Annotated in this window: 42 protein-coding genes and 1 pseudogene; 15 read left to right on the top strand and 28 right to left on the bottom strand. The window is 43.8% G+C overall.

Annotated elements, in window-relative coordinates; genetic code table 11:
- The coding region (locus tag Q0C11_RS04840) for a transposase (protein WP_293006241.1) at window positions 1-225 on the top strand (225 nt) is incomplete at its 5' end.
- Between the two features lie 427 nt (window positions 226-652).
- Here the strand turns inward: Q0C11_RS04840 and ggt are convergent.
- The 4 genes from ggt to Q0C11_RS04860 form a co-directional block, all read right to left on the bottom strand.
- Complete coding sequence (gene ggt / locus Q0C11_RS04845) at window positions 653-2401, bottom strand: gamma-glutamyltransferase (protein WP_293006243.1); 1749 nt, start codon at window positions 2399-2401, stop codon at window positions 653-655.
- A gap of 214 nt (window positions 2402-2615) precedes the next feature.
- The gene (locus Q0C11_RS04850; protein WP_293006245.1) at window positions 2616-4106 is read right to left on the bottom strand and encodes a tyrosinase family protein; all 1491 of its coding nucleotides are present in this window, start codon (window positions 4104-4106) and stop codon (window positions 2616-2618) included.
- A gap of 32 nt (window positions 4107-4138) precedes the next feature.
- Window positions 4139-4354: a hypothetical protein gene (locus Q0C11_RS04855; protein ID WP_293006246.1), complete on the bottom strand. Its 216-nt coding sequence runs from the start codon at window positions 4352-4354 to the stop codon at window positions 4139-4141.
- A gap of 121 nt (window positions 4355-4475) precedes the next feature.
- Window positions 4476-4952, bottom strand: a complete 477-nt coding sequence (locus Q0C11_RS04860; protein ID WP_293006247.1) for a hypothetical protein — start codon at window positions 4950-4952, stop codon at window positions 4476-4478.
- A gap of 286 nt (window positions 4953-5238) precedes the next feature.
- Between Q0C11_RS04860 and Q0C11_RS04865 the strand changes: the two genes are divergently transcribed.
- Window positions 5239-5712, top strand: a complete 474-nt coding sequence (locus Q0C11_RS04865; RefSeq protein ID WP_293006249.1) for a BON domain-containing protein — start codon at window positions 5239-5241, stop codon at window positions 5710-5712.
- Between the two features lie 10 nt (window positions 5713-5722).
- Window positions 5723-6865 carry a DUF1207 domain-containing protein gene (locus tag Q0C11_RS04870; RefSeq protein ID WP_293006250.1) on the top strand — a complete coding sequence of 381 codons (1143 nt, stop codon included), beginning with the start codon at window positions 5723-5725 and terminating at the stop codon, window positions 6863-6865.
- A 189-nt stretch (window positions 6866-7054) separates the two neighbouring features.
- On the opposite strand, the gene Q0C11_RS04875 is transcribed toward Q0C11_RS04870, so the two are convergent.
- Window positions 7055-8020 (bottom strand): methyltransferase domain-containing protein, encoded by a 966-nt coding sequence (locus tag Q0C11_RS04875; protein WP_293006252.1) that lies wholly within the window; start codon window positions 8018-8020, stop codon window positions 7055-7057.
- A gap of 550 nt (window positions 8021-8570) precedes the next feature.
- Here Q0C11_RS04875 and Q0C11_RS04880 point away from each other — a divergent pair.
- A complete protein-coding gene (locus tag Q0C11_RS04880) occupies window positions 8571-9815 on the top strand; it encodes a D-alanyl-D-alanine carboxypeptidase (RefSeq protein ID WP_293006254.1) in 1245 nt (414 codons plus the stop codon).
- A gap of 43 nt (window positions 9816-9858) precedes the next feature.
- Here Q0C11_RS04880 and Q0C11_RS04885 read toward each other — a convergent pair whose 3' ends face one another.
- The 6 genes from Q0C11_RS04885 to thiS form a co-directional block, all read right to left on the bottom strand.
- The gene (locus tag Q0C11_RS04885; RefSeq protein ID WP_293006256.1) at window positions 9859-10530 is read right to left on the bottom strand and encodes an ATP-binding cassette domain-containing protein; all 672 of its coding nucleotides are present in this window, start codon (window positions 10528-10530) and stop codon (window positions 9859-9861) included.
- Window positions 10530-11699 (bottom strand): ABC transporter permease DevC, encoded by a 1170-nt coding sequence (gene devC / locus Q0C11_RS04890; RefSeq protein WP_293006258.1) that lies wholly within the window; start codon window positions 11697-11699, stop codon window positions 10530-10532. Before devC ends, Q0C11_RS04885 begins: the two co-directional genes overlap by 1 nt.
- Window positions 11696-12562, bottom strand: coding sequence for an efflux RND transporter periplasmic adaptor subunit (locus Q0C11_RS04895; protein WP_293006260.1), 867 nt, complete (start codon window positions 12560-12562; stop codon window positions 11696-11698). Before Q0C11_RS04895 ends, devC begins: the two co-directional genes overlap by 4 nt.
- 298 nt (window positions 12563-12860) lie before the next feature.
- A complete protein-coding gene (gene trmB / locus Q0C11_RS04900; protein ID WP_293006262.1) occupies window positions 12861-13526 on the bottom strand; it encodes a tRNA (guanosine(46)-N7)-methyltransferase TrmB in 666 nt (221 codons plus the stop codon).
- A 34-nt stretch (window positions 13527-13560) separates the two neighbouring features.
- Window positions 13561-14385, bottom strand: coding sequence for a thiazole synthase (locus Q0C11_RS04905; protein WP_293006264.1), 825 nt, complete (start codon window positions 14383-14385; stop codon window positions 13561-13563).
- Window positions 14386-14428: 43 nt separating this feature from the next.
- Window positions 14429-14632 carry a sulfur carrier protein ThiS gene (thiS, locus tag Q0C11_RS04910; protein ID WP_293006265.1) on the bottom strand — a complete coding sequence of 68 codons (204 nt, stop codon included), beginning with the start codon at window positions 14630-14632 and terminating at the stop codon, window positions 14429-14431.
- A gap of 353 nt (window positions 14633-14985) precedes the next feature.
- On the opposite strand from thiS, the gene Q0C11_RS04915 reads away from it, so the two are divergent.
- Both Q0C11_RS04915 and Q0C11_RS04920 read left to right on the top strand, forming a co-directional pair.
- Entirely contained in the window at window positions 14986-15381 is a 396-nt protein-coding gene (locus Q0C11_RS04915) for a Rap1a/Tai family immunity protein (RefSeq protein WP_293006267.1), read from the top strand.
- 302 nt (window positions 15382-15683) lie between these two features.
- Window positions 15684-16070, top strand: a pseudogene (locus tag Q0C11_RS04920) (hypothetical protein); the annotation flags it as partial.
- A gap of 108 nt (window positions 16071-16178) precedes the next feature.
- On the opposite strand, the gene Q0C11_RS04925 reads toward Q0C11_RS04920, so the two are convergent.
- Complete coding sequence (locus tag Q0C11_RS04925; protein ID WP_293006270.1) at window positions 16179-17108, bottom strand: LysR family transcriptional regulator; 930 nt, start codon at window positions 17106-17108, stop codon at window positions 16179-16181.
- A 126-nt stretch (window positions 17109-17234) separates the two neighbouring features.
- Between Q0C11_RS04925 and Q0C11_RS04930 the strand changes: the two genes are divergently transcribed.
- Window positions 17235-18101 (top strand): pirin family protein, encoded by an 867-nt coding sequence (locus Q0C11_RS04930; protein WP_293006271.1) that lies wholly within the window; start codon window positions 17235-17237, stop codon window positions 18099-18101.
- A gap of 29 nt (window positions 18102-18130) precedes the next feature.
- Window positions 18131-18508: a DoxX family protein gene (locus Q0C11_RS04935; protein ID WP_293006273.1), complete on the top strand. Its 378-nt coding sequence runs from the start codon at window positions 18131-18133 to the stop codon at window positions 18506-18508.
- 165 nt (window positions 18509-18673) lie between these two features.
- Here Q0C11_RS04935 and Q0C11_RS04940 read toward each other — a convergent pair whose 3' ends face one another.
- A complete protein-coding gene (locus tag Q0C11_RS04940; protein WP_293006275.1) occupies window positions 18674-18985 on the bottom strand; it encodes a BON domain-containing protein in 312 nt (103 codons plus the stop codon).
- Window positions 18986-19303: 318 nt separating this feature from the next.
- Here Q0C11_RS04940 and Q0C11_RS04945 point away from each other — a divergent pair, with 318 nt between their 5' ends.
- The gene (locus Q0C11_RS04945) at window positions 19304-19645 is read left to right on the top strand and encodes a hypothetical protein (protein ID WP_293006277.1); all 342 of its coding nucleotides are present in this window, start codon (window positions 19304-19306) and stop codon (window positions 19643-19645) included.
- A 182-nt stretch (window positions 19646-19827) separates the two neighbouring features.
- Here Q0C11_RS04945 and egtB read toward each other — a convergent pair whose 3' ends face one another.
- The 4 genes from egtB to Q0C11_RS04965 all read right to left on the bottom strand — a co-directional run bounded on the left by egtB (window position 19828) and on the right by Q0C11_RS04965 (window position 25113).
- Entirely contained in the window at window positions 19828-21120 is a 1293-nt protein-coding gene (gene egtB / locus Q0C11_RS04950; protein WP_293006278.1) for an ergothioneine biosynthesis protein EgtB, read from the bottom strand.
- 108 nt (window positions 21121-21228) lie between these two features.
- Window positions 21229-21543: a BON domain-containing protein gene (locus tag Q0C11_RS04955; protein WP_293006279.1), complete on the bottom strand. Its 315-nt coding sequence runs from the start codon at window positions 21541-21543 to the stop codon at window positions 21229-21231.
- A gap of 37 nt (window positions 21544-21580) precedes the next feature.
- Complete coding sequence (locus tag Q0C11_RS04960; protein WP_293006281.1) at window positions 21581-23533, bottom strand: AsmA family protein; 1953 nt, start codon at window positions 23531-23533, stop codon at window positions 21581-21583.
- 53 nt (window positions 23534-23586) lie between these two features.
- A complete protein-coding gene (locus tag Q0C11_RS04965) occupies window positions 23587-25113 on the bottom strand; it encodes a cytochrome B6 (RefSeq protein WP_293006282.1) in 1527 nt (508 codons plus the stop codon).
- Between the two features lie 697 nt (window positions 25114-25810).
- Here Q0C11_RS04965 and Q0C11_RS04970 point away from each other — a divergent pair.
- A complete protein-coding gene (locus Q0C11_RS04970; protein WP_293006283.1) occupies window positions 25811-26662 on the top strand; it encodes a carotenoid biosynthesis protein in 852 nt (283 codons plus the stop codon).
- Between the two features lie 59 nt (window positions 26663-26721).
- Here the strand turns inward: Q0C11_RS04970 and Q0C11_RS04975 are convergent, their stop codons facing one another.
- From Q0C11_RS04975 to Q0C11_RS04995, 5 genes are all read right to left on the bottom strand, one after another.
- The gene (locus Q0C11_RS04975; RefSeq protein WP_293006285.1) at window positions 26722-27159 is read right to left on the bottom strand and encodes a hydrogenase maturation protease; all 438 of its coding nucleotides are present in this window, start codon (window positions 27157-27159) and stop codon (window positions 26722-26724) included.
- A complete protein-coding gene (locus tag Q0C11_RS04980) occupies window positions 27159-27659 on the bottom strand; it encodes a TPM domain-containing protein (protein WP_293006287.1) in 501 nt (166 codons plus the stop codon). The genes Q0C11_RS04975 and Q0C11_RS04980 overlap by 1 nt, the downstream gene beginning before the upstream one ends.
- The gene (locus Q0C11_RS04985) at window positions 27660-28568 is read right to left on the bottom strand and encodes a YgcG family protein (RefSeq protein WP_293006289.1); all 909 of its coding nucleotides are present in this window, start codon (window positions 28566-28568) and stop codon (window positions 27660-27662) included.
- An 18-nt stretch (window positions 28569-28586) separates the two neighbouring features.
- Window positions 28587-29195 (bottom strand): LemA family protein, encoded by a 609-nt coding sequence (locus Q0C11_RS04990; RefSeq protein WP_293006291.1) that lies wholly within the window; start codon window positions 29193-29195, stop codon window positions 28587-28589.
- A 249-nt stretch (window positions 29196-29444) separates the two neighbouring features.
- Entirely contained in the window at window positions 29445-31586 is a 2142-nt protein-coding gene (locus Q0C11_RS04995; RefSeq protein ID WP_293006293.1) for a hypothetical protein, read from the bottom strand.
- 969 nt (window positions 31587-32555) lie between these two features.
- Between Q0C11_RS04995 and Q0C11_RS05000 the strand changes: the two genes are divergently transcribed.
- Complete coding sequence (locus tag Q0C11_RS05000; protein ID WP_293006295.1) at window positions 32556-33137, top strand: class I SAM-dependent methyltransferase; 582 nt, start codon at window positions 32556-32558, stop codon at window positions 33135-33137.
- Window positions 33138-33148: 11 nt separating this feature from the next.
- Here Q0C11_RS05000 and Q0C11_RS05005 read toward each other — a convergent pair whose 3' ends face one another.
- Both Q0C11_RS05005 and Q0C11_RS05010 read right to left on the bottom strand, forming a co-directional pair.
- Window positions 33149-34372: an NAD(P)/FAD-dependent oxidoreductase gene (locus Q0C11_RS05005; protein ID WP_293006297.1), complete on the bottom strand. Its 1224-nt coding sequence runs from the start codon at window positions 34370-34372 to the stop codon at window positions 33149-33151.
- A gap of 34 nt (window positions 34373-34406) precedes the next feature.
- Window positions 34407-34595 (bottom strand): twin transmembrane helix small protein, encoded by a 189-nt coding sequence (locus Q0C11_RS05010; protein WP_292919075.1) that lies wholly within the window; start codon window positions 34593-34595, stop codon window positions 34407-34409.
- Window positions 34596-34758: 163 nt separating this feature from the next.
- Here Q0C11_RS05010 and miaA point away from each other — a divergent pair, with 163 nt between their 5' ends.
- Both miaA and Q0C11_RS05020 read left to right on the top strand, forming a co-directional pair.
- Window positions 34759-35727: a tRNA (adenosine(37)-N6)-dimethylallyltransferase MiaA gene (miaA, locus tag Q0C11_RS05015; RefSeq protein ID WP_293006299.1), complete on the top strand. Its 969-nt coding sequence runs from the start codon at window positions 34759-34761 to the stop codon at window positions 35725-35727.
- A 165-nt stretch (window positions 35728-35892) separates the two neighbouring features.
- Window positions 35893-36231, top strand: a complete 339-nt coding sequence (locus Q0C11_RS05020; RefSeq protein ID WP_293006301.1) for a BON domain-containing protein — start codon at window positions 35893-35895, stop codon at window positions 36229-36231.
- A 56-nt stretch (window positions 36232-36287) separates the two neighbouring features.
- On the opposite strand, the gene dapD is transcribed toward Q0C11_RS05020, so the two are convergent.
- From dapD to Q0C11_RS05040, 4 genes are all read right to left on the bottom strand, one after another.
- Entirely contained in the window at window positions 36288-37109 is an 822-nt protein-coding gene (gene dapD, locus Q0C11_RS05025) for a 2,3,4,5-tetrahydropyridine-2,6-dicarboxylate N-succinyltransferase (RefSeq protein WP_292919078.1), read from the bottom strand.
- 32 nt (window positions 37110-37141) lie between these two features.
- Window positions 37142-38338 (bottom strand): succinyldiaminopimelate transaminase, encoded by a 1197-nt coding sequence (gene dapC, locus Q0C11_RS05030; protein WP_293006303.1) that lies wholly within the window; start codon window positions 38336-38338, stop codon window positions 37142-37144.
- A gap of 120 nt (window positions 38339-38458) precedes the next feature.
- Window positions 38459-41371: a S8 family serine peptidase gene (locus Q0C11_RS05035; protein ID WP_293006305.1), complete on the bottom strand. Its 2913-nt coding sequence runs from the start codon at window positions 41369-41371 to the stop codon at window positions 38459-38461.
- A 456-nt stretch (window positions 41372-41827) separates the two neighbouring features.
- Window positions 41828-42715 (bottom strand): DUF6279 family lipoprotein, encoded by an 888-nt coding sequence (locus tag Q0C11_RS05040; RefSeq protein WP_293006307.1) that lies wholly within the window; start codon window positions 42713-42715, stop codon window positions 41828-41830.
- Between the two features lie 305 nt (window positions 42716-43020).
- Here Q0C11_RS05040 and sdhC point away from each other — a divergent pair, with 305 nt between their 5' ends.
- Entirely contained in the window at window positions 43021-43410 is a 390-nt protein-coding gene (gene sdhC, locus Q0C11_RS05045) for a succinate dehydrogenase, cytochrome b556 subunit (protein WP_293006309.1), read from the top strand.
- Window positions 43404-43747 (top strand): succinate dehydrogenase, hydrophobic membrane anchor protein (gene sdhD, locus Q0C11_RS05050; protein WP_293006311.1); only part of this gene is annotated, 344 nt, incomplete at its 3' end. The genes sdhC and sdhD, both read left to right, overlap by 7 nt.

Below are 43747 nucleotides of genomic sequence, written 5' to 3' on the forward strand. Positions count from 1 at the left end.
AGGCCGCTGACACAGCGGCAATTGCAACGCAATAGCTTAATTTCTAAAGCTCGGTATGTTGTGGAGCGAACCTTTGGTAGCCAAGCACGCTGGTTTGGAGCCAAGGTGCTGCGTTACCGTGGCAAAGCCAAAGCACATGCCTGGCATATTTTACAAGCCATGGCATACAACCTGAAAAGGTTACCCAGATTGTATGTTAATAGGCAGATACCATTACAATCATAGGAGAAATGCGTATTCTGAGCCGATAATGATCAATGAAAGTGATTGTTCGCGTGATTTCAGCAAAGAAATTACTAAAAAATACCCTGATATTCACATAACAATCAGAAATTGTAACGAATTTTATAATTCGTTGGATTTTGCAAAGGTCTCATCAAGTTTAGCGCAGCATCTGGATTGGGGAAGCTATTGTCATGTTGCGTGGTTTTTCGCACTTCCTTCCTTGTTAAGGTGCTCAATCCAGTTGGCGGTATAGAACATACGACGCAGTTGTACAGGATCGACTAATTACGTGATTTCTTGTTAAAATAAGATCTTACATGTCTACTCCAGACGCAATTAAATTTACATTATCTTATTTTCTGCAATAGAGCCTTTCCTCTTGGGTTAAGGCTTGTTCTTGCGATGATTCTTTGTAGTCAGCAGTAAATTAAAATCCATTAATTTCACCTTCGCGGCGAGGGTCTGCGCCACCTTCGAGTCCAGTTTTTGCGTCGATACGAATCGCGTGCAGGCCGCTGGTTTGATCTTTGAGCGTAATGCGGTGGCCCCGTTTGCGCAGTCGCGACAGTGTTGATTCATCAGCGTGACCACTTTCCATTTCTACGCCATATCCCATAGCAACAATATGCCCATTGGCAATCGCTTCGGCTACGGGTAATTTCTCGGCCAAAATGTGATAAAGGCTGCTGGCAACGTAATTGATAATCCTTGTGCCGCCGGGACTGCCGATCGCCAATAGCGCTTTGTCATCTTTGAAAACGATGGTTGGCGCCATTGATGAGCGCGGGCGCTTACCAGGCTGAACGCGATTAGTGACCAGTGCACCATCAATATCTTTTGGCGTAAAGGAAAAATCAGTAAGCTGATTGTTCAATAAAAAGCCGCCGACCATGATTCGCGAACCAAAGGCGGTTTCAATACTGCTTGTCATACTTACCACATTACCAGCGACATCGACAATGCTCAGATGCGTGGTGGAAGGAAGTTCTGGTGAATCGCTGCTAAGGCGAGGCTCAGCGCCTGGCGGTAAGCCGGCATTCGCCGTGCCAAGCACTGTGTTGTTACTGATCAACTTAGCGCGTTGCTGAAGATAATCGCGATTGATCATGCCTTGCGTGGGTACACTGACAAAAGCAGGATCTCCCACATAGGCGTTACGGTCAGCAAATGCCAGCTTGGAGGCTTCAATAAAACCGTGCTGCCAGTCGGCACGCTCGCCATAGTGGATTTCGTAAGCTTCCAGCAGACCAAGAATCGCCAGTATCGTGATGCCACCTGAAGATGGCGGTGGGGCGCCGCAAATACGATAAATCTGGAACTGTCCACAAACGGCTTTGCGCTTTTCAGGTTGATACGCGGCCATATCTGAGAAACTGAGGTGACCGGCTCGATTGGGATCATGCTTCACCGCCTGGACGATCTGTTTAGCCAGTCTGCCCCGATAAAAATCGGCGGCGCCCAGGATAGCAAGCCGTCGTAGCGTTTGTGCGTAGGCTGGATTTTTCAGCAAACTCCCTTCGGACTTGGGTTGCCACCCTGTTTCAGTCTGGCTGTAAAAATAATTACGGATTTGCGGATTCACCGCCACTTTAGGCATGCGGCTGAGCAAAATATGTAACCGTTCAGAAATGGCAAAACCTTGCTCGGCTAGAATAATAGCGGGTTGGAATAAATTTTCCCATGGCAGCTTGCCATGTTCCTTGTGGCTGGCCTCCAGCATTGCCACAACTCCAGGCACACCTACCGAATGACCACCAATAACAGCACTAAAAAAATCCATTGGCTCGCCATCGGCATTCAAGTAATGAGTCTCTGACACTGATGCAGGCGCGGTCTCCCGGCCATCCCAGGCGACCAGTTCGCCGCTCTTTGCGTGCCAATGCAGCATAAATGCGCCACCACCAATTCCCGATGACTGTGGCTCGACAAGACCCAGTACCAATTGCGCGGCAATAGCGGCGTCAACTGCAGAGCCGCCTTGGCGTAGAATCTTAGCAGCAGCGCGGCTGGCGTGTGGATTGGCAGTGACAGCCATCGCTTTACTAAAGTTGCCTGACTTGATTGCACCAAAGCCACTGGCAGCCTCGGGTGCTATGATGGGATCGCTGGCATAAGCTAATACGCCGTAAAGACACAGAACAGAAAAATACAGCGGTTTTATATCCAACCAGCGCATTCCATTCCTCCGATGATTGATAATTAAAGTTTACTCAAAACTAATGAGTACATTGATGCCTGTTGGTGTCATTTTTTGAATGAAAAGCTGCAAACTAATCTGCGATATAGAATTGCTTCTGTAATATGCTTCAATACAAGCAGATTAAAACTGCTTGTATTGAATTGTGATTTTACTGCAATCCAGATTCCAAATATTCTTGTCTATTTGAGTATCAACCTCGAGTTACGCGGATGGTATAGGATCCTGTCCCAATAGGCGAGTAGTGTCTTACACGCACGAAATACTCTCCAGGTAGGAGTTGCCGACGGATCAGGGCATTGAAGGAAACCCCTTCATCGTCATTGCTGGCAATTTCCGGTACCTGGCTATTCGGCCCGTGCAAACTCATGAAGGTATCCGTCGTTCCACTTGTTTGGATGGTGTAGATGGCATCAGTGGTTATAGTAAATCGGTACACATCACTTTCGTTTGCTGCGGAAATAGTCGCACTGATACTTGCGCCATCCACAACGAGCTCGGGGATAGGGATTGGAGTGGGACTGGGGCTAGTATCAGCGGATCGAACGGCAACTGCATAATTTCCTGTTGTGCTCGAACTATAAAGCCGAATACGCAGATAATAAGTGCCCGCCGAAAGATTTCGTGTGATTTGTGAATTAAAATTTTCACCCGCATCATCGTCTGAAGCCACTTCGATGTTCGGATCATTAGGACCAAACAGCGTCATGAAGGTATCGGACGATCCGTTGGTGTACATAGTGTAAGGGCCGAAGGATGGGATTTCGAACCGGAAAACATCAGTTTCTCCTGCAGTTCCAATATCAGCCTGGGCTGGACCGGCTCCAACAACAATGAGCGGTATGGATGGTTGAGGCTGAAGGACAGAATCATCGTATTCAATACCCAAAGCGATACTGTCTAGCACATCAATAGGACGTGAGCCGATTGGTCCTAAAGGCGTATTATTCATTGGATCGGTCAAATTCTGTCCAAAAGGACCACCGTTTGCTGGCAAATAGCCTTGATTCGGGAAGCGTATTTGCCATTCATGCCAGATCTTATCCACCATGCAATGATGCATAAAGAACACCGGATCATTTGGAGAGGTCATCGGCAGCATTGAGCCACCGACCCAGACATGTCCTCGATTGTGAAGATTTGGGCCGATCCAGCCTTCCACTTGATTACGGAAGCTTGGATTGCTGTTTATGTTCCAGGAGGGCATGTCATAAGGCGTGACAGCCATGACTTGATCAATTTCAGTTTGAGTGGGTAAAGTTGGCAGTCCGTTTTGACCAAAAGCGCGCATGAGTGGGCCAGCCGGCAATCCGCTGGAATTGATGACAGTCCATTGGCCAGTGCGGAATGGCCCGGTCTGAACGACCCCGCCAGCATCTCCATTTCCCCCCAGCAGATTGTCATCCCACATGGAGGCATTAGCTCCTCCCGAAGGCCAGTTCCAGTAGGGTATCCCGAGATTTGAATTGCCTGAGACGCGCTGAAGTTCCCGTTCGAGATCAAAAATAAAACGGCGGTGCCAGGGCAGGAAGGCAGGACATCGGTGAATAGCGCTCATAATTGCATTTGCATGCCTGAGAACAAATTGATCATAGATGCCTTCTGCTTTCAAAGCTTGAATGGCGGTAACGAATTCTGTTCGTTCGGCAATAGTCAGGGTATTTGCATCTTTTCTGATAGCCATGAGAATTTCCTCCTTCTCTCAGTCTGTTTAATCTACTCTTTTACATGGGAAAATTCGACAGTATGTTGGATGATTGCCCGAGCCAGTTCCAATAACGAATCATATTGGGTATAGGGCAGATATTTCGAAGAAAACTTATTTTTTGCCCTATCATGTTGGTAATCAATTAATTTTCCATTGATGAACAGGTGGATATCATCCTTTATCTCAATTTCGCAATCTTCAAAGGTTTCTTTATAATTTGCCATGTTGTGAACTCCTTATTTTGATAATGAAACTTGTCTGTCTTTTGTATAGAAAAGAATTTTTACTGTGTTAACCTCTACAACTTTTGAACAATTCGTTAATAAATAACATTGTCTTCATTCGTTATTCAGTCACCTCGCATTGTAATTTCGAAGTTGTTATATTTTCAATATGGCGCCCACGTCCATGAATCGCAGCGGATAGATCAACAAAGTATCCATCCAGCTTATCGTAATTTAAATTTGCAAACCCCAGCGTCCTCGGAAAATCTGATATTGCACCTTTCGATTCTTTTGTCGTTGTAGCCAAGAGTTCTAAGCTTATAGTTCCTTTAGAATAGGAGGACTCATATTTTCCTGATTTTGTTATATTCTCAACCATAAAGCATCCCTCATAACGAGCCTTCAGGTTAAAAGTGCCTGCTTTCGTAATGACCAACATTCCAGAACGAAGAGTCGGTACCCCTGTGCAATTATTTGTGTTTGCTGAGCTTATGTTACAAGTCATGTTTTTTAAATTGAAAGGCTCCTGTGACATTGCCGCAGGATTTTCCTGAATGAATATCGCGATACCCATGAGAATCATAGCAAATGGTTTCATGGCACCTTATCCTTGATAGGCCAGTAAAATCCGAACACTTGATTACCGATCCTGAAACTCATTTTCCTCTTTGCTTTTAGATTTGGCAACACTAGGCTTACAAGTGCCGTACAAATTAAAAAATCGTCGACTGATCATTATTGCTGATGCTTATGTGCGGTAGCGGACAGATCATTTTTAATTCACTCGTAAGGATTCAAATAAATATGTGCTTGATAAACTATCCATGACTTCAATAGAATATAAATACAGCTTATAGGCTGGAATAGAAAATTAAGGAGAACTTATGATAATTGCAGATAAAAGCAAACAAAACATTTTAATTAAGGGAATCATTATGACCGCTGGTTTGGTCGTTCTTTATGGTTTGGCAGGTTGCCAGCAAGAGGGACCAGCGGAGAAAATGGGAGAAAATATTGATCGCTCAATTGAAAATGCCGAACAAAAAATGGAACAAATTACAGAACAAGTCGGTAAAGAAGTTAGCGAAGCACGTAATTCGATAGCGGATCAGGTCGAAGAAAGTATTCAGTACCTTGATGACTCAGTTGTAACTTCAAATGTGCAGGCGGCAATTGTGAATGATCCATTGCTTGAGCTATCCGACATTATAGTAACCACAGTAAATGGCACGGTGCAACTGAGTGGCATGGTTGATACCCAGGAGCTCATTGATAGAGCAGAAGAAGTGGCTTATTCCCAGAAAGATGTTAAGTCTGTAGAAAACAATCTGATTGTCAAAGTTGCTTTGCCTGAATAAAGCAACGCTAATGATTTATTTGCGATTCATCGCCGTGGTTGGGATTCTGCTGTCTACTGCAGCTGTTGCTCAGACAACACCTCCGAATGACGCGTATATTGCTGGTTACGCAACCGGTATGTTACGGTATAGATTGAATTTGGACATTCCATCTCTCATTGTGCAAAATGGAGTCATCATTTTGCCGGAAGATAGTTTAAATATTTCTGATCAATCACGCGTGGTGCAGATGCTATCGGAAATTCCCGGAGTTAATCAGGTTAAATTAGCGCAAGTTACAACCGAACTACCAATTGCTACGGCTCCTTCACAGCCCATCCAGCAATCAGCTGATCAAACGGTAGCGATAATGAATATTGCCCCCACATTGTTGCCAACAGGTTTGTTGCCGAGTGGTCATTTATTTAAACCATTATTGGCGGATCCTCGCTGGGCTCATTTTTCGGCTTCCTACCGTCATTTCGTAAATGATAACTTTGAGGGTAGAGACATCGGTGCAGTTAGCTTTGGTGAAACGATACCATTTTACCGTGGGAATTTTGGACGTTCACTGGTTCAGTGGGAATCCGGGCTTCAGGCCGGAGTTTTTAGTGATTTTAATTTAGGCGCTCCATCTGCAGATCTCATCAATACAGACTTTATTGCCTCGGCATATTCCAGCATACGTGCAAAGCAATTTTCAGCGTTTGGTCGGATTTATCATCAAAGCTCACATCTGGGTGACGAATTCTTGCTGCGTCGAGTAAATTCTACATTTGAACGCATTAATTTAAGTTATGAGGGCGCTGATCTCAGGTTATCTTATGAATTTCCTTATGGAATACGTTTATATGGTGGAGGCGGTGGCTTATTTCATAAAGAGCCATCCTCACTCAAAGTATGGATGACACAATATGGCATTGAGTTTCGCAGCCCTTGGCGACTGGATTTTGCACCTGTCCGCCCTATCATTGCAGCTGACTTCAAGAATTTTCAGGAAAATAACTGGAACACTGATGTTTCAGCCAGGGTGGGCGTTGAATTCGATAATTTACAAGTGCTCGGTCGAAAGCTACAGATACTCCTGGAATACTTTAACGGGAATTCCCCAAGTGGGCAGTTTCTAAGAAATAATGTGGAATATTTTGGGGTAGGGGCACATTATCATTTCTGACTTGTATCGAGGTGTTAATAAAGCCCTATCAAAATGCCATAACTACTTGAATAGCAATTGTGGTTACCTTGGAAAGTCGTAATTGTTGTCAATCTGTATCTAATCCTCAAGCCTGTTCTAATACACTACGAATAATCCATGAGCCGCATTTGCGGCTCATGGATTATTCGCGCGCGATGTGCCCATTGATTATAAACCACCGGATTGGCCGGAAGTAGTTGACTGAAAATCTGAGGGATAATTTAAAGTTTCGAATGCTAATTGTGAAATTGGGGTCTGCTTACTTACCAAACTAATTTCCAGTGAATCCGACAACGCATTCAGGGGAGCCCCGCCTTGATAACTGAAATGAATAGAAATCTGGTCACCAGCGGATACCAAAAATGGTTTGGGTAATGGAAGAATGATGTATTGGGTATGCCAATCAATGGTGCTGCCCGTAAGCATATTAATGGCCAGTATATTTTTAGTAATGAGTCGTAATGCATTGAACTGACCATTCTCAGCAAGGGTGATCTCTCCATCCCAATGACAAGTTTGATCAAACGGTTCAGCATAAGCCAGTAATTGAAATACTTCAGAGTCTGCGAGGCTTTTGCTTCTTTCCTGTATTGCACAGGGATCTTGGAATAAAATCGTGGGTGCGTTGAAACCTTCAAAATGGAAGTTTTGTTCTATCGGTTGAATAGCCTGAATACTGGCTTCTGGTACGAAGATAGGCAATGGGCCGCCAAATTTTTCTAAGTAACGCTTTTTAAATGAGTCAATCACAGGCATCTGTTTTTCGCGTAATAAGCCCGTGTGCAGCATTTCGCAGATAACGACATCGACAGGTTCCGGCGGCAAGTAATGCAGCGCATCAGCCTGGATCACTTCAACTTTGTCTCCGTTTGTGTTTTGCGCAAGAAGGCTACGAGCAGCATCTACCAGTTCCGGATTGCGTTCTACGCAAAAAACCTTCTGTGCTTTTTGAGCGGCAAAAAAGGATTGCACGCCAGTTCCGCCACCAAGTTCCAGAACTTTGGCGCCGGGTTTGACTACCAAATTAATCGCCTCCTTAAAGCCTTTCATTCGGATGTTATCGTTCAACATATTATGATGGTAATGCAATGGAATGAATTGACCGAGTTCCAAGCTCTCAAATTTATTTTGCATAAAGATTCCTGAGTTTTAGCGTTATCGATTGATAATGAGTTGCCGGAAAATGATAGCAATGATCATGCCAATCTATGGCAAGCTATATGCTGACTGCAGAGGAGCCTTTTTATTTGTTTTTTTATATCGATAAAACGGCAAGGCCGGAAAATTTTGCCGTTTGCGGCAGGATTCTTTGTTTCTGGAAAAGACGGGAGAGAGCGTGATAAATTGCGATCATTTAAAATTTTGATATTCCCGAGAATCGCCAGAAAACAGGAAGTAAGGCTTGTAGTCGTGTGACTATTTTTGTCTAGCTGAACTTGGGTTGTTAAAATGCTTTGTAGATAAGGGGGAAATATGCTATTTATTGTCCACTTTGAGAAAAAATAATAGCTTTACAATACGAACAGGCTAAGAAAAATAACTGAACTTATTTTTCTCTTACCTATTTAAGTGTAGACCATTGTATATATAACTACAGAAATGATGAAAAAACTAATGAGAAATACAAATAAGGAAGAAAATATCATTGCATGTTGGTCGTCATCAATTCAAAAAGGGTGATTTTATGTTGACTTTGGTACGCGATATCACTGCAGGGATGTATATTTTTACTGTATTTTTGTTGTTGCTGATTCTGTCAGGTTCCGCACTGGCTAATCCTCGTTATTCATCTATCGTCATCGATGCTGATACGGGTGCGGTGTTGCATGAATCCAGCGCTGATGCAAGTCGTTATCCCGCTTCTCTGACAAAGATGATGACGCTTTACATGCTGTTTGAAGCAATGGAACAACGCAAGATGACAGTGGATACGCGCATGCCAGTATCCACTCACGCAGCGAGAATGCCGCAAACTAATATTGGGCTCCGCGCAGGGGATAGCATTAGTGTGCGTGAAGCGATTCCTGCGTTGATAGTACGTTCGGCCAACGATGTGGCGGCAGTAGTAGCGGAGGCGCTTGGCAAAACTGAAACCAATTTTGGCCGTATGATGACGGATAAGGCGCGTAAATTAGGTATGCGTTCAACCACATTCCGCAATGCTTCCGGTTTGCCGAATAACGAACAAAAAACTACAGCGCGCGATATGGTGGTCCTGTCAACCCGGCTAATGAAGGATTTTCCTAAGTATTATCATTATTTTTCTACACAATCATTCAGTTATAAAGGTATTACCTATAACAGTCACAATCGCATGGTGCGAAACACCGCTGGTGTGGATGGCTTGAAAACTGGCTTTATCCGCGCTTCCGGATTTAATGTGGCTACTTCTGCCAGACGTGGCAATCGTCGTGTCGTTGCAGTGGTAATGGGAGGGAACACCGCCGCTACCCGCGATCAACACATGGCACAGTTGATCGATCGCAGTTTTGATCATGGACGCCATGCAACCCAAGTGGCGAAAAATAACAGAAACGTCAGTAGTAACGTAGCGGTCGCTAAAGCGAATGCGCCTACTCCTGCATTAAAGCCATATCCAGAGCAACAGAAAGTGCCTGAGCCTATCGTTGAACACTATGTTTTCCCGCCAGTAGCCAGTGCACAAATGGTGCAGCCACAAAAAGTTGCTTTGCAGACGAATGGGGATTGGGCTGTGCAAGTTGGTTCTTATCATGAACCCGATCGAGCTCGTGCGCATGCTCAAGCGGTTGCTCGCTGGATACCAGGCGAAATAGCGGTATCTGAAGTGGAAATCAGTAACCGCAGATTGTATCGAGCAAGACTGGTGGGATTGCAGGAAGATCAAGCGCGTAGCGCATGCCAAAGTCTAACGCGACAAGGAATCGGATGCTTGGTGGTGCGATCCTGACCTGGTAGTGAATCGTTAACAATAATATTTGGTAACTTTCCCTCTACTTAATCATCCCATCCTCTAATTCGACCACTCGATCAGCAATATCCAGAATGCGATAATCGTGCGTTACCAACAAAATGGTGGTTTGTGACTCCTTGGCTAAGCGTTTCAGGAGGTTGACGGCTTCGTAGCCGCTTTGCTTATCCAGTGAGGCTGTCGGTTCATCAGCCAGGATGATTTTAGGTTGTCCGACCAGTGCTCTGGCGATGGAAACGCGCTGTCGCTGCCCGCCCGAAAGCTGATCTGGCTTGTAATCCAGTCGATCGCCAAGTCCCACGGCGATTAGCATTTCTGCAGCTCGGTCACATCTTTGCTGTTCAGTCATGGTGGTGTTAATCTCCAAGGTCATGCAGACGTTTTGCAACGCAGTAAGAGATTTAAGCAAATTATGCTGCTGGAAAATATAGCCAATCTGTTGGCGAGTTTTTACTTTAATCTGTTCATTGCTGTTAATAAACTGGTGTCCCAGCACCTTCACGCTACCATGTAAAGCCTGACGCAGGCCACCGATAATGGTAAGAAAGGTTGTTTTTCCCGAACCGGAAGGTCCGGTTATCAGAACTATTTCACCTTGTTCGAGCGAAATTGTCACGTCCTTTAGCACAGGTTGCGTCAAGGCACCGCTACCAAAACTGAAGCTCAGATGATCAACTTCAATAATGTTTGACATTAGAACATGTCGGCTGGATTGGCGTCTTTTAGCTTGCGTATGGCGAGTAATCCAGCCATAAAACACATAGAAAGGATAAACATAAACACGGTGATGATTTTACTGATTAGCATCGGCATAGGCATGTACATTTGTGATTCCGCCAAGTTGTATAATCCCAGAGAAAGCAGATAACCGGGAATAAATCCCAACACCGCCAGAAAGGATGCTGAAGCAAACACCACACGGATAAAATAACCCTGTTCATATCCCATGGCTTTCAATGTGGCAAATTCATTGCGGTGATTGGTAATGTCGGTGAAAAGAATCTGATAGACAATGACCAAACCAACGACCCAGCCCATCACGGTTCCAAAACCAAAAATAAACCCTATCGGTGCCGTATTGGCCCAGTAATCCTTCTCATGACGCAACAATTCTTCATAGGTAAACACATTGACGAATGCGTTGAGATGGCTTTTAAGTTCAGCTTGTACACTTTCGACCGATGTCTCAGGATTCAGCCTGATCACCCCCATATCTATGTTCTCAAGATTTCTTCTAGGGAAAATGCGCATAAAATTCAAATCACTGGTTATTACGTTGCCATCGGCGGCAAAAGACACGCCTAGCTGGAACAATCCGATGATAGTGACTTTGTAGTCATTGATTTCTGTCACATTCTGACCCATTTCCAGCAATTGACGAACAGGCCCGAATTCAGGGCGCGAGTATTCGTCGAATAGTATCGTATCCTTCAATCTTAACTCGGTATATTTATTTCTGATTGCAGGAACATTGAACAGCAGCGAATCCGGATCAAAGCCATAGACCATCAAGGTTCGTTTAGTCTGAGTTTGGATATTTTTGAGCGGCGCGAGCCCCAAATACAACGGATAAGCTTCTGCAATCGCAGGATTTCCCAGTGCACGCATAAGTTCACTGCGTTTAAATTGAATTGGGCGCCACATGGCTTCGCTTTGCTTGTGCATCAAAAACAAATCGCCATCCAATTTTAACGGAGCAGAAGCTGCGCTGGCGTATAACGTATCTTTGAATCCCAGTTGCATGAAAACCAGCACGCAAGCAAACAATACGCCACAAATAGCCGCTACCAATTTGGTTCGGTCAAAAACAAGCTGCCGCCAAGCCAGGCGTGCGGGAAAATACAACCAGCCAGCCCAGTTCACGGAATTATCCGTACCTTAACTTGGCGAAAAATTTGGTGTCGTAAGTCGGCTGCCGCTTCCGGCTCCAAAGTAAGCCGCACTTCGATAATGCGATTGTCCCGATCCGCCAATGGATCCGTATCATTCAAATCGTTCTTCCTGACTTGGAAACCCAGTTCCCTGACCTGTCCACTGTAACTCCGTTTGAAACCGGTAGCAGTGATACATCCTTGCTGACCTATTTTCACTTGAAGTAATTCTGATTCATAGACTTCTGCAACCACATCGAGCCGGGATAAATCTGCCATTTCCAACAATCCGTTATCACCGATTCGCTCACTAGGCCGGGTGAATATTTTCATAATCGTGCCGGTGATCGGTGCGTAGATCAGCGTGTTTTCCAATTCTGCCTGAGCAACTTTCAGTTCGGATTGCGCACGGGCAATTTCAGCTGATAATCGCTTAAGGTTCGTCGCAGATTGATCAAATGCCAGCTGTTTAGCATCTGCAAGCGAGATACTGACGGCCGAACTGAGTTCAAGTGATTGGTGACGCTCATTTTCTCTTTTGTTAAAAGCGAGCGTGATCTGTTCTACGGTGCGCGCCGCTTCGAGTACCTTAATCCGCATTCTGGCGGCTTCAACTTCAGCTTTTCTCTTAATGTATTCCGAGAGAATGGCTAATTTCTCACCGGCTTTGACCGAATCGGTTTCCTGAAAAAACAGTTGCTCCACGCGAGCACCTTCAGGTCCCGCATTATGGGAAACCTTAATTACCCGGGAGCGCGGTTCTATGTGTCCCAACGCACCGATCCCTTGTTGCGCACCCAACCGACAGGGCGTCTCGGCAAATACGCTGGAGCACATCACTGTAAACATGCTCATGCTGAAAAGTAAAAACCGGATTCTAAAGATCATGATTTTTCTCAGATAATCAATATGTGGCGCACAACTATTCCCAGGGTATTTCGTAGCGATGAATGCTATCTCCGATTAGATCGGTGGTTTCATTGATCTTGTCCTATCGCATGTGCATAGTCGCAAGACGTTGGCGGAATGGCTGTTCCCTCTGTGTAAGTATATTCATTGTAGCTGATGCTAAAGCAGACTTTCTTGCATTATTTTCAGCCTAAGAACAATAATCACGCAGTGAAATATTTGACTAAATGATGCAATAGAGATGTCAGTTTCTCTGGAACACCAAGTCCCATACCCCATGCCCGAGTTTTAGCCCCCTTTGTTCAAACTTGGTCAGCGGCCGATAATTTGGGCGAGGCGCATAATTATTTGTAGTATTGCTGAGCTGTGGTTCCTGGTTCAAAACGTGCAGAATTTGTACCGCATAATCTTCCCAGTCGGTGGCTGCATGAATATATCCTCCCGGCTTCAAGTGCGTACATAAGCGGGCAACCAACGCAGGCTGGATCAGTCTGCGTTTATGGTGTTTGGCTTTAGGCCAAGGATCGGGGAAAAAAATATGAATGCCATCCAAGCATGCGGGAGGCAACATGTGTTGCAATACTTCTACGGCATCATGTTGGATGATGCGTAAATTCGTCAATTCGAATTGTTCGATTTGATTCAGCAAGCTACCCACGCCGGGCGTATGCACTTCAACGCCGAGATAATCATTTTCAGGATGCGCCTGTGCAATCGTTGCGGTGCTTTCTCCCATGCCGAATCCGATTTCCAGGATTTTAGGCGCTTGGCGGCCAAAAATCTGGTTTAGATCAAGCTGGTCTTCGCTAAACGGAATGCCGTATTTAGGTAGCAATAGTTCGCAGGCGCGGCGTTGCGCGTTGGATAAGCGCCCTTGACGAAGAACAAAACTGCGTATGGTTTGTTGCATTGATTATGATGAATGGGCAGCAGCGGAACCGAAGTTAGCTGGATTTGCTGCTAGCCGGTTTTTTTGCCGCAGATTCAGCGCGCGCAATGACACCTTCCGTGGGCGAGCTGGGGCTGGCGCTGTATAGTTTTTTTGCCATGCGACCGGCCAGATAAGCTTCGCGCCCGGCTTCGACGGCTTTGCGCATTGCCGATGCCATCAGCACCGGATTTTGCGCTGCGGCAATGGCTGTGTTCATCAGTACGCCATCGCAACCCAGTTCCATCGCAATGGTCGCATCGGAAGCGGTACCGACACCTGCATCAACCAGCACGGGGATTTTGGCATTATCGATGATGATTTGCAGATTCCACGGATTCAAAATGCCCATGCCCGAACCAATTAACGAAGCCAGCGGCATCACGGCGACACAGCCCATGTCTTCCAATTGCTTGGCAATGATCGGGTCATCCGAGGTATACACCATCACCTGGAAATCTTCCTTGATCAGAATTTCAGCGGCCTTGAGGGTTTCGACCATATTCGGGTACAGTGTTTTCGGATCGCCCAGCACTTCCAGCTTGACCAGACTGTGCCCATCCAGTAATTCACGCGCCAGGCGCAACGTGCGCACCGCATCGTCTAGCGTATAACAACCGGCTGTATTGGGTAACAGAGTGTATTGTGAGGGTGGCAAAACATCCAATAGATTAGGCTCATCCGAATTCTGACCGATATTCGTGCGACGAATCGCGACCGTAATGATTTCAGCGCCGCTGGCTTCAACGGCTACTTGGGTTTCGTTGAAATCTTTGTATTTGCCTGTGCCGACCAGTAAGCGGGATGTGTATGTCTTGCCGGCAATAACTAAATTATCCATGAAGTTTTTTTAGTATCTGAGTATGTTTGCTGAATAGCGGGATTTAGCCGCCACCGACCGCGACCACAACTTCCAGTTGGTCTCCATGAACCAGCATTTGTTCCGCGAACTGGCTGCGCGGAATAATTTCGCCATTGCGTTCGATGGCGATGCGTTTGCCGTGCAATGCAAGATGGTCGATAAGCTGTGTCACGTTTATCGGCGATTCAAATTGCTGCGGTTGCCCGTTAATGGTGAGTTGTATCATGGATGATAAAGCTGGGGTTGATATTTCAGGTTAGCGAGATGAACAATCAAAAATCAAGGTGAATTTTATCATGCAGGGGATGGAGAATTGGAATAATTTATTAGAAGTTAGAATCAATCTGCACTGATCTTTCGAACATACTATAATTCTTATAATATGTTGGCTTCTCTAAATAGTGGATAATGCTGCCGCTTGTCTGAACAACTTGTCTGCTGATTTTAGGTTCTGAGCAATAATAACAATTGGATAGTGAATGTTGATAAGGAATATGAGGCAGCCTTGTGGAGTTATAGGAAAAAAAATGCCGTATATATTACGTTGGGCGTTTATTTCATGAAGGAGCTTCGATACCAGTGAACACGAAAAGATGGTGGATTGCATTACTCATTTTGGCCCTATCCATGTTTGGTAGCATTGCTCATGCTTCCGATGGTGAGGCCGCCCAGTTTGTTGAACATTGCAGGGCAGCAATCACTTTTTCAGGGCTTCAAGCTCCAGATCCCGTAGTCGCAATGAACATCGGTTTCTGTTTTGGGTTAATGGACGGTGTGCGAGGTGCGAATTTTTATCTCAGAAAAGCTAACTCAGAAGTAGCCTTTTGCGAACCGACAGGGTTTAAGAACAACGACTTAGCAAAGGCATTTGTTGCAACAGTAGATAAAAATTCACACCTGCGGGAATTACGTGGGTCGCTCGCAGCATTAGTTGCTCTCAGCAGCGCATTTCCATGCAAGAGTGTCATCAAGTAAGCCGCCTAACAAGGCGCTCAAGCGGGACGTGCCCCTTAGCTCTACGTTAGAGAGCAATCCTTATGGAATATTTGTCACTGTTCCGAATGCCAACCCCGATGAAGATCACAAGGCGCTCTTCAAGTATTACGAACGCACTCATTAGTTCGATAATTCCGGTCGTGCTGCCCAGCGCAGAAGAAGTAAGACTGGCCTTGGAAATACTCGGAATGACCCCCGAAACATTCCAATGAGCATGCTGTGGCAACTTTGCTTCGGAATGGGACCACCTCCGCCCACTCGTCAAAAACAAAAAGCCAACTGGGTACATCTCAGAAATCCACAACCTCGTATCAGCTTGCGGAAAGTGCAATCAGTCAAAGGGCAGCAAGGAATGGAAAATCTGGAGGCTCACATCGCGAAACTATCACCCACAGCACGCGGCATTAAAAACATCCCAGAACGAGTCAAGCGGCTTGAGGCTTACGAGAATCCCAAGTCTCAAACAAAAATGGATTTTGCCGCCATTGTTGGCAGCGATGTATGGACACTGCACCAAAGCAATTTTGAGCGAGTGCAGTTACTCAAGCGCGAATCGCAGGCGCTTGCCACAAAAATCAATACGGGGTCGCCAATGCATACAAAGCACTCTAACCCGGCAGTCAAGCGGGATGGCACAAAAAACACGCCACTCCTTACTGCCACGTTAAATATTTGCCTATAAGGAATTGCGGAAAAGAGAAGTCAAAAGAGCCCGTAGATTGAACTGAAGAAAGAATACCAGCAATATCCCGTGATGCGAATTAACAGGAATTCCCTCATGTGTGTTTTTCGTTCTGCAAACACAAATCCCAATAAGACAGTCCTTCAAATCGCTTCACCAGAAAATCGACAAATGCCCGGACACGCTGGGAAAGGTGCCGGGTTTGCGGGTATATGGCGTAGGTGGCGAGGGGTGAGGATTTGTACTGAGTCAGAAGTGGTACCAATGCACCGCGTTCGATTTCTTTGTATACGATAAATGTCGGCATCAGTATGATGCCCAATCCGTCGACCGCGGCATCGCGAAGAAATTCACCGTTGCTGGCTTTTAAATAGGGCACTATTTTGGTTTTGATCAGTTGATTTTTAGTATCGTACAAATTCCAGTTCTCAAAATTGCTGATCAAGTTGTAGACCAAGCATCGGTGCTTGATTAACTCTTGCGGCGATTGGGGTGTGCCCATGCGTTCGAGATAAGATGGGCTTGCGCACATCATGGCTTGAATGGGGGAGAGACGGCGCGCGATCAGGCTGGAGTCTGGCAAAGTGGCGATACGAATGGCCAGATCAAAGCCTTCGGTCAATATGTCTACCCGACGATCATTAAAATCCAGATCGAACGTGATCTCCGGATGAGCTTGCAAAAACTCGTTGATGGCGGGCCCCAGGTGCATCAAACCAAAACTCAGCGGCAGGGCTATTTTCAGGCTACCTTTTAAGGCACCGTGAATTTGCGAAGTGGCATGTTCGGCTTCGAGAATGTCGTCAAGAATGCGCACCGATTGTTGATAAAAAGCGCGCCCACTATCGGTTAAATTCATTTGCCTTGTCGTGCGATGAAACAGCTCCACGCCGAGGTGTTCCTCAAGTTCTTTTAAGCGTCGGCTAACCATTGATTTTGCTACATTCATGCGATCCGCAGCAGTGCTAATGCTGCCAGCTTCAACAACGCGCACAAACGCATTCATATTTTCAAATCGATCCATATTAAATTTATTGTTGCTGATACAAGAACAGTAATTTCTAATTATCGCTATTTATTCTTATTATCGCAACGATGATAATACTGCCTAGGCTGTGAGATAACAATTTTTACCGAAAAGGAGAAAACCATGGATGTTATTGTGAGCGCTTCTCGAATAATTCCGGCAATAGCTGTGCCGGAGGGTGCTGGCGTTACCGTGTATCGTACGATTGGCACACCCATGCTGCGCGATTACGATCCATTTTTGCTGCTGGATCATATCAGCAGCCATAATCCGGATGATTACATTGCCGGGTTTCCCTCGCACCCGCATCGGGGGTTCAGTACATTTACGCATATCATTGATGGCCATATGGCACACCAGGACAATATGGGCAATAGTGGCGAGTTGGGTCCTGGTTCCGCACAGTGGATGAAGGCCGCCAGCGGCATTATCCATTCCGAAATGCCCAAACAGGAAAACGGCTTGTTGCGCGGATTTCAGTTGTGGATCAATCTGCCTGCAGCCAACAAGATGGATCATCCTGAATATCAGGAATATTCAGCGAAAGCTTTTCCGGTGGTAAAAACGGCGGATTATACGCTGAAGGTTTTAATGGGCTGCTTTACCGATACACGTGCGCCAATTATAGATAACATCACAGATGTGACGTACCTTGATGTGCAGGTGCAGCCTGGTAAACATTTTCAACATCGCTTGCCAGTTGGAAACAATAGCGGGCTTTACGTATTTGAAGGAAGCGGACAGCTCAATGAACAGGTTATGCCGCTGCATTCACTCGTCGTCCTGGAAAATGATGGCAATTCATTCGATTTTATTGCAGACAAAAAGGGTGCGCGATTTATTGTCATTAGCGGCAAACCGATTCATGAGCCGATTGTTCGATATGGCCCGTTTGTGATGAACACCCGGGAACAAATTGATCAGGCAATGCAAGATTTTCAGGCTAATAATTTTGTGCGAGATCGCGCCTGGATTAAGCGCGATCAATGAAATATTTTTCAATTTTTAAGGAGAGACAAATGGATAAAATCAGTCAATTGGTTGCTCGAATATTCCTTGGGCAGATCTTTTTAATTTCTGGTCTTCTCAAGATCAGCGGATACGAAGGCACGCAAGGGTATATGGAAGCGATGGGGATGCCGGGCATGCTATTGCCGCTGGTAATAGCCCTTGAGGTGGGTGGTGGGCTGGCTATTATGGCAGGATGGCAAACCAAGTGGGTGTCAATGGCATTGGCAGCATTTACTTTGGTCGCTGCGGTGATTTTTCACAACAACCTCTCCGATCAAACTCAGATGATCATGTTTATGAAGAATATTGCGATCACTGGCGGCCTTATGCTATTGGCAGTTCATGGCGCAGGTGGGTATAGTGTTGATAGCAAACGTATTCAATAACGGGTACTAGATGATGCGCGCTATGGCCCATTTGAATCTATGATCCGTATTTTTTTGGGAAAGAATGTGATTGTTAAGTTTCTCCTTTATTAAACTCGTAAATTTAGAGCTTAACAATCACATTGACGAGCAAATAAAGATTTACTGCATTAACGGTTTAATTACTTACTTAACGGTCATATTATTTTCAACGGCGGTAACACCATTAATACTGCGTGCAATCTCAACGGCGCGGGAAATTTCGGCTTGACTGTTGACGGAACCGCTTAGATGAACAACACCTTTTATAGTCTCTACACTGATTTCAAAAGTCTTCAGGGAATCGTCGTTGAAAATCTCCGCTTTAACTTTTGTGGTAATAACAGCATCATCAATAAATTCTCCTGCTTCACCAGCGTGGACAGGGTTAGCGCTTAAAAAGAAAACGACTAGAAAAGATAGAATAAAGGTCGAGAAACGGTTGTTGAGTTGTGTCATGATGAAGTTCTCCTAAATAAAATAAAATAAAATAACAAAAACAAATATCCCTGGGCATTTTAAATTTGAACGCTTTTATGGATATTCTAACTAAACGATTTCTTAAGCTTTTCCTAATTTTACTTAACAATCGAAGTTAAATTATTGCAGGAATTGTTTATTGTGAATGTGCGCTAGCCCACTTACTGGAGTAGCTAGATCCGGCCTCCAATATCATTGTGTTAATCATGCCTTAATTTTGTACGGTGGCGCACAGACGAGGATGATATTTAACCTGCATCATTATTCTTCTATTAACAAAACGGAAGGATTAATGTCATGACTAAAGGAAAGAAAACCGCATTGATATTTATTATGAGTGCAATTTTTATGTTAATGAGCACGGTTGTATCGTCCCAATCTCCTCAATCACAAAACAGTATGAATAATGACAGAGATTCAGCAGGAAATTCGCAATCCGATTCGCTTTCACGTGATCTTTCACGCGATGGTTCGCAGATGAGTCCTAATAACCCTGCTATGGTTAACCCAAACGATCCTACAGGAGTAAACTCGAATATACCTATGTCGCCTGGAGTTCCCCCAACGAGTGCGCCGGGAACGAATGCAAATGTTCCTTCAGGCACAAGTCCAGGTAACCCTTCTGGGTCGGGTTATTAAATCATACAGTTAAATATGAAAATAGTTAACTAAGAACTGGTCTCGCTTCATTCGACAGTTATATCCTTAAAATTAGCTGCTTAGATGTTATAAGAATTAGACTGCTCGAGTTTGCGGGACCTCTTCAGTATTAGGTCCTGGGCCAAATATGAATAACAATCAAAAATTTATTCCATTCATATCTATTCATCACGTGCTAAACGAATGCCAGAAAACTGCCAGCGTGCTTCTGCAGGAAGAAAGTTACGCATGCTTGAACGGATGCGCTGTTTCGGTGTGATGCAAGAACCGCCACGCAAGACATATTGATTTACCATAGACTCGCTATTATATTCGCCTACGGCTATATCCCAAATGTCAGATTTAGGTTTGTCAGTGTTGGATTTTTTGGGACTGTAGCCAGGATAGGGTGAGTAGCTAGATTGTGTCCATTCCCAAGCGGTACCATAAAGCGCGTTAATATTAACGCTCGTATTAGTCGCAGTACGGCGAGGATGGAAATAATTGTTATCGGCAAAGTCTCCATCAACTTCTTGCTTGGATGCTGCATTTTCCCATTCCGCTTCGGTAGGTAAGCGAGCATCACGCCATTGTGCAAAAGCACTCGCTTCATAATACGACATATGAGTTACGGGAAGACTCGGATCGAGTGGTGCTAGTCCGTGGAGTGTAAATTCTTTCCATTCTCCCGCTTCATGTCGCCAGTAAAGTGGATGACGACAGCCGACTGATTTGATCCATTTCCAGCCTTCCGAAAACCAAAAGCAAGGGTTATCATAGCCATCTTCCTCAATAAATTGCATATATTCCCTATTCGTAGCTAAACGTGACGCCAATTGGTACGGGTAAAGGTATTGCTTGTGACGAGGCGACTCATTGTCATAGCTAAAGCCTTTTCCCTTATAACCTATTTCTATTAGGCCCCCTTCAAAATTACGCCACTCTACTGGATCTGCCATATTTGAGGTTGTTTTTTGCAAGTTATTTTTAGGTTGATAAATTGGATTCAATGGGTTTTGTGATAAAAGATGCTTGAGGTCTGCCAGCATAAGTTCCTGGTGTTGAAACTCATGGTGGATTCCAAGCGTAGTTATCATTTGCAACATATTATCTTCTATTACTTCTCTCAACAGATTGTTCATGCGCTCGTCGATGTTTTGGCAGTAATCACGTGTTGTCTTCAAGGAAGGTCGAGTAAAAAAGCCACGTTTTGGATCCGGATGAGGCACATTTGATTCGTTGTAGGAGCTAAACATTGTGAGAAATTCTTGCTGAAAGGGTTTGAATGGTTTTTCGAAATGTTGGAGGACAAAAGCTTCAAAGAACCATGTGACATGACCAAGATGCCATTTTATCGGACTCGCATCCGGTAGGGATTGAACACAGCAGTCCTCTTCAAATAAGGGCTCAATTAGATCCAAAGTGCGACTGCGGGCCACAGCATATTCTTTAAGTAGGATATTGATATCTATCATTATTTAATTTCTCTAAAGGGCGATTGCTATTTTTGAGAATCAATTATGGCCAATGGCGGTATTGAAAAAATTCAAGGATTGTTACATTTTTGAGATAGCTATCTGCGTTCATTTAACTTTAATCTGGTTATTAACCTGTTTTACATTAGGAACTTGTTGAGCAACCGAAGTGGCCAATTGCCGTTGAGACTCGGTTTCGACAAACCCACTTATGACTACCAACCCGTTTGCTGCTTCCACATGCATGGCAGCGGCCTTAAGCTCTTTTGTTTCAATCAGTTTTGCTTTTACTCTCATGGCTAAAATTATATCCTGTTGCGGAGTCTCTTCTACTGTATCAGGGTTAAAACTCGCGCAACCACCCATGCTAAATACAATAGACAGAGATCCAATAATCCAGGTGCGAAGTATTTTGTAGGTCATTTTCTTTCTCATGTTGTTTCCGGAAAAACCATTAGCACTACTCACGTGCTTTATTAACTGCATCCACAAGGCCTGCACACCGTATATTTTGACTATTTGCCTTCTTTTCTTCTTGATCTTCCTGGAGAAACGAATATAAGCTCACGATGGGCGCTGAAGGTAACACCGCAAGTGAAGCTGCACCTCTCAATATCGCGGAAGCGCCCGGAGTAAAAGTGGGCTTCTTGAAAGTACCTTCTATATGCAGTGGTGCGCGCGCAGAGAAAACACTCAAGTCCTTCGGTTTGGGGTCAATAATCAGATCTAACTTTTCCTTATTAAAATCAATGGTTCCTTTGCTTAAAAAAATCGTATCTTGCGTATCTACAATAAAATTGTCCATATTCAAAACCCCACTATTGATTGGAAGATCTAGATAGGCGCAATTAATATTAGGTTCGTTGTCCTTATCAAATAGCGATACCAACGCCTCGCCAATATCAAGCCCGGCTAATTCGACCAACAAATTATCCAGTTGTCCACCGGTCATGAGCATCAACAATCCTCCATCAGCCGATGCTAACATTTCTGCAATGGCACCTCCTTTGAACCAGAACATGCCTTGACCTCCCACTAATCCGGCGCTTTCGTCAGCAATTTCAAAACGACGTAGTATTTCTCCTAATTGTACGTGACGAATTTCAACCTCTATTTTACTTTTAATGGGTTGCGAATTTGTGTTTAATTCGAAACGGGCACGAATATTTCCATTAGCAACGCCAAAATCCAAAGGAGCAAGCTTGAGATTGCCGTTATCAATGGTTACGTGCATGAAGAGATCATCCACAGGTAGTTTTGATTTAACTCGCTTGCTGCGTAAAGAAATGTCGGCATTGATAGCCTGTAGTTCCTTAAAATCGATAGGATCGCTGGGTAGAATGAATGGGCTCGTAGTTTCTCTTTTTATTTTTTTCTGCTGAGTTAAAGATGCAGTTTCCTCAGGGCCCGTGTCGGGCGAAAGACCAATTAATGGTCCCATATCATCCAAGTCTATTTTTTCTGATTTTAGATCAGCCTTTATAAAAGGCACTGCTTCGCTTAGCTTCACACTAATCGTTCCGGCAAGATCACTATCGCCCACATGGCCATCCAAATTTCTAATTTGCCACAAATTTTCATGATGCGACATATCACCTTTCAGTCGATAAGGGGGTAAGCTAGGCATGGGTAATCTCAGGATTTGTGATAATTGTTCTGGATTAGGGCCTTGCATTATAAATTGCAAATCAAGGCCTTTGAGCTGCAGAGGTTGTATCAATGTGCCATTCACTTTGATGCTGGTTTTCCCGACTTGCAAACTTAAGGTCAGCGGATAGGGTATTTCAGCCTCCCTCAATGCAACTAAAGGACCTGCATTTAAATTTGCAAGCAATAGATGCCCATTCAGCTTCCCCTGGGTTTGTACCTCCGTGAGTTCTTCATCGTGAGCTGCACCCATAATGGTCGCGAAAGCCGTGGTGATTTCTGTATCAGTTGCTAAATCCTCATAGTTAAGGCGGCCTTCCACAATCCGTAAACGCTCAATGAGAGGGATTTCTGTTTTGCGCTCAGGATCATTTGTGGCAATTTGCAAATCCCAGTTTCGCTCCCCTTTGGATGATTTTTGTAAAACAATATGTGGTTTGGTGAGGGTAACCTCAGGAAATAGCATGCGTCCTTTGAGGAGCTCAATCAAATCGATGCGTATGTCCAATGCTGCAAGTTCCAACATATTGGGTTGCTCGCTCCAGTCGGCATTCTCAAACTGTATTTGCTCCATTCTAATCAGTGGCGTTAAAGACCAATCGATTGCAAAGTTACCTTTAATAGTAAGATTACGACCCGTCTGATTCCTAACTTGTAGGGTCACGATCTCTCGTGCCCAATTCAAATTGGGTAATGAGATTAGCAATACGACCAAGAGAAATAACAGGGTAAGGAGAGAAATTCCAACCCATTTCACGACATTCATCTTTTTACCTATTTCATTACATAAGCTTATGGCATGACCAGAGAAAATTCAGGTCAGAGTTGTTTCATGTATGTTACTAGATCGGATTTTTCTTCGTTTGTTAGCTTGAGTTGGAGCACCAGGTTAAAAAATTCGACTGTATCTTCAAGGGTAAGCAGACGACCATCGTGTAGATAAGGAGGGCTATCCTTAATACCACGAAGTGTAAAAGTTTTTATTGGCCCATCGCCCGGTTCATTCAAAAAGCGTTCAAGTTTCAGATCATGCATTTGATTATCAAGGAATGCAGGCGGTTGATGGCAATTTCCGCATTGCCCTTTACCCAAAAAAATACTCTCACCGCGAATTTCTTTTTCAGTCGCTTTTGAGGGATCCAGTCGGCCTTGGCTATCTAATTTTGGAGCGGGCGGAAAATCCAACATGTTTTGAAACTGTGCCATATGACTTACATGGATTCGATCAATCATCGGGAATCCTTTCTTCATTGCATGTATTGGGTCACCATTGAAGTAAGCAGTGCGGAACTCGAACTCTGTGAAGTCTTCGATCGAACGCAAGCTGCGTTTTGATCCATGAATCTGCTGACTGTATACGCCTCGCAAACTGGTGGTATCCAGCCGAACTCGGCGTTCCTGAGGGCGCATATCAGGGCTTAAATGAAATTGTCCTGTTGTGTGACCATTGACATGACAATCAAAACAGGTCACGCCTAGACTGGGTTGGGCGCTTTTACGATCATCTGTCGGATTGAATTCTTCCTGCGGTAGCGGCGTGAGCAGCATCTGCAATCCAGTAAGCTGAACCGGAGTCAATATATCTTTGAATAAACGATAAAAATTATTGATGGAAACAACTTCTCCGCGAGAAACATCCCCTAATTCAGGCCTGTTCTGAAGGAAAATAGCAGGAGGAAACTCCGGCAAAAAAGCTTCCGGCAAATCAAACTCGACGTCGAACCTTTCTAACCTAGGAAACATCGAGATCTGCATAGGAGGAAAGACTTGTCCGCCGGTTACTTGTTTGGGATGTGGTAATGCAGGGTAAGGAAATAGATTATTTTTACGAATTTCTTCAGGTGACATGGCAGCAAGTTCTTGCCAGCTCATTTTGTCTTTCAATATAGCAGTTGGGCCGATCGGGATGGGTTTTCCCCGAGTCATAGTTACCTCTGCATCGAAACGAGGGGCAAGATCGTAGCGACTCTGTAATAACTCTTGTTGAGTTTTACTGATTTTTGGCTTTTCTGCTATATCAGATTTCATTGTTTCTTTAAAAGATTGCTGTGGTTTTTTTGCATTGAGAGAATCTCGGTAAAAATCAAACCCGCGTATTTTTCCATAATCAAGTTGTTGTTGAAATGCATCAGAGGAAGGCAGAGCGCCTGAAGCATCGAAAATATTAGAGTGATCATGCTTACTTTTTTTCTGCTCTGGTCTTGGGTTATTAGTCTGTGCATTCATAATCGCATCATTTTTTTTCTCTATCAGAACATTATCGTTTTGACTGACGGCATTATTAATTCCAACGCCAAGGCCGCTCACTCCCAGTAAAGTTAAAAATAAAATTTTGCTTTTCTTCATATCAATCTCTCCACTATCAAGTCATTAAGTAAACAAGAAATAATGCTGATGTACGACAAAACCTAAATTAATTCTGGGTTTTATTCTTTCATTCTGGAGAAAATCTATCTGTACGAAACCGCACACTGGATTGGTTTTTCATGGAAAGGATTGCGTTAGAATCGTTGAGAAGATACGCATGAATTTGAATCTTTTCATGTCTAGTTACGCTGTGCTCCGCTGCGTATTCACCAGTTACTCATCAAATTACTTGGTTGAATTACTTCGATAAAGAATTGGAGTGAACACCCAGTGCGCAGATAGGAGGGTTAGGGGAGATGCGCACTGGGAGTCCGGATCCAGTCATCCGGCTAGACGATATGAGATTCGTCCTGACTGGTGCGGTCGACTCATTAAAAAAGAAGTATGAGTGCTAAGGTCATTTTAGGCCATCCTGATTTTCTTTCTGTGCGCTTTCTAACATACAGTTCATACGGCTTCAAATGAGTTTGCTATGATGGCAGATAAATCGATTAATAGGCTTGGACCAAGATTTTCCATTAAAAACTTTCGAATAAAAATTATTAGAATAACCCGTTGAATATAATTAAATCTCTATAAATCATCATCATGTGTGTTCGCGATTCTTTATTCCAATTATTGGGGTAACAAGATCGGATAATTTTCACAAATAAGCTCATTAACCTAGGAATTGTTTATGCTTGATATCGCTATTGACACTATAGTCATGCGTCCTTATGTTTTTACTTTTTTTGCGGCATTTTTGCTGGTTTGTGTGCCACATGTGGGTTGGCGCAAGACCTTGATATTTACCGTTGCTGGCTATCTGATTGCTTTTGCGTCGGAGAAGCTTTCCATTACCACTGGGTTTCCGTACGGTTGGTATTTTTATATTGATGATACCAGTCATCAGGAGCTATGGGTTTGGGGAGTGCCTTTTTTTGATTCGCTCTCGTATGTTTTTCTGACTTATTGCAGCTATACGACGGCATTGTTTATCCTGTCACCCTTGGCGACGAAAGGCGCGGATCTGGTCACGCTAGAAACGCGCGCGATCCGACATTCATGGGCTGTTTTAGTGCTAGGTGCTTTTCTGCAGACATTCTTAGATATAATCATTGATCCGGTGGCGTTGCAGGGCAATCGCTGGTTTCTGGGGCAAATATATGGTTACTATGAAGCCGGACTGCATTTTGGTGTGCCGATTTCAAATTATGCCGGTTGGTTGCTGACAAGTTTTTTGCTGGTGGCCGCCTTTCAGCAGATTGATCGGAGGCGCGATGAGAAAATGCCGAAAGGGGTGTTTGCTATGCCATTCCGCTCTCTGCTTGGCCCGGTACTTTATTTGTCGGTACTAATCTTCAATTGGGTGATTACACTGTGGATAGGCGAGCATCTGATTGCACTGACCGGCGTGTTGATATTTACGCTACCAATTGTTATGGTGACCGTTCAGGCCGTGTTACGGGTTAATCGTTACCGTAAAGAGGAATTACAAGAACATTTAGAAGATTATCCTTGGTCACCTTTGAACAATGTTGAAAAATAAAAAGGTGCTGGATACTCCCTGTAATAGGGATTCACAATCAAGTTCATAAAGCAAGTTCATTAAGTATATTGTGAGTGCCAATGCTGAATTTTTGAGATTGCTGCTTGTAGGTTTGCTTTTGCCTGAATGCTTAGTTTTTCTCCCAATTTAAATTGATAGCCACGAATGCGGAGTAAAAAAGAGGTCGGGGCAGTGCGCTGGTATATTTGCTGATATGTAAATAATAATGCAGCTGGTGTAAGCGCGTGACTGGTATAACTGGCATCTTTTTCGGCATGAATCGGTAAAAATTCGTAAGGTTCAGCGCATGACATATCTGCATCAATAAACACGATCTGATCAAATTCAAGTAAATCAATTGTGTGCTCGATCAGCAATTGCATGTCAATGAGGCACTGGGCATTTGTTAACCTCAGCTGATCGATCTGTTCGATCAATAAAGGACCCAGCGCGTCATCGCCACGTCCAGGATTTCCATATCCAAATAACAAAATCATCACAGTATCGTAGGTTTATTGGTAAGTTCATTTTTGTCTTTATTGGGATCATAAGGAAAGTGCGTTTCTAAATGCTGACTAATGGCATGGATACCTTGAATGAGGCCAACTTCAAATTGTTGCTGCCTAAATGCAGATTCCATAATATGACAAATATTCTCCCATTCTTTGTTGGAAACTTTGGCATGTATGCCTTGATCCACAATGATTTCTACATCACGGTCAGCCAGCAGCAAATAAATGAGCACGCCATTATTCTGTTCGGTATCCCATACTCGCAATTGCGAAAAAACTTCAAGTGCACGCTCTCGTGCTGTTTGATTTCTAATCAGGGCTAGAGTATTGAGTGCACATTCCACAGCAATGCAAATTTCACCGCTATGATTCGTTTCCGATTGCTGAATTGCTTGTTCAATAGCCGTCAGTGTAGCAACGGGCAATGAGCGTCGAAGCAACCATTGTCCAGCAGATAAATGGCGTATGATACGAGTTAAATTCATTTACCACCTCCCAGAGGCGCCACCACCACCAAAGCCACCGCCACCTCCACTGAATCCTCCAGAACCAGAACCGCCGCCTCTAAAGCCAGAATTAGACCAGTTACCTCGCCCATTGCGGTAAATTCCTGGGTTGATGTGAATGAAAAGATTCAGAATGAATACGACAACAGCGATGAGAATAGCGATCGCTATCGAAGAGAATATTGACCAGCCGACAAATCCTAGACCCATGCCAGTTACGGTGGCTCCAGCTATACGTCCCAGGTGTACTTGCAATATCCTCCCAATGACCGTGGAAAAGATGAGGATGACGATTAAGCTTTCAATGTTTGTCTGCGTATTGGGCAAATTGTTGTTTTGCGTGGTGCTGGGGAGTGGCAGTGTTTCACCGTTGATCAGGCCTATGATCATTTCAATCCCTGCTTGAATACCTTCGGCAAACTGCCCTTGTTTAAATCGAGGTGTAATAATTTCCGTGATAATTCGTTTCGCTGTTGCATCCGGTAGTACCCCTTCCAAGCCATAACCAACTTCAATACGAAGCATTCTGTCGTTTTTAGCGATCAGCAGTAAGACACCATCATCAATACCTTTACGTCCTATTTTCCATGCTTCAACAACCTGCATAGCGTATTGCTCAATAGCGAAGGGTTGAGTGGTCGGGATGATTAATATGGCAATTTGACTCCCTTTCTTTTTTTCAAATGCTGTTAATTGATGTTCCAGTTGTGTAATTTCATGAGTAGAGAGTGTTCCGGTTAAATCAGTTACATGGGATATAAGGGACGGAATGGCGATTTCTGCCCTGACTGATGTGATTGCCAATAAAATTGTAAGTAGGGTAATAACTCTAAAAAATATATTCTTGATTTTAGGTATTGATTCTTCGTTGGTCGATGTAGGTTTCATGAAAGATAGTAACTGGATTTATTTATCTTCCAGCCTCGGTGTATCAAAATCAATTTTTGGCGCGGTAGATATTTCGTCTTCATTTTCTACAGTGAAGCCGGGTTTTGTTTCAAATCCAAATAGCATGGCTGTGAGATTGCTGGGGAAAGAGCGGACGACAGTATTGTATTCTTGAACTGCTTTAATGTATCGATTGCGTGCTACAGTGATACGATTTTCGGTGCCTTCCAGTTGTGCTTGTAAATCACGAAAATTGGCATCTGATTTTAACTCGGGATAATTCTCGACGACGGCCAGTAACCTTGAAAGAGAGCTGGACAACTCTCCTTGCGCATTCTGGAATTTAGTGAATGTTTCAGGGTCGTTGACTAGCTCTGGAGTTGCTTGAATACTGCCAATTTTGGAACGAGCATTGGTAACTCCAAGCAATACATCTTTTTCTTGGGCAGCGAATCCTTTGACGGTATTAACTAAATTGGGTATTAAATCTGTACGTCGCTTATATTGATTCAGCACTTCTGCCCAACTGGCTTTAATTTGCTCATCGGTTGATTGAAGCGTATTGTAGCCGCAGCCACTTAAAACAAGAACGCAGAGAATTGTCGCTACTAACTGCCTATTGCGCATAAATTTCTCCAGAAAATTGCATAACCATGAATTATGGCTTTGTTGATATTTTGTAATATTCAATGAAAATTTCTTTCCATCTTGGGTAGATGATGAATGATAAAACGGAATTGACCGATGAACAATGGAAGATTTTGTTAGCAGTTGCTGATGTCTGTTATTGCAGTTTCAGTGGCCAATGCAAAATTCCGGATAAATAAAAACCGCTCGATCTTGATCGAGCGGTTTTTATTTGCAATCATCAATACTTTAATTATCAGGATATCCTGCTCCTGCCCAAGTTAAACCACCATCCACTGATTTATAAATATTTTTTCTTGCTGCGCCTACAATCGTCGAATCCAATTCATAGGTAGGCGATATCTTGAATTCAATGAATTCAATATTTTCAGTTGCAATCAGCGATGCGGTTGTATTCAGCGAAGATGTTACTGCGCCTGCTCCATCCAGATTTGCGCTAAACAGTCCTTTGCCACGGACATTGACAAAGATGGTTCGGTCGACGCCGAAGTTTGGGGAAAATTCTACTTGTAATATAACGGCATTTGATCCAACTGAAGTGTCAGTTTCTTTTGTCCAGGTGGTGCCTCCATCAGTTGAGCGGTAAATGCCACTGGTTGTGCCAACAAGCACAAGATTATCGATGGCAAATTGCGGGGATATCGCAACCCACATATATCTTTGCCCAGCCCACCCGGTTTGGATGATCGAACTAGCACCGACGCGCAAGAAAGTGTCTCCGCCATCCTGTGTCCGCCATACTTCTCCCGCGCGATTGGTGGCAAATGCAATGCGGTCGTTAGCATAATTAGGCGACACAGCTACACTTGTAATAGGATGGTTTGTTGGCATCCCCCGTTGCAATATCCAAGTTTTCCCAGCATCTTTGGTCTGCAGTAATCCATGGAGTCTTGAGCCGAGGTAAATTTCCTTATCGGTTGCAAAGTTTGGCGATGCTGCTAGGGCCGTGAGAGAAACGAGATCCTTTCGAATTTCAAGAAATCTAGGAATAAATCTAACGGTAAAACTGTCTCCGAAGTTGGTGGATGATCCCACGTATCCATTAGTCGCAGTAACGATTGTTTGAGTGCCATTTGCATTCTTCACGATCTGCGAATCGAAGAAATTCATTTTTCGCCCTGTCGGGTTGGGCCAGCCACTGGTAGACCAGGTTGTACCGCTATCGGCAGAAATAGCGATGCCTCTTCCGACATACGTTGTGGCAATCATCTTTTGATCAGTGTTAAAACTCGAAGAGAGCGCAAGCCCTGTCAGTACGCCAATTCGTGTTTGACTTTGCTTCCATGTACTGCCACCGTTTTTCGAGATAAAAATCCCATCGAATACCGGTAAAAATACTGTCTGGTCTGTCGCGTATGTGCGGGATACTTGCAAGTCAGTCATTTCATTGAGTAATGATGTTTGAACGGTGACTACAGCGCCTGAATTAAACAGTTCCCAATTATCGCCACTGTCGGTAGATTTAAATACCGCTTGAGTCAGACTGGTACTAAATACCGTGCGGTCGATCGCGTAGTTCGGTGAAACCGCTATATTATTAATCGCTTCATTAGGTAAGTTAGTACCTTTGCTAACAAAGGTATTTCCTCCATCGCTGCTATAAAAAATTCCAAAGCTTGGGGTCGCTAAAAATATTTCCGATGCGCTTCCTGGTGCGATGGCCATATCGTAGATGATGGTTCCTGTTGGATTCCCCAATTCGGTCCAGTCAATGCCGCCGTTGGTGGATTTTCGTAAGTATCCAGTATCGCTTGCAATTATTAGAGTGTTATCGGTAGCAAAGTCAGGTGAGATTGCGATAGCGGTTACTTTATTGGTTTTATCGAGTACCTGAGTCCATTGCGCATCTGTATTGGAGCGACGGAAAAGGGCTCCATTACCTTCATTAAAGAAAACTACATAACCACTGCTAGTTTCAGCGACCTCCATTTTTTTTATGATTTTGTTTGAAACGGCAAGACCTGTATTATAGGGTTCCCACGAATCGCCACGATTGGTTGAGCGATAAACACCACCTTTGCCTTTGAGGCCCGCAAACACAGTTTGATCGGTAGCAAATTTTGGAGAAACGCGAAGAACACTGTATTCAAGCGGATGGTCCAAACCATTCGCTAGATTAATCCAATTCGCACCCCCGTCGGTTGAGCGCATAACTTGATCGTAATACCAACCGGTAAATGCGCCATCGCTAACTAAGAACATCGTTTTGTCGTTGGCATAATCGGGTGATGCGGCAAATGCAATTACCATGTCATGAGGTGTATGTGCATGCACATTAACACCAGTAATGCCAATTGATAAGAAAAACGCAGTAATCACGGCAATTCGCCGCATGAAATTGATTCGAATTTCGTTTACATTGACTAACATGTTTAATCCTTCAAATTTTAGTTGTTTTTTGATTACTAACTCTGTCTGCTACGTGAAACTTTTGCCACGAATTTATTGAAAAGTACTGAATTTCTGTGTAACGATTGATTTTGCCAACTGGAGGCTAATATAGTAGAAATACTTCCTTAAACCAATAGGTCATTATTACTTTTTTTCTAGTACATATATACTACGAGGTTATTGTAAAACCTGGAAAATTTTGCTGTAGTAGCAGGAAACTTACTGATGTAACTGGCTACTCATATTCCCATAAAAAGTGAAGTTTCACATCTTCATGGATATTTTTCCATAGCACAGTATTCGGGCAGAATGGTTTCTTTATAATTTATCCAAGAAATTATCTGTTTTTCTTGAATTAACTTTTGATTATTAACGAATATAATTCGTATAAATCTTTTCTATCTGTTTCGCAGCCATTATGGCGATTTAATATCCGCTTACTCCTGGTAAATTATTTTTTCATTTCACCGAAAATAACGCTTTGATAAACAGCATATATTTGCTTTTTTATTTTACTGAAAGGTCTTGTCCTACCTTGCAATAGTTGAGAATTTCCGCTCCAAAATAATTTGGACGGAATTGGGTATTTAATCTGATATTATGACTAGGAAAAATCCTGTGATAGCCGATAATGTTATCCGTGGCGTAGGAGTCTTTTTATCTGTCAAATGTGTTCGATGGATTTATAGGTAAAAATTGAGGTGCCAGACATAAGATACTTTGCCGTGCATCACAAACTTTGTTCATGCGTCGATGTAATTCAAGCAAAAAAAAGATTTTTGTGCGGCTCAGTCATCTGAAAATTGCTGGCAAGAGATGGGAATGACTAAATTGCTTGAGTACGCTGAAGTTTGTAGAACTAATCCTTGGTTTATCTTTTCTGTTTTAGTAAGAATCGATAGTGGCATGCACATTTAATCTGAAAATATTTAGCATTTAGAAAACAAAATGAGAAACTTACTCAGAAAGATTTATTCGATACTAAAAAAACGTGCATCATACTTATTTTATCTGATCGAATACAAACGGGCCGCAAATGCTGTGCGCAGAACAAGTAGTGATCCTAACTCGATCTATGAAAAGATATTTGAGGAATTCATGCAAAGCTGCGGGAATAAGCCATGTCTTCAAATAGGGGTAAAAAATAGATTAGGAAAAAAATATGGGCCCAATTGGGTAAGTGTTGACAAATACGATATGCGCGATTTTATTGACTATCATTATGATATTCATGACCTACCCTTCGAAGATAACAGTTTTGATGCAGTGGTCTGTATATCGATTTTAGAGCATGTTCCTTACCCGTTGAAAGCAATTCAGGAATTCAAAAGAATCTTAAAGCCGGGTGGGAAAATATGGGTTCAATTGCCATGGCTTTGCCCTTATCATGCGGTTCCAAAAGACTACTGGCGCGTTAGTCCGGATGGATTAAGAGTCTGGATGGAGGATTTCAAAGAGGTTTCTTGCGGAACTTATATGTGGCGCAAGACCTATTTTTCAATTGCAACTTATTTTTATGGAGAAAAATAGAATAGTAAGACTCAGACAACTTGCCCTGCAGCATAACCTGATGACCAAGCCCATTGGAAATTAAATCCTCCTAAATGACCCGTAACATCTACAACCTCTCCAATAAAGAACAGACTCGTTGTGTGCTTGGATTCCATTGTCTTGGATGATAACTCAACAGTATCGATGCCACCGAGCGTTACTTCCGCCTTCTTGTAGCCGATCGTGCCGCTCGGCATAACCTGCCAGTTGTGGAGTTTATCTGCGATCAAGAGCAATTCATTTTCCCGGTAGTTACCGATAGGTTTTGCAGTGATAGCAAGCTCGGCTAGCAGGGATGCGCACCAGACCTGCACGAAACGTTTAGGGAGATAATGGGCTAGCAGATTCGGTAGAAGCATGGTGCTCCGACGATAAAGAGAAAAAATTTGTTGTGCATTCTGTTGTGGTAACAAGTTGATGTATAAAGACTCTCCTGATTGCCAATAGGATGATATCTGCAGTATAGCGGGGCCGCTTAATCCACGATGGGTGAATAAAATATCCTCACGGAACGAAGTTCCGTTACAACTAACCTCAGCATCTATTGCCACGCCTGAAATTTCCTTAAAGCCAGAAAATTTATCTGCAGCAAAGGTTAAGCCCACCAAACCAGGTCGTAACGATGTTACGCGAACGCCAAACTGATTGGCAACTTGATAGCCAAATGCGCTTGCGCCAATTTGTGGAATTGATAAACCGCCTGTAGCAATTACCAAAGATTTAGCTTCTATAGTATTGCGCTCAGTTATCAATCTAAAATTTGATCCAATATCTTGATTCTCATCGTTCGCTAGGCCCTCTATTTTTTGAATAGCAGAGGCTAGTTGCCAATCTACATTTACTGCACTGCACTCGCTATGCAGCATGTTAATAATTTGTTGCGAGCTACCCTCACAAAATAACTGCCCCAACTTTTTTTCGTGATAACGGATACCATGCTTCTCAATCAGAGAAATAAAATCCTGTGGCGTGAAACGAGCCAATGCGGAACGGCAAAAATGTGGGTTTCCGGAAATGAAGTTTTCCGCTGAGGTATGGCAATTGGTAAAGTTGCAACGACCACCGCCAGAAATACGGATTTTTTCCGCTAACTTAAATGCATGGTCAATGAGTATCACGCTGCGGCCTCGCTTACCTGCCTCAATTGCGCACATCATGCCTGCAGCACCTGCTCCAACGATAACTACATCTTTATACAGCTTAGGCAAGCTCATGTATTACACCGTGAAGCGCTTCTGAACAAAGAAATTATTCAGTCATCATATCTAAGCGAGTTGCTATCATCAGTACAATAAATAAAAAAAGAGATAAACCAATCCGTATGCTTAATGATCTAACCATACGTGTTGAATTACCTTTATCTTTATACATGTAATACAGTGCTGATCCTAGGCTATATAATATAAGGAGAAATACTACGGCGGCGAAAATTTTCAATGGCTTAATCCTAACAAAAATTGAATTTGCCAAATTTTAGCCGAGTTTTTCTGATTATCCAATGACTATTTAATGATAAAAACTCCAGAAATTTAGTATTAAATTAATCAATTGCTTCTATACCACTTCATTTTGGCTTCTTTTCATCGGTCAATACTGTGCAATGCAAAATCCGATTTGCTTACCAACTGCTATTTTTTTAATGGGCCCCACAGCAAGTGGCAAAAGCCAAATTGCCTTAGATATAGCAAAAGAACTCCCAATCGAAATTATCAGTGTGGATTCGGCTCAGGTATACCGCTACATGAATATCGGGACGGCCAAACCCGAGCAAGAAATTCTGACTCATACTCCGCATCATCTTATTAATCTCATTGATCCTGATCAGACTTATTCAGCAGCGCAATTTCGCAAAGATGCTTTAAACATCATGCAGGACATCTCTTCGCGCAACAAAATTCCGCTACTGGTGGGTGGTACGATGCTTTATTTCAGAGTATTGCAAGATGGTCTATCCGTATTGCCAGCTGCAGACCAAGATATGCGATTGCAGTTGGAACATTTGGCGAAGAAACTTGGTTGGCCTGCAATGCATCAAAAATTATCAGAATTGGATCCAACGATTGCTGCGCGTATCAAACCAACAGATAGCCAGCGCATCCAACGTGCCCTGGAAGTATGTTATCTGACTCAACAACCGATGTCAGAAATTCTGAAGACCTCACAACCAGCAGACTTTCCCTATCGTAAAGTAAGTATTGCACTCATTCCTAGTGAACGCAGCCAATTGCATTCTCGTATTACTGAGCGCTTTGGAAACATGTTAAACGCCGGATTGATCGATGAAGTTCAATCCATACGTCAGAGATTTTCGTCATTGAATATGGAATCGCCATCAATGCGATGTGTCGGCTATCGTCAGGTCTGTCTTTATTTGGACAACAAAATCAGCCGTGACGAAATGCATGACATGGGAATTGCTGCAACGCGCCAGCTGGCTAAACGACAGCTAACTTGGTTGCGCGGTATAAGAGTTAGCAATGAAATATATGAACTTGATTGCTTGTCTAGTGACTCAAGTACTCGAGTGCACAATTTAATCCGAGCTGTGATCGAGACCTGCGCAGACTGAATGCCAAATTCTTACTGTTGATATATTTTGAGTCTGCCAGCTTGTTTATTTCCTGTCGATAGCGTTATGATTCCATACACGCTAAATAGAATAATTGAATTTTTATCAGCGTATAAGAAAAATTACGAAACACCTGCAGAACAATCATTGATAGGAAAAACAATCATGCAGATTTTTTTAAAATTATTTACTTCAGTCTTGTTGCTGATAGGCATCTTTCTTTTGGCAGGCTGCGAAAACTACGCAGAAAAAACCCATCCGTCCTGGGTTACACCACCACCTGGTATGGTTTATGATGATTCGACCATTTTTGCCCGTGTTACCCTGGCAATTCAATCTGATCCTGTTCTGCAGGACACCAACATTGAAATCAAAGTTAACGAGGGTCATGTGACGTTAACGGGTGTCGCTCGTAATGAAGATCAAATTACCCGCACCAATATGCATACCTGGATCGTGGATGGAGTAAAGAATGTTGACAACCAAGTTATCGTAAAAAAATAAAGTATAAAAATCCCCGCAATAGGGGATTTTTATCTAATTTACTGTGAATGTCTTGATCAGATTCCTCGCAAAAGCTCATTAATACCCGTTTTTGAGCGGGTTTTAGCATCCACTTGTTTTACGATTACGGCGCAGTACAAACTGTATTTTCCATTTTCAGCCGGCAAATTACCCGATACTACAACTGATCCAGGAGGAATGCGACCGTAACTTACTTCGCCGGTTTCACGGTTATAAATTTTCGTGCTTTGACCAATATATACACCCATCGATATTACAGAGTTCTCACCGACAATCACACCTTCCACAATCTCCGAGCGTGCGCCAATAAAGCAATTATCTTCGATGATAGTTGGATTGGCTTGCACCGGCTCCAATACGCCGCCAATGCCAACACCACCCGATAGATGCACATTTTTGCCAATTTGCGCACATGAGCCAACGGTAGCCCACGTATCAACCATCGTGCCATCGTCCACATACGCGCCTATATTGACATAAGATGGCATCAACACGACGTTGTTGGCAATAAAAGAACCTTTGCGTACTGCTGCAGGCGGAACTACACGAAAACCGCCATCACGAAAATCCCTGGAGCTGTAATCTGCGAACTTGGATGGTACTTTATCAAAATAATTGGAAAATCCGCCTTTGATAAAACTGTTATCCTCAATTCGGAATGATAGTAACACTGCTTTCTTGATCCACTGATGAGTTACCCAATCGCCATCGATTTTCTCAGCTACGCGCAATTTTCCGTTGTCCAGCATTGCCAGAACTTGTGTAACGGCTTCCTTCAAACTGGCATCGACATTACGTGGCGTAATTTCAGCGCGGCGCTCAAAAGCTTCTTCAATGATGGTTTTTATTTCACTCATGATTTTCCTTAGTAATTTAAATTCAGCTCGACTTAACTCAACTGAGTCACGAGGTTTTTAATTCTTTGCATGGCTTCGTTACATTCCTGTTCAGACGGTACTAATGCAACCCGAATATAATTTTTTCCCGGATTGCTGCCTTGTGCATCACGCGCGAGATAACTGCCTGGTAGCACCGTCACATTATAATCTTGATACAACCGTTTGGTGAATTCGGTATCGTCGATAGGTGTTTTAATCCATAAATAAAAACCCGCATCCGGCATTTGCACTGTCATTGCATCCGACAGCAGCACCATCGCATCGAAGAATTTTTGTGCATATAAGCGACGATTTTCCACCACATGTTTTTCATCATTCCAGGCTGCTGCGCTGGCGGCTTGAGCTGCAGGGTTCATGGCACTACCATGATAAGTCCGATACAACAGAAATTTTTTCAATATCGCGGCATCACCGGCCACGAAACCGGAGCGCATTCCTGGCACATTCGAGCGTTTCGATAAGCTATTAAATACCACCAAGCGTGGAAAACCTGCGCGCCCCAATTGATTTGCGGCATCCATCGCACCTAATGGTGGTTTTATTTCATCAAAATGGATTTCAGAATAACATTCATCTGCGGCCACCACAAAACCATAGCGATCTGATAGCGCAAATAATTCCCGCCATTCCTCCAGTGTCATCACACCACCTGTCGGATTATTGGGTGAGCAGACATAAATCAGCTGCGCGCGCGACCATACGTCATTGCTCAATTGTGAAAAATCCAATCTAAAACGATTTTCGGGTAGTGTATTAATAAAATATGGCGTTGCCCCCGCTAATAATGCCGCGCCCTCGTAAATCTGATAAAACGGATTGGGGCATACTACTACCGGGAAACTAGCGCTAGAATCAATTACTGTCTGCGCAAAAGAAAACAGTGCCTCACGACTACCATTGACAGGAATAATTTCAGTATCGGGATTAATTTCCGATAGATTAAAACGCTGTTTTATCCATGTTGCAATGCTATTGCGTAGTATCGGTAATCCCAATGTAGTTGGGTATGTCGACAAACCATCGAGATTATTTGCTATTGCTTGGCGGATAAAATCAGGTGTTGCATGCTTGGGTTCGCCAATCTGAAGATCAATCGGGCTCAATGCAGCGTTACGTGTTATTCCCTCAAATAATATCCGAAGTTTTTGAAATGGATAGGGTTGCAGCTGACTCAGATTTGGGTTCATGCCATTTTAGAAAGAATGCTCAGTCGATAATTAATTTTATACTGATCATCCTGCGATTAGGTTATTTAATGCGTGCGAATTATAAAGCGTGCATGCAAGAATAACCAACTAAAATTAATTTCAAATCATTTGAAAGTCACTGTAGGTTAAATTTGGATGAACAGCTGTTCCCATGAGCGCAACCTGTAAAGCGGTGGCGCTTCCCAGGCCATCGGCATCGTAATACAGAATACCCGTTGTGGTGTTGTATATGATCCTGTCATAGGTATCATGTGCCGCGACCACACCGGCACCTGACCAAAATTGCTCCGTACTCAGAGTGCCCGGACTAACACCTAATCCGGTAAATAGAGACAAACTAAATTGCATAATATCAATCCCGCTTTGGAAGTCGACAAGGATGTCTCGGTTGGTTGAGCTATTCGGAGCATAGTCGAAGACAAATTTATCTGCACCACTACCGCCCGTAATGTTGTCATTGCCATTATTGCCACTAAATGTGTCGTTAAATGCAGTACCAGTTAATATATTGGCGCCATTGTTGCCAATAAGTGTCAATCCGTTCGTGACTGCTGTGGCATTAATGTTGGCAGCAGTTTTTGCTGTAGTAACTGCATTTACCATATCTCCCGTGCCAATCACAATACGCTCCAGGCCTGTGTCACCGGCATACAGGGTTAAAGTACTCGCAGATTTTGTTGCAAATCTTACTTCGTCAGTACCGCTAATGCCAGTGTCATTTATTTCTGCTGCGGTATGTTGCGAGGCAACACTAATTAAATAAACATCCGAATTATTCCGGCCATCCAGTATATCAATACCTGCTTTGCCATCGATAATATCAGCTTGTGCTGTGCCGGTAAGGATATTTGCGCCCGCATTGCCAATGAGTGTTAATGCGTTTGTAACATCAGCTGCATTGACATTGATCGCAATAACCCCAGTTGAAACAGCAGTTGCAGTCGTTCCGGTACCGATAACTATACGTTCGATCCCGGTATCGCTGGAAAACAAAGTTAATGTACTTGCTGTAGTAGCAGCGAAACGAACTTCGTCGATACCATTCAATCCACTATCAGCGATTTCTGCAGCCAAGTGGTGTGCAGCTGAGTTAATAATGTAAATATCAGAACCATTGCCGCCATCGAATTGATCAGTATAAGCAGTGCCGGTGATTATATTGTTACCGGCATTACCGGTAATGGTCAGCGCGTTTAACACCGCGCCGGCATTGACATTAAGTGCAGTTACAGCCGATGTAATCGCATTGACTCCAATCCCAGTACCGATCACAATGCGCTCAATACCAATATCACCTGGATATAGTGTCAGTGTACCTTTGGTGGTTGCGGCAAATCGCACCTCATCCGTTCCTGAAGTGCCATAATCAAAGAATTCTGCGACTTTATGATCTGTGGCTAATACTGTAAGATAAACATCGGATCCTTCTCCACCATAGAGCTTGTCACTGCCTGCTCCACCGTCCAAAATATCGTTTCCAGCCAAGCCATTCAGCATATCATTGCCGGCCAAACCATAAAGAACATCATTGCCCGCACCAGCATTCATAATGTTATTTTTAGTCGTGCCGGAATAGGTTCCGCCACTGACGATAACGCCCGGTGGTGGCGGTGCGCCGGCGATCAACGTGCCAATATCTAAGCGTCCACCGGTAACTGTAGTCGTTGTCAAAGCATCGGTTGGGATAACCGTGTTTAGCAAGGAGTCACGCAATTGTTGTGGCGTGATATTAGGAAGAGCAGAGGCATATAGTGCTAAAGCTCCTGTTACGTGTGGTGCAGCCATTGATGTGCCTTGAAAAGAAGCATATCCACCGCCCGGTACAGTGGAATAAATGCTTTGTCCCGGTGCTGCCAGGTCGACTGTGGATTTGCCGTAATTTGAAAAAGAAGCCAGCGTTCCAGAACTGGTCAACGCTGCAACTGATATAACCGAATCGTAACCTGCTGCCGCTGTCGTGTTAAAGTTGGAAGGATAATTTGCACGGGTGTCCGTATTTAAACTGCTATTTCCTGAAGCTGCGACAAAAAGATTGCCTGCCTGTGCTGAACGGATGACAGCATCATAATTACTCTGAGAATATCCACCGCCGCCCCACGAATTATTTGTGGCGACAAAATGCTGGCCGGTGCCAGAAGCCAGACTGGCATTCGTGTAATAATCAATCGCAGCCGTCGTCGATAAGGAAGTCCCCCCGGAGGGACCCAGCGCTTTAAGTGCCAGCATCTGAATATTCCAGTTCACACCAGAAACACCGCTGCCGTTTCCGCCAGAGGCACCGATAGTTCCTGCGACATGGGTTCCATGGTTTACATCATCAAATGGATTGTTATCGTTATTAACAAAATCCCAGCCGACAATATCATCAATATAGCCATTATTGTCCAAATCATCACCGCCTTTCCAGCGGGAATCCGCCAGCAAATCACCAGCATCAATACGGCTATTATTATTAAAATCATTGACATAAGAAACATTTGCCGCATGATTCAGATCGATAAAACTGAATGTGCCGTCCTGATCAACATCGGTTAATGCCGAACGCAGTGTATTGCTAATTTCTTTTTGATTGATCCAGATATTTAAGTAAAGGTCCGGATGTGTGTAGTCGATGCCCGTATCAATGACGCCCACAACGGTTTTTGTGGTTCCGATAAAACCGTTGTTCCAGGCTTCATTGGCTTGGCTGCCGTAATTATTTGTTGGTGATAATACGTCTCCGTACATGCCCCAAAGGTTACCGTTAGTGTAATAGGGATCGTTGCTTATAGATTGATTGGAAAGAATCCAGTTATGTTGCACATACTCGACACCGGGTTGGATTGCTAATGCATCCATTACTGATTCCAGCCCCTTATGGGTGTTAATCCTGGCCAGCGTTGGCCCATGATCGGGTGATGGTGCATCATGAACAAATTCAGCGCCGTTTTTGCGTAATAAAGTAGCTTTCTCCTTCTGAGTAAAGCTTGAAGAAAACTGAACTAAAAACTCACCGTTCACAAATTTTCCCATAACGTCTCCTAGTATTTACTGATTCAATATCGTGTAACTTAAAAACCAATCCCAGGATTTCATTTTTTATACCCTGGGTTAGCTAGAGTGCGAAAGCTACCGACAGCAAGGCAATCACCACGCGACAATATCGCTTTAGCTATCACGACTTTTAGCTATCGGCGAAGATGACGCGTCCTTTAACCATAAATGAAAGAATTGCGGTGAATTACCCCGCCTTTTCCGAAGATCAAACAATGTGAAAGAAGGAGGTGAAAAATAAATCAGTTATTCATCGGTGGTATGTGAGGGGGTAGGAGTTGTTGTAGGCAGCCATAAAATTTATTGAGGTGAGAATTGGTTGCTTAGCTAAGATATCGCGTAAGTCATGGCAATAATTGTGATTTCATACAGGAAAGTGATGCGTGGATGCTAAATCAACTGTGCTTTAGATTATAAAGAAGATGCGTGACATTGCTACTCCAGCGCGGTATGCATGCGATCCGCCACCATCAGCGCACGTAAATCCGTTTCCCATTTCTTTAATTTGTCAAGCGCATGCAGGCGCTGGAGTGGGGTGGCGCTATTATGCATACGTGCGATGAAATCGCAGGTATATTCAGAGAGCTTCAACTGATAAGCACGATAGTCCGGATCGTCGGAACGGTGCGTATGTTCGATCAAATTCTTTAATGAGCTAATGATCTGTTCGGGTGTGGCGGATTCAGAGGCGAACTGACGCAGCACTTTCAGTGTTTCTTGTTGCCGGCGCTGACGTTCGATCATCCAGATTTCGGGATTGAAAGGCGAGGCTTCGATGCTAGTATCGATTAAATGCCGTTGTGTTTTGTCAATGCTGCCGTATAGGTTTTCGATGCGTTTGACAGTTCTCTTGATCGATGCCTGTCGACGATCCTCAAGATCTGGTTGCAGATAGTCACGGCGCAACTCGGCATTGCTTTTGGTATAGCGTTGTTCGAGATGCTGCCACTGCGCTTCACCTAAGCGCAATACTACGGGTGTACTCAGTTGCACAGCCTGATCAAAGGCGGGAGCGATAATGTTTTGCAGTTTGTTGGACCAATGACAAATTTGGGTTGACGTCAATGGGCTGTCGATCTGACCGCGCACGGTGGCTAGCCAATCAACATATTCCGGAAGCTGTGCCGTGCGATGCCAGATAAACCACTGCTGAATCGCCTGCTTGGCGTATGGCGCTTGTTCGCGATCAAAATCGACGTAGCCATCCAGCCACCACCAGGCAAGCCGTGGCCCTTGATCATAACTCAGACGCACCATGCTGCAACCGCTGAGTAGCAATAATAATGTTGTAGTAAAGGCTATTCTTTTTAAGACAGGCTGCATGATAATGCTCGTCAATTTAATTGTGAATAAAAAGAAATGTCGCTACGCGGTTAGAAACGGATCCAAGATACTTGTTAAGTATACCTAAACCGTACCTTATCACTTTCTTTTTCGTTACATCTGCAAGATCGTAATTGTTCGTGCTGTTTTATTCTTTATAAGATTCCATTCATTTCGGAGTAGTATGGGCTGGCTCGGCTGTCACATGGCTTGTGTCAGAAACCATAACAGACTAAACTTGGCCCCTATCTTCAGCGTGTAAGCTTAACTCTGGCGACAGTATTTTCTACTCAAGAATTTCTCGCATGGAAGAAAAATTACATCATAAACGTCCCAAATATCTGAATTTGCTTGAGTTCAGACACCCCATGCCTTCTGTGGTTTCGATTCTGCATCGTGTCAGCGGTGTATTGCTATTCTTTCCGGGCATCCCACTGCTGCTATCCGGTTTGCAGCTATTGCTACAATCTCCACAAAGTTTTGAGATTCTGCAAGGCTCTCTCAATAATCCGATAGTCAAACTGCTGTTATTGCTACCACTCTGGTTTTTTTTGCATCATTTATGTGCCGGCATCCGCCATTTGTTACTGGATATACAAGTAGGAATCAAGTTGGAACAGGCGCGGGCAGGAAGCAAATTAGTATTGATCGCGGGGTTCGTGTTAACCATATTGGCGGGGTTAATGCTATGGTAAGGCAATCCAGACTTGCCGTTACCGGCGCGCACTATGGCGCGAAGGATTGGCTAGCTCAGCGGGTGACTGCCATTCTGATGACAATTTATCTTATTGTGTTAGCAGGAGTGTTGGTGGTTGTTGTTCCACAAGATTATGCAGGATGGAAAGGTCTATTCCAGTCTCAATGGTTGCGCATCGCGACTTTTATGTTCTTTATTTGTGTTTTCTGGCATGCCTGGGTGGGTGTGCGCAATGTGCTTATGGACTACGTTCATTCCATGTCAATTCGCTTAATGATGCAAATTGCGGTAGTAACTGCTTTGCTGTTTTATCTGGTCTGGACTGCAGAAATATT

Source organism: Nitrosomonas sp., from assembly GCF_022842015.1.
Lineage (GTDB): Bacteria > Pseudomonadota > Gammaproteobacteria > Burkholderiales > Nitrosomonadaceae > Nitrosomonas.

Bases quoted from the DNA above. Each gene is read 5' to 3' on its own strand.
- egtB (WP_293006278.1), bottom strand. From the start codon at position 21,120: ATGATAGATATCAATATCCTACTTAAAGAATATGCTGTGGCCCGCAGT.
- Q0C11_RS04965 (WP_293006282.1), bottom strand. From the start codon at position 25,113: ATGAAGAAAAGCAAAATTTTATTTTTAACTTTACTGGGAGTGAGCGGC.
- sdhC (WP_293006309.1), top strand. From the start codon at position 43,021: ATGGAAGAAAAATTACATCATAAACGTCCCAAATATCTGAATTTGCTT.
- Q0C11_RS04935 (WP_293006273.1), top strand. From the start codon at position 18,131: ATGGATAAAATCAGTCAATTGGTTGCTCGAATATTCCTTGGGCAGATC.
- Q0C11_RS04860 (WP_293006247.1), bottom strand. From the start codon at position 4,952: ATGAAACCATTTGCTATGATTCTCATGGGTATCGCGATATTCATTCAG.
- Q0C11_RS04850 (WP_293006245.1), bottom strand. From the start codon at position 4,106: ATGGCTATCAGAAAAGATGCAAATACCCTGACTATTGCCGAACGAACA.
- Q0C11_RS04975 (WP_293006285.1), bottom strand. From the start codon at position 27,159: ATGATTTTGTTATTTGGATATGGAAATCCTGGACGTGGCGATGACGCG.
- Q0C11_RS05035 (WP_293006305.1), bottom strand. From the start codon at position 41,371: ATGGGAAAATTTGTGAACGGTGAGTTTTTAGTTCAGTTTTCTTCAAGC.
- Q0C11_RS04870 (WP_293006250.1), top strand. From the start codon at position 5,723: ATGATTTATTTGCGATTCATCGCCGTGGTTGGGATTCTGCTGTCTACT.
- dapC (WP_293006303.1), bottom strand. From the start codon at position 38,338: ATGAACCCAAATCTGAGTCAGCTGCAACCCTATCCATTTCAAAAACTT.
- dapD (WP_292919078.1), bottom strand. From the start codon at position 37,109: ATGAGTGAAATAAAAACCATCATTGAAGAAGCTTTTGAGCGCCGCGCT.
- Q0C11_RS04940 (WP_293006275.1), bottom strand. From the start codon at position 18,985: ATGACACAACTCAACAACCGTTTCTCGACCTTTATTCTATCTTTTCTA.
- Q0C11_RS04985 (WP_293006289.1), bottom strand. From the start codon at position 28,568: ATGAAACCTACATCGACCAACGAAGAATCAATACCTAAAATCAAGAAT.
- Q0C11_RS05020 (WP_293006301.1), top strand. From the start codon at position 35,893: ATGCAGATTTTTTTAAAATTATTTACTTCAGTCTTGTTGCTGATAGGC.
- Q0C11_RS04970 (WP_293006283.1), top strand. From the start codon at position 25,811: ATGCTTGATATCGCTATTGACACTATAGTCATGCGTCCTTATGTTTTT.
- Q0C11_RS04960 (WP_293006281.1), bottom strand. From the start codon at position 23,533: ATGAATGTCGTGAAATGGGTTGGAATTTCTCTCCTTACCCTGTTATTT.
- Q0C11_RS04995 (WP_293006293.1), bottom strand. From the start codon at position 31,586: ATGTTAGTCAATGTAAACGAAATTCGAATCAATTTCATGCGGCGAATT.
- Q0C11_RS05000 (WP_293006295.1), top strand. From the start codon at position 32,556: ATGAGAAACTTACTCAGAAAGATTTATTCGATACTAAAAAAACGTGCA.
- thiS (WP_293006265.1), bottom strand. From the start codon at position 14,632: ATGATACAACTCACCATTAACGGGCAACCGCAGCAATTTGAATCGCCG.
- trmB (WP_293006262.1), bottom strand. From the start codon at position 13,526: ATGCAACAAACCATACGCAGTTTTGTTCTTCGTCAAGGGCGCTTATCC.
- Q0C11_RS05040 (WP_293006307.1), bottom strand. From the start codon at position 42,715: ATGCAGCCTGTCTTAAAAAGAATAGCCTTTACTACAACATTATTATTG.
- Q0C11_RS04980 (WP_293006287.1), bottom strand. From the start codon at position 27,659: ATGAATTTAACTCGTATCATACGCCATTTATCTGCTGGACAATGGTTG.
- Q0C11_RS04865 (WP_293006249.1), top strand. From the start codon at position 5,239: ATGATAATTGCAGATAAAAGCAAACAAAACATTTTAATTAAGGGAATC.
- Q0C11_RS05005 (WP_293006297.1), bottom strand. From the start codon at position 34,372: ATGAGCTTGCCTAAGCTGTATAAAGATGTAGTTATCGTTGGAGCAGGT.
- Q0C11_RS04930 (WP_293006271.1), top strand. From the start codon at position 17,235: ATGGATGTTATTGTGAGCGCTTCTCGAATAATTCCGGCAATAGCTGTG.
- Q0C11_RS04905 (WP_293006264.1), bottom strand. From the start codon at position 14,385: ATGGATAATTTAGTTATTGCCGGCAAGACATACACATCCCGCTTACTG.
- Q0C11_RS04945 (WP_293006277.1), top strand. From the start codon at position 19,304: ATGACTAAAGGAAAGAAAACCGCATTGATATTTATTATGAGTGCAATT.
- Q0C11_RS04925 (WP_293006270.1), bottom strand. From the start codon at position 17,108: ATGGATCGATTTGAAAATATGAATGCGTTTGTGCGCGTTGTTGAAGCT.
- Q0C11_RS04955 (WP_293006279.1), bottom strand. From the start codon at position 21,543: ATGACCTACAAAATACTTCGCACCTGGATTATTGGATCTCTGTCTATT.
- miaA (WP_293006299.1), top strand. From the start codon at position 34,759: ATGCAAAATCCGATTTGCTTACCAACTGCTATTTTTTTAATGGGCCCC.
- Q0C11_RS04875 (WP_293006252.1), bottom strand. From the start codon at position 8,020: ATGCAAAATAAATTTGAGAGCTTGGAACTCGGTCAATTCATTCCATTG.
- Q0C11_RS04885 (WP_293006256.1), bottom strand. From the start codon at position 10,530: ATGTCAAACATTATTGAAGTTGATCATCTGAGCTTCAGTTTTGGTAGC.
- Q0C11_RS04880 (WP_293006254.1), top strand. From the start codon at position 8,571: ATGTTGACTTTGGTACGCGATATCACTGCAGGGATGTATATTTTTACT.
- Q0C11_RS04990 (WP_293006291.1), bottom strand. From the start codon at position 29,195: ATGCGCAATAGGCAGTTAGTAGCGACAATTCTCTGCGTTCTTGTTTTA.
- Q0C11_RS04855 (WP_293006246.1), bottom strand. From the start codon at position 4,354: ATGGCAAATTATAAAGAAACCTTTGAAGATTGCGAAATTGAGATAAAG.
- Q0C11_RS04895 (WP_293006260.1), bottom strand. From the start codon at position 12,562: ATGAGCATGTTTACAGTGATGTGCTCCAGCGTATTTGCCGAGACGCCC.
- ggt (WP_293006243.1), bottom strand. From the start codon at position 2,401: ATGCGCTGGTTGGATATAAAACCGCTGTATTTTTCTGTTCTGTGTCTT.